Below are 57,671 nucleotides of genomic sequence, written 5' to 3'. Positions count from 1 at the left end.
TGGCATTGTGGCGTTGTGGCTCTGTCATAGTGTCTCCGCGGGGATATCCGAAAGTAGATGATTACCGCGTGATTATAAACGAGCAGTAATGCGAATAACATTGATTCTGAAAGGGCGGAGAGAATAGTCCCCGCCTTTTCTCACAATGCTTTAGAGGAAGGATTTAAACGGCAAGTCGGTGTCTGTCGTAAAGCAATCTTCGAATCCACGCGGGTAGTGATATTCAAAATTGTCTTTGTCATTCGGATAAGTGAATTTGCCGCCGACCTGCCAGATAAAGGGCTTGAAGCCGTATTTCAGACGGTCTTTTTTCATCTCCCACAGCACACGGATTTCCTGCGGATCGGCCTGGAAATTCGACCAGATATCATGGTGGAACGGGATCACGACTTTTGTATTCAGTGATTCTGCCATACGCAGCATATCGACACTGGTCATTTTGTCGGTCACGCCGCGCGGGTTCTCGCCGTAGGAGCCGAGTGCAACGTCAATTTTGTACTCGTTGCCGTGTTTCGCGTAGTAGTTGGAATAATGTGAATCGCCGCTGTGATACAGGTTTCCGCCCGGCGTTTTGAACAGATAATTTACCGCACGCTGATCCATCATGTCCGGCAGAACGCCAGCCGCTTTCTGGTCCGCAGGCAGGGTGATCAGCACGGTGCGGTCGAAAGAATCCAGCGCGTGGATTTCCACATCTTTGATTTTCACCACTTTGCCCGGCGTCATCACGATGCAACGTTCTCTCGGCACGCCCCAGCTAATCCACAAATCCACGCAGGTTTGCGGGCCGATAAACGGCACATCGGAAGCGCAGTTTTGCATCACGGCAGCCGCGACGTTGACATCAATATGATCGTTGTGGTCGTGGGTGGACAATACGGCGTCGATCTCTCTGATCGCGAACGGATCCAGTACGAACGGCGTGGTGCGCAGGTTTGGTTGCAGCTTTTTCACGCCTGCCATGCGTTGCATCTGGTGGCCGGTTTTCATCAGCGGGCTGCTGTGATTTTGCTTGCCAACGCCACACCAGAAATCGACACAAATATTCGCGCCGCCCTCAGATTTAAGCCAGATCCCCGTACAGCCCAGCCACCACATTGCAAAAGTGCCTGGCGCGACTTTTTCCTGCTCGATTTCTTCATTCAGCCAGGTGCCCCATTCCGGGAAAGTGCTGAGGATCCAGGATTCGCGACTGATCGTTTCTACTTTGCTCATTGTATTCCCTCATGTGAGTTTGGTTTGAATGATTAAATCACAATAAATCATTTAATGATTAAATATGATTTGATTGTGAGGAATTTATCATCGAAATTTTGCCGTGACAATGATTTTAATCGACGATTTTTGAATGGTTTCGGACACGCTGAAGACAGGCTCTCTGAATAAGCAGGAAGTGCAGGTAATAAAATAATCTACTTATTTATTTGATAAATATAATAAATATGAGTTTATCTCTTTGTGCGTGAAACAGAGGGATGACGATATCTTGCGAGACCGCTCACAAATAATCATTGTGAATCTTTATCTGATTCAATGTGAGCATTAGAGTTCGTCTGTCCCTCACTTTTATGTGCAGAGTCCTGCGCTGAAGAGATTAAACAAGGTCAGACGGAGAGTTATATGGAATTCCTCTACACCCTCTTTACCGTTTTTTTTAATCAGGTAATGACCAACGCGCCGTTATTGCTGGGGCTTGTAACTATGCTCGGTTACATCCTGCTCAGAAAGAGCGCGACGGTTATCATCAAAGGCACCATCAAAACCATCATCGGTTTTATGTTACTGCAGGCGGGATCCGGAATTTTGACGGGCACATTTAAACCTGTGGTGGCGAAACTTTCTGAAGTCTACGGAATTAACGGTGCTATTTCAGATACCTATGCCTCAATGATGGCAACGGTCGAACGCATGGGCGATGCCTACAGCTGGGTCGGCTACGCGGTGCTTATCGCGCTCGCACTGAACATCCTGATGGTGGTTTTCCGCCGCATTACCGGCATCCGTACCATCATGCTGACGGGCCACATCATGTTCCAGCAGGCGGGTCTGATCGCCGTCTTCTTCTACATCATCGGCTGGCCGATGTGGACCACCATCTGGTCGACGGCGATTTTGGTTTCGCTGTACTGGGGGATCACCTCCAATATGATGTACAAACCGACGCAGTCCGTAACGGAAAACAGTGGTTTTTCTATCGGGCACCAGCAGCAGTTTGCGTCATGGATTGCTTACAAAATCGCACCGTATCTCGGTAAGAAAGAGGACAGCGTTGAAGACCTCAAACTGCCCGGCTGGCTGAATATTTTCCACGACAATATCGTTTCCACCGCCATCGTGATGACCGTGTTCTTCGGCATTATCCTCTGCTCGTTCGGTCTTGATACGTTGCAGAAAATGGCCGGTAAAACCCACTGGACAATTTACATCCTGCAAACCGGCCTGATGTTTGCGGTTGCCATTTTCATCATTATTCAGGGCGTGCGTATGTTCGTCGCAGAACTGACGGAAGCCTTTAACGGGATTTCCCAACGCTTAATTCCTGGTGCTGTTCTGGCGATCGACTGCGCGGCGATTTACAGCTTCGCGCCAAACGCTGTGGTCTGGGGCTTTATGTGGGGCACCATCGGCCAGCTGATTGCCGTCGCCATTCTGTTTGGCGTGGGTTCTTCCATCATGATTATTCCCGGTTTTATCCCGATGTTCTTCTCCAACGCCACCATCGGCGTATTCGCGAACCACTTCGGTGGCTGGCGTGCCGCACTGAAAATTTGTCTGGTGATGGGGATGATCGAAATCTTCGGCTGCGTCTGGGCCATCAAACTGACCGGCCTCAGCGCCTGGATGGGCATGGCCGACTGGTCAATTCTGGCACCGCCAATGATGCAGGGATTCTTTAGCGTTGGCATGGCCTTCATGGGCGTTATTGCCGTAATCGCGGTGCTGTATATGTTCTTCGCCGGTCGCACGCTTCGCGCCGAAGAAGATGCCGAAAAACAAGCTCTTAATGAGTCCACTACTCACTAATTAACGAGGTTCCCATGACAGTACGAATTCTGGCAGTTTGCGGTTGCGGGCAAGGCAGTTCGATGATCATGAAGATGAAAATCGGGCAGTTTCTGACACAGGAAGGCGTGGATCACACCATGAACAGCTGCGCGGTCGGTGAGTACAAATCTGAGCTGAGCGGCGCGGACATTATTGTCGCGTCCACGCATGTCGCCGACGAAATCACCGTCAGCGGCAACAAATACGTCGTCGGTGTACGCAACATGCTCTCGGCGGCGGATTTCGGACCGAAAGTGATGGAAGTCATTAATGCTCACTTCCCAACGTCGCTGAAAAAGTAAGGAGCGTGCAATGAAACTGCGAGATTCGCTGGCCGAGAATAACTCGATTTGTCTGAACGCGGAGGCAGAAACCTGGCAGGAAGCGGTCAAAATTGGCGTCGATATGCTGGTGGACGCCGGTGTGGTTGAGCCGCGTTATTACCAGGCCATTCTGGATGGCGTTAAAAAGTTCGGACCCTATTTCGTCATAGCGCCGGGACTGGCGATGCCGCATGGCCGCCCGGAAGAAGGCGTCCTGAAAACCGGTTTTGCGCTGGTGACCCTGAAAAAGCCGCTGGTGTTCAACCATGAAGATAACGATCCGGTGGATATCTTGATCACGCTGGCTGCTGTGGATGCCAGCGCGCATCAGGAAGTCGGCATCATGCAGGTGGTGAACCTGTTTGAAGATGAAGCCAATTTTGACCGCCTGCGCGCCTGCACCACCGCGCAGCAGGTACTAGATTTGATCGACCAGACTTCCGCCACGGCGGTTAACTAATTCGTTAGCAGAGAAGGAATTCATTATGTCTCATTCATTACCGATGTTGCAGGTGGCGCTGGATAACCAGTCGATGGACGATGCTTACAAAACCACGCGTCTTATCGCCAGCGAAGTCGACATTATCGAAGTCGGCACTATTTTGTGTGTCGCAGAAGGCGTGCGTGCGGTGCGTGATCTGAAAGCGCTGTATCCGGAGAAAATCGTGCTGGCCGATGCCAAAATTGCTGATGCCGGGAAAATTCTCTCGCGCATGTGTTTTGAAGCCAACGCCGACTGGGTCACCGTGATTTGCTGCGCCGATATCAACACCACCAAAGGTGCGCTGGAAGTAGCAAAAGAATTTGGCGGTGACGTGCAGATTGAACTGACCGGTTACTGGACGTGGGAACAGGCGCAGGAATGGCATGACGCAGGTATCCGGCAAGTGGTTTATCACCGCAGCCGTGACGCACAGGCTGCCGGTGTGGCGTGGAGCGATGCCGATATTACGGCGATCAAACGTCTTTCCGATATGGGCTTTAAAGTCACGATCACCGGCGGTCTGGCGCTGGAAGATTTGCCGCTGTTCAAAGACATTCCGGTACACGTTTTCATTGCCGGGCGCAGTATCCGTGACGCGAAAGACCCGGCAGACGCGGCGCGTCAGTTCAAAAAATCCATCAGCCAGCTCTGGGGTTAAGGAAAATCGCATGATGCACAAAGCCGTTCCACTCGGTATCTATGAAAAAGCTTTGCCTGCGGGTGAAGACTGGCTGATGCGCCTGACGCTGGCGAAAGAACTGGGTTTTGATTTCGTCGAAATGTCGGTGGATGAAACCGATCACCGGCTGGCGCGGCTTGACTGGTCACGCGGGCAGAGACTGAACGTAGTGGATGCGATTTCGCGCACGGGCATCCGCATTCCGTCGATGTGCCTGAGCGCGCACCGGCGTTTTCCGCTGGGCTCTGAAGACGATGAAACCCGTAATCAGGGGCTGGAAATCATGCGTAAAGCCATCGTGCTGGCGCAGGATTTAGGTATCCGTGTCATTCAGCTCGCCGGTTATGACGTCTATTACCAGCAGGCCAACGATCATACCCGTGAGCGTTTCCGTGCCGGTTTGCAGGAATCGGTCGAAATGGCCAGCCGGGCGCAGGTCACGCTGGCGATGGAAATCATGGATTACCCGCTGATGAATTCAATCAGCAAAGCATTGGGCTATACGCATTACCTGAATAACCCGTGGTTCCAGCTGTATCCGGACATCGGCAATTTATCCGCCTGGGACAACGACGTGCAGATGGAACTGGCAAGCGGTGCCGGACATATCGTCGCGGTACACGTTAAAGATACGCAGCCGGGCGTATTCAAAAATGTACCGTTCGGCAGCGGCGTCGTGGAATTTGAGCGCTGCTTCGAAACGCTACAGAAAAGCGGCTATCGCGGGCCTTATCTCATCGAAATGTGGAGTGAAACCGCCGCCGATCCGATGCAGGAAGTGCGCAACGCGCGCGCCTGGGTGGTGGATAAAATGCAGAAGGCCGGGCTGAATATGGAGGAAATGGCATGACGGACGCACTGAAACAACGCGTATTTGAAGCCAATATGGCGCTGCCTGCGTACGGTCTGGTGACCTTTACGTGGGGCAACGTCAGCGGCATCGACCGCAAGCGCGGGCTGGTGGTCATCAAACCGAGTGGTGTGGAATACGAAAAAATGCAGGCCAGCGATATGGTGGTCGTGAATTTGCGCGGTGAAGTGGTGGAAGGGCGCTACAGACCGTCATCGGATACCGCCACGCATCTTGAACTTTACGCCCGTTTCCCTGAACTCGGCGGCATCGTGCACACCCATTCGACCCATGCGACGTCGTGGGCGCAGGCTGGCGTTGCGATCCCCGCGTTAGGCACCACGCATGCGGATTATTTTGCCGGTGAGATCTCCTGTACGCGGCCTTTGTCGCGCCATGAAGTGAACGGAGAATACGAACTGGAAACGGGCAAAGTGATCGCCGCTGCGCTGACGGGCATTGATCCGCTGCATATGCCGGGCATTCTGGTCGCCCAGCATGGCCCGTTCTGCTGGGGAGCCACGCCGGAACAGGCGGTTCACAACGCCGTGGTGCTGGAAGAAGTCGCCAAAATGGCGTGGATCACTGGTTCAATCCGGCGCAACCAGACCCCGATGGATGATTACCTTATGCAAAAACATTTCAGCCGAAAACACGGGCCGGATGCCTATTACGGGCAAAAATAAAAATGGCCTTAAAAAGTTTTAGAAACAAACGGCAGTGAGCATTTTTTCGACATAGGGTTTATACATAAGTGTATTGGGATCACACTTTTTACCGCAATCAGGCTTTTTCTCACGGAAACATTCCGTCCCCACTGACAGAAAAGAGACTGCCCTATGTCGAAAATCACGCTCAAGCAGGATGTTTTTTTGGCGGCGCTAACCCGCCAGTGGCAAGCATTTGGACTTACTTCAGCCAGGGACATGACCCGGCATCAATGGTGGCACGCAGTCAGCGCCGCAGTCGCTGAACAGCTTCCTCCGCAAAATGAGTCCGTGAGCAGGAAAAGTAAAAAGATCACCCGCCACGTTAACTACATCTCGATGGAGTTTCTGGTCGGGCGGCTGACCGGTAATAACCTGATTAATCTCGGCTGGTACGAAAAAATTGCCAGCGCGCTTGAGCAGTTTGATATCAACCTGACAGACCTGCTTGAAGAAGAAATCGATCCGGCGCTCGGTAATGGCGGACTCGGGCGTCTGGCGGCCTGTTATCTCGATGCGATGGCGTCGGTCGGGCAACCGGGCACCGGTTATGGCCTGAACTATCAGTACGGTTTATTCCGTCAGCGCTTTGTTGATGGCAAACAAAAAGAGTCGCCGGATGACTGGCACCGCAGTGAATATCCGTGGTTCCGCCATAACAGTTCGCTGGCGGTGAATGTTGGCATTGGCGGGAAAATCGTAAAGAACGATCAGGGAGTTTCCCGCTGGGAACCCGAATTTACGCTGCGCGGCGAAGCCTGGGATTTACCGGTTATGGGGTATCGCAACGGAATTACGCAGCCGCTGCGTTTATGGGAAGCCACGCATCCGCATCCGTTTGATCTGGAGAAGTTTAATGACGGCGAGTTCCTGAAAGCGGAACAGCAGGGCATCGAAGCTGCCAAACTCACCAAAGTGCTCTATCCGAATGACAACCATCAGGCCGGTAAACGCCTGCGCCTGATGCAGCAGTATTTTCAGTGCGCCTGCTCGGTGGCCGATATCCTGCGGCGTCATCATTTCCTGGGCCGCAAAATCAGCGAGCTGCCGGATTATGAAGTCATCCAGCTTAATGACACGCACCCGACCATCGCCATTCCTGAAATGCTGCGCGTATTGCTCGACGAGCACCAGCTGAGCTGGAACGATGCCTGGCACATCACCAGCCGCACGTTTGCGTATACCAACCACACGTTAATGCCGGAAGCGCTGGAAACCTGGGACGAAAGTCTGGTGCGCAGCCTGCTGCCGCGACATTTCCAAATCATCAAACAAATCAACACCAACTTCAAAAAACTGGTCAGTAAAACCTGGCCGGGCGATGAAGCGGTTTGGGCGAAACTGGCCGTACATCACGACAAACAGGTAAGGATGGCGAATCTCTGCGTGGTGGCCGGTTTTGCAGTAAACGGGGTGGCGGCGCTGCATTCGGATCTGGTGGTGAAAGATTTGTTCCCGGAATATCATCAGCTGTGGCCGCAAAAATTCCACAACGTGACCAATGGCATCACGCCGCGCCGCTGGCTGAAACAGTGTAATCCGGCGCTTTCCGCGCTGATTGATGAACGCCTGAAAACGGATTCCTGGGTGAATAATCTGGATCTGCTGAAAGGTCTGGAAGACGGCGTAAAAGACAAAAAATTCTGCAAGCAGTACCGCAAAATCAAGCATGACAACAAAGTGCGGCTTGCGGAATACGTCTGGCAGCGCATGGGGATCCGCCTCAATCCTGACGCCATTTTCGATGTGCAGATAAAACGCCTGCACGAGTACAAACGTCAGCATCTGAATCTGCTGCACATTCTCTCCTTGTACCGGCAGCTCCGCGATAATCCGAAGCTCGACATTGTGCCGCGCGTTTTCCTGTTCGGTGCTAAAGCCGCGCCCGGTTATTACCTCGCCAAAAATATTATCTATGCGATCAATCAGGTCGCGGAGAAGATCAACAACGATCCGATCGTCGCCGATCGTATTAAAGTCGTGTTCATCCCGGATTATTGCGTGTCGGTAGCGGAACGGATGATCCCGGCTGCGGATATCTCCGAGCAGATTTCTACTGCCGGTAAAGAAGCGTCGGGCACCGGCAATATGAAGCTGGCGCTTAACGGCGCGCTGACTGTCGGCACGCTGGACGGCGCGAATGTCGAAATTGCCGAGCAGGTGGGCGAAGACAATATTTTCATCTTTGGCCTGACCGTTGATGAAGTAAAAGCCGAGCTGAAGAAAGGCTATAAGCCGAAAGCCGTGGTGAAAAAAGACAAACATCTCAAGGCGATTCTCGACGAACTGGCCAGCGGTTTTTATGCCAACGGCGATAAAAAGGCTTTCGATCTGATGCTCAACAGCCTGCTCGATGGCGGCGATCCCTATCTGGTTCTGGCGGATTTTGCTCAGTATTGCGAAGCGCAAAAACAGGTCGATAAATTGTACCGTAACGCTGACGAATGGACGCGCCGCACTCTGCTTAACACCGCGCGCGTCGGGATGTTCAGCGCAGACCGTTCAATCCGCGATTATCAGCAGCGCATCTGGCAGGCAAAACGTTAGGAGCAGGCATGGAGGATAAGCAACTTGTTGAGGCAGCGCGCCGGGCAGGTATTTTAGACAGCTTTATCAATATGTCGGATGAAGTAGAAACGGTGTCCAACGAAACGAGGGCATCGCTGCTGGCGGCCATGGGGCGTGATCCGGAAGATGTGCCCGAGGTAACGCCTTTGCCTGCGGTAAAAGTGTTTACGGAAGGCAAAAAAGTGCTGCTAACCCCGGAGGGCTGCGGCGCATTTTGCTGGCAGTTCACGCTTGAAAACGGCGACCAGACCGAAGGAACCGTTGAGGTTGGCAAGGTTCTGAATCTCAGCGCCGGATTGCCCACGGGTTACCATCAACTGACGTTATCGCAAAACGGTAGAATCTGGCCGTGCCGGATTATTGTTGTGCCGCCACGCTGTTATGAGCCGCCCGCGCTGCTGGCAGGTAAAAAACTGTGGGGTGCGACGGTTCAGTTGTACACGCTGCGGTCGGAAAATAACTGGGGCGTCGGTGATTTTGGCGATCTGAAAAAAATGGTGGAAGAAGTTGGCCAGCGCGGCGGCGCGTTCGTCGGGCTGAACCCGATACACGCGTTGTATCCGGCCAATCCTCTCAGCGCCAGCCCGTACAGCCCGTCGTCACGCCGCTGGCTGAATCTGGCGTACATCGACGTGAATGCGGTGGAAGAATTTATCGCCAGCGATTTGGCGCAAAGCTGGTGGCATTCCATCGAGACGCGAGATGCGTTGTTGCAGGCGCGCAGCACCGAGTTTGTTGATTATCCGCTGGTGATGCGGTTGAAATTAAATGCGCTGAAACTGGCGTGGCCGCTCTTTGGCGAACTGCCGGAAGCCAGCCAGCGCAAGCGGGATTTCCGTCGTTTTGTGTTGCTGGGCGGTGAAAGTTTGCGCCAGCAGGCGCTGTTCGATGCGCTGCATGTTCATCTGCGGGATTTAGATCTGGGATTGTGGGGCTGGCCGGTATGGCCCGATGCTTATCGTGACGCCAAAGGGGCGGATGTGGCGGAATTCAGCCAGCATTATGCCGGTGAAATTGAGTTCTACCAGTGGCTGCAATGGCTGGCACATACGCAATTTTCTGTGTGTTATCAGCGCAGCGTGGAGCTGGATATGCCGTTGGGTTTATACCGTGATCTGGCGGTTGGCGTGGCGGAAGGTGGTGCGGAAACCTGGTCAGATCCGTCGTTGTATTGTCTGAATGCGACGATTGGCGCGCCGCCGGATATTCTGGGGCCGCAGGGGCAAAACTGGGGGCTCCCACCCATTGATCCTCATGAAATGAAAGCCCGTGCCTATCAGCCATTTATCGATTTGCTGCGCGCGAATATGGCGGAGTGCGGGGCGCTGCGTATCGATCACGTGATGGGGTTACTGCGTTTATGGTGGATACCGGCGGATCAGGAGGCGGGGAATGGCGCGTATGTCCGTTATCCGCTGGAAGATTTACTCGGTGTGCTGGCGCTGGAAAGTCAGCGGCACCAGTGCATGGTGATTGGTGAAGATCTGGGGACCGTGCCGAAAGAAATTGTCGCCAGCCTGCGCGACAGCGGCGTGTATTCCTACAAAGTACTGTATTTCGAGCACGATAAACACTTCGTCTATCGACCGCCGGAAGATTACGTTTCGCAGGCGATGGCGACAGTGACCACGCATGATTTGCCGACGTTGCGCGGCTACTGGGAAGGCGGAGATTTAACGCTCGGTGCGTCGCTGGGTGTTTATCCGGACCCGCAGGTGCTGGAGAAATTGCGCGGGGAGCGCGAGCACAGTAAGCAGGGTTTGCTGGACGCGTTGCACCGGACAGGATGCGTGCCGAAAGCGACCAGCAAAACCGCAGCAGGCATGCCGATGACGTCGGTGCTTAACCGCGGTCTGCAACGTTATCTGGCTGACAGCGCCAGTGCGCTGCTCGGGCTGCAACCGGAAGACTGGCTGGATATGTCGACGCCAGTTAACGTGCCCGGCACGAATACTGAATATCCCAACTGGCGGCGAAAACTGACGCACACGCTGGAAGCGTTGTTCAGCGATGAGCACATTAATCTGCTGCTGGCGGATTTGGACCGCCGACGCAAAGGTATTTCTTAATCCGCAACCATAAAAAAGCACCCAACGGAAGGGTGCTTTTTACATTCTGTCTGATCAACGGTTAATCAGTAGAAAGAGTGCTCGCCGCGCTGGTGTTCGGTCAGATCGCGAACGCCTTTCAGTTCCGGGAAGTTTTGCAGCAGCTCTTTCTCGATGCCGTCTTTCAGGGTGACATCAATCATAGAGCAACCGTTACAACCGCCGCCGAACTGGAGAACTGCGATGCCGTCGTCGGTGATTTCCATCAGGGAAACACGACCGCCGTGGCTGGCCAGCTGCGGGTTAATCTGCGACTGCAACTGATATTCAACACGTTCCATCAGAGGCGCATCGTCAGACACTTTACGCATTTTAGCGTTAGGCGCTTTCAGCGTCAGCTGGGAACCCAACTGATCGGTGACGAAGTCGATCACCGCATCCTGCAAATAAGGCGCGCTTAATTCATCGACGAAAGCAGACAGTTTCTCGAACTTCAGTTCGGTATCCGTCGCTTCTACGGCGTCAGGCGGGCAATAGGAGACACCGCATTCTGCGGTCGGCGTACCGGGATTGATCACGAATACGCGGATTTGGGTGCCTTCTTCCTGGCTTGCCAGCAATTTGGCAAAGTGCTCTTGGGCAGCATCGGTAATAAGGATCATAACATTCGCTCAATAGTTGACTACTCTAGTTGGTTATAATACGCCCTTTGCTTTTACCCGTCACCCTTCCCGTTGCCAGAGTGTTAGCAGCACGTGCTTATGTCTGTAATGTCCGGCAGATACACGCGATTTGCACTGAAGCAACTCCCTGATTAATGAGCATTTTACTGATTTCCCGCACCGTGCTGCCGGTGGTCACCACATCATCAAGCAGCATCACGTTTTTACCGCGCAAATCGGCATGGCAGGTAAAGGCTTTACGCAGATTCCACTTTCTTTCCCGCTCGCTCAGGCTTTGCTGCGGCACGGTGCGCCGGTCGCGGCTCAGGGCGTACGGGCGATATTCGCAGTGCAGCCAGCGGGCCAGCGGCCGGGCGAGCAATTCACTCTGATTGTAGCCTCTGGAGAAATAACGTTTCTGATGCAGCGGTACGCTGAGGAGGATATCCGGACGCGGCAGATTACCGGACCGCCAGCGCGGCAGCCAGCGCAGCAGAAACAGGCGCGCGAGCGTGGTGTCCAGCTCAGGTAGGTTGGCGAATTTGAGCCGGAGCACCAGCCCGCTGACCGGCGGTTCATACGCGCTCGCGAAAACCAGTGCGTCCCACGGCGGCGGTTTCAGCAGGCAGCGGCCGCAATCGAGATTACCTCCGGTGCCGGGTAATCCACAGCGCGGGCAGCAGGGCGGTGCGGCGGGCAAATGTCTGAGGCACAGACTGCAAATGCCCTGTATCGCCAGATGGAGCGGACACTGACATAGCCAACAGCGGCTGGCAATTGTTAGCATAGCGGCGGGTTCCTTGTGCCATTTTTATGGATTGAACAATCAGACTGACACGGACAATACGCTATGAATACGCTTTACCGGGAGACAATCGGCGAAGGAGATCGCCATCTTGTGCTGCTTCACGGATGGGGACTGAACGCCGAGGTCTGGCGTTACACGGCGGAGCGACTTGCGCCGCATTTTTGTCTGCACCTGATCGACCTGCCGGGCTATGGCCGCAGTAAAGGTTTTGGGGCGCAGACGCTGGAAGAAATGGCTGATTTGGTACTGTCTGCCATGCCGCAAAAGGCTTCGCTGGTGGGCTGGTCGCTGGGCGGACTGGTCGCCAGCCAGATTGCACTGAGTGCGCCGCAGCGCGTGGAAAAACTGATTACCGTGGCATCTTCGCCTTGCTTTACCGCGAATGACAACTGGCCGGGCATCCGCCCCGATGTGTTGCAGGGATTCCAGCATCAGCTAAGTGAAGATTTTCAGCGTACGGTCGAGCGTTTTCTGGCGTTGCAGACGCTCGGCAGCAACAGCGCCCGTCAGGATGCCCGTTTGCTGAAATCAATTGTTTTGAATCTGCCAATGCCGCCCGCAGAAGTGCTCAACGGTGGGCTGGAGATTTTACGTACAGCCGATTTACGTGAGTCAATGACGACGCTGACCTTGCCGGTACTGCGTATTTACGGCGCGCTCGACGGGCTGGTGCCGAGAAAAATCGTGCCGTTACTGGATGCTTTACTGCCTGATTCTCACTCGGAAATCATTGAAAAAGCAGCCCATGCGCCCTTTATCTCGCACCCGGATGCTTTTTGTGAAATTGTCGAACGCTTTCTGATTGCAGACTGAAAACCAATGTAAAAATATTTGTCAAAATTCTGGCTAATTCCCAAGGGTGACTAATACTTAAGCCGATAGATGCCGGAGGTGAGAGGGGGAAATTTTCCATCGCCCGTTTGTGTCTCTGGGGAGAAATCTGGTGGTTGACCAGGAAGGTTCGTGCCAGCACAGATTCACCTGCCGTTCATATCTTGACTGCTTTCTTTCAAAACTATTCATCCAATTTAGAGGTAATGTCATGAAATCAAATAAAATTATTATTGCAGCCGTTCTGGCAGGTTTGTTCTCTGTGAACGCAATGGCCGCAGAGATGATCACCAAAGAAGAAGCTAAAGATAAGGGTTACACCAGCCTGGGCGTGGTAACAACCAGCAATGAATACACTGCGCCAATGGATGCTAAAGATGAGCTGTCCAAACTGGCTGATGAAAAAGGCGGGAAATACTACGTCGTGATCGCCGCGCAGGAGAAAAAGAAAATCACTGCGACCGCAGAAGTTTTCAAATAATCTTCTTATCTGCAAAAAAGGGATGCCATGCGCATCCCTTTTTTTCACCTGTTTTTGAGGGATACCTCTCATTCTTTGTTTTGTATCAAACTGTTTTTAAAGAATTCCCCTCAATCGTTACTCTCAGAGTAACGAAGTGTCCGCCGCCTTCATTGATGGTTATCTCGGCCCTTCCTACACTTAACACGCTAACTAAACAGGTCAAATGTGATGCAACCGCCACTTGACTGAACTTCCCACCGTCCTCTTTGTTTCATCACGTCGGGAAATCTTCAGCAAGCTCAACCCAGGGAGGTTTGGCATGCCGCAACATCCGCAGACCACGAAAGTGTGGGACACCCGCCGCAGCGAAAAACAACGGCGTATCGACAGTGTCCGTTCCGTGGCCGAGGGTAAAGTTTTACCCACTGATAAAATTATTCCTGTCCTCGAAACGCTGATTGCCTCCGGTGACCGCGTGGTGATGGAAGGTAACAACCAAAAACAAGCTGACTTTCTTTCCCGTTCACTGGCAAAAGTGAACCCTGAAAAGCTGCATGACTTACATATGATCATGCCGAGCGTCAGCCGTGCTGAACATCTGGATCTCTTCGAACGCGGCATCGCCCGCAAGCTCGATTTCGCTTTCTCCGGCCCGCAAAGCCTGCGTATCGCGCAACTGCTTGAAGATGGTCAGATGGAAATCGGCGCGATCCACACGTACATCGAACTGTATTCTCGTCTTTACGTCGATCTGGTGCCAAACATCGCCCTGATCGCCGGCTTTAAAGCAGACCGCAAAGGTAACCTTTATACCGGCGCAAGCACCGAAGATACGCCAGCGCTGGTCGAAGCCGCGGCCTTTAAAAACGGTATCGTCATTGCGCAGGTCAACGAACTGGTAGATGAAGAAACCGACCTGCCGCGTGTTGATATTCCGGGCGACTGGATTGATTTCGTGGTTGTCGCGGACAAGCCATTCTTCATCGAACCGCTTTTCACCCGCGACCCGCGTCTGATTAAACCGGTTCACGTGCTGATGGCGATGATGGCGATCAAAGGCATTTACGCCAAACACAACGTGCAGTCGCTGAACCACGGTATCGGGTTTAACACCGCGGCTATCGAACTACTGCTGCCGACTTACGGCGAACAGCTCGGCCTGCGCGGCAAAATCTGTAAACACTGGACGCTTAACCCGCATCCGACGCTGATCCCGGCTATTGAAAGCGGCTGGGTCGACACCGTTCACTGCTTCGGTGGCGAACTCGGGATGGAAGAGTATATCCGCGCCCGTCCGGACGTATTCTTCACCGGCTCTGACGGTTCCATGCGTTCCAACCGTGCGTTCTGCCAGCTGGCAGGCCAGTACGCGGTCGATATGTTCATCGGTTCAACGTTGCAGGTCGATGGTCTGGCGAACTCGTCCACCGTCACCCGCGGTCGTCTGGCCGGTTTCGGTGGCGCACCGAACATGGGCCATGACCCGCACGGTCGTCGTCACTCCACGCCAGCATGGCTCGACATGATTGAAGAGCCGGATCCGATGGCACGCGGTAAAAAACTGGTCGTACAGATGGTGGAAACCTTCCAGGCCGGTGGCAAGCCGACGTTCGTTGAAAAACTCGAAGCGGTCGATGTGGGTAAAGAATCCGGAATGCCGCTGGCACCGGTGATGATTTACGGCGACGACGTGACGCACGTGCTGACCGAAGAGGGGATCGCCTATCTGTACCGCGCCCGTTCTCTGGAAGAACGCCGGGCGATGGTCGCTGCGGTTGCCGGTATCACTGACATTGGTCTGGGCGTTGACGCCAAACGCGTCGCCGACCTGCGCCGTCAGGAACTGGTGGTCTTCCCGGAAGACATGGGAATTCGCCGCACTGACGCCACCCGCTCTTTACTGGCGGCTGGCAGCGTGAGCGAACTGGTCGACTGGTCCGGCGGTTTGTATAACCCGCCCGCCAAATTCCGCAGCTGGTAATCACGATGCCGCAAACTTTAACGATTGGCGCTGTACTGACAGCGGAAGAACTGGCCGAAAGGCTGGCAGAAACGGCGACGCAGGCGCTGATCGACGAAGCGCGGCTTAGCCCGAAACCGGGGCTGGTAGACAGCCGGAGTTCCGGCGCACATCAGGATTTAACGTTGGACCTGATGGTGCGTTCGGCGCGCAGCCTGACATCCACTTTCTATTTGCTGGCCTTACACAGCTGGCAGCGCCCGGCGGATATCGCCCTGCGTCAGGAAGTGGGCCGTTTAGGTCGTGCCGGTGAAGCACAGATGATGGCCGAAACCGGCGGAGTGAATACTCACCGGGGCGCTATCTGGGCGATGGGGTTGCTGGTCAGCGCCGTCGCCATGCAGCCGGAAGCTTTGCTGCCGCAAACTATTGCGCAGCGCGCTGCGAAAATTGCGGCGTTACCCGACGCTTTCAGCCCGAAAAAATTCAGTAAAGGTTCGCACGCCGTGCAGCGTTATCAGGTGCCGGGTGCCCGTGAAGAAGCACAAAGTGGTTTTCCGCACATTATTGAGCGGGCGCTGCCGCAGCTCCATCATAGCCGGACACGCGGTGCGGGCGAAAGCGAAGCACAGGTCGATGCCTTACTGGCGGTGATGACCACGCTTGCTGATACCTGTGTGCTGTCACGCGGCGGTTTGCCGGCGCTCCAAGCCATGCATCAGGGCGCGCGGGCGGTGCTGGAAGCCGGTGGCAGCAGCACAATGGCAGGCAAACAACGCTTGCGCCATCTGGAACAGCGGATGCTGGCCGATAACACGTCGCCCGGCGGTGCCGCCGATTTACTGGCTGCCACCCTGTTTCTCGACCGCGTCAGCGTGGCCTGACTGAACCGGATACGAATTAACTAACATCAGTACAAAGAGGTGTTATGGAACGTTTTGAATTTAACTACCCGGCGGCAAAAGCGCTGCCAGGCCGCGCAGAAGCTGGCGTGGTGGGTTCCGGCGATTTAGAAGCGCTGTATGAACCAAAAGCAGCAACTGAGCTGAAAATTATTGTCACAACCTCCGTCGATGGCAGCCACAGCCTGTGGCAGCACTTTTTCGACCGTCTGAACGCACTGCGTGAATTACCGGCAGGCCGTCTGGACATTAATGATTTTGGCGCCACACCAGGGGTTGCCCGTCTGCGTATCGAACAGGTCTTTGAGGAGGCTGAAAATGCCAACTGATACTGATCAGAGCTTTATCGAACTGAGCGCCCGTCAGCGCGCCCGCAAACTGCTGGACGCCGGGACTTTCCGCGAACTGCTCGGGCCGTTCGAACGCGTGATGTCTCCGTGGCTGGAACCGCAGGGCATTGTTCCGCAGGCCGACGACGGCATGGTGGTGGCGAAGGGCCAGATTAACGGTCAGCCCGCGGTGGTGGTCGCCATTGAAGGGAGTTTCCAGGGCGGCAGTATGGGCGAAGTGTCCGGTGCCAAAATGGCCGCTGCGCTGGAACTGGCCGCAGAAGATAACCGCAACGGCATTCCGACGCAGGCGGTTCTGCTGCTCGAAACCGGCGGTGTGCGTTTACAGGAAGCCAACCTGGGGCTGGCGGCGATCGCGGATATTCACGCTGCAATTGTCGATTTACGCCGCTATACGCCGGTGATTGGCGTGGTGGCCGGTACCGTCGGTTGCTTTGGCGGGATGTCGATTGCCGCTGCGCTGTGTAGTTATCTGATTGTGACCCGCGAAGCCCGTCTGGGACTGAACGGTCCGCAGGTTATCGAGCAGGAAGCCGGTATCGATGAATACGATTCCCGCGACCGTCCGTTTATCTGGAGCATGACCGGTGGCGAAGTGCGCTATCACAGCGGCTTTGTCGATGCGCTGGTGAAAGATTCTCTCGCTGAGGTGAAATCCAGCGTACTGGGCTTCATCAAAAAAGGCGTTCCGGCCACACATCGTTCTGATAATTATGATTATTACCTGCCAAAACTGACCGGTTTTGACACCGCGCAGCAGGCCAGCCGTGAAGTGACGGAAGCCCTGTTTAACCGGGAGGATCGCGCATGAGCACTTTCAATAACAACGTCGTCAGCCGGGGTGATTACTGGTTTGCCGAACTGACCAAAGAGGCTACTCCGGTCAGCGGTCTTTGCCCTTCGGTGAAAGCCGCCGATGGCAAACTCAACGATCAGGCTGTCCGTTTCATTACGGTCGTGCCGGATAAAAATAATCAGTATCCGCGCGCAGCGGGCGGTGAAGTCGGTCTGCTGGAAGGCTGGACGCTGGCAAAAGTCGTTAACGACGCCATTGCCGCTGATGCGAACTCCGACACCAAACGCGCCATCGTGGCAGTGATTGATGTGCCAAGTCAGGCTTATGGCCGTCGCGAAGAAGCGTTTGGTATTCATCAGGCGCTGGCCGGTGCCGCAGGCGCTTACGCCAAAGCCCGTCTGGCCGGACATCCGGTGGTCGGTCTGATTGTGGGTAAAGCGATGTCTGGTGCGTTTCTGGCGCACGGTTATCAGGCCAACAAGCTGATCGCCTTCAAAAACAACGGCGTCATGATCCATGCGATGGGGAAAGAATCCGCCGCACGCATCACGTTACGCTCTGTGGATGCGCTGGAAAAACTGGCCGCAACCATCCCGCCGATGGCTTATGACATCGAAAACTACGCCACTCTGGGGCTGCTGTCGCAATTACTCGACATCGCAAACCCGGATAGTGCAACGCCCGACGACATCACCAGCGTACAAAACGCTGTCTGGCAGAACATCCAGGACGCCCGCAAAGAAGGCGTTAGCCTCAGCAACCGTCTGGGTGCAGAAAACCGCGCAAGTTCGCAGCGCGTTCGCCAGCTGATGCGTCAGGAATGGTAATTCATTAACAAAACTTTCAGTCTCAACCGGTAACGCACCTGCAAACAGCGTGACGCAGCCGCATTGCGGGTTCCGCCCTGACATTTTGGTCAGGGCGAGGATCTGCTGTTGTCTGCAACTGGACTGTCATACTTAAAAAAACATCGCACCGGCGCCGACTGAGCATTCAATTTGCCTCAGGAAAAACGCTATGACTTACGTAATATTGCACGCGCTTGCCCCTATTTTCGTCATCATGATCCTCGGTTTTTATGCCGGGAAAGCGAAAATGGTGGATAACCAGAACGTCTCTTTACTGAATATATTTGTGATGGATTTTGCTTTACCCGCTGCGTTGTTTGCAGCGACCGTACAAACGCCGTGGTCCGGCATTGTCGAACAGTCACCGCTGATTCTGGTGCTGGTGCTGGCGATGTGGATCACCTATGCGGCGATTTATTTTGTGTGCACCAAAGTGTTCAAGAAATCTCCGCAGGATGCTGCTGTCCTGACGCTGACCGTCGCACTGCCAAACTATGCGGCGCTCGGTTTGCCTATCCTGAGCAGCGTGATGGGCGACGCGCCGTCAACTTCACTGTCCGTCGCGGTCTCTATTGCCTGCGGTTCCGTGCTGATGACACCGTTCTGCCTGCTGATTCTGGAACGTGAAAAAGCGCGTCTGAGCGGCGAAAATCAGGGTTCATCTCTGGCACTGTTGCCGGTTCTGATGTGGCGTTCAGTGAAGAAACCGATCGTCTGGGCACCGCTTCTGGGTGTGATTCTGGCGGCATTTGGCATTAAAATGCCGGAAATTTTCCTGGCATCAATCAAACCGCTGGGCCTGTCAGCGACCGCGTCTGCGCTGTTCCTGACCGGTGTTATCCTGTCAGCCCGTAAGCTGAAAATTAACGGTCCGGTGTTGTTGTCCTGCGTCGCGAAAAACCTGGTTCAGCCGTTTATCGCCTGGGGTCTGGTTCTGGCGTTCGGCCTGAGTGGTCAGGTGGCGGTGACCGCAATCCTGATGATTGCGCTGTCTGCCGGTTTCTTCGGTATCGTGTTCGGCAACCGTTTCGGCGTTCAGTCTCCGGATGCAGAAGCTTCACTGCTGATCAGTTCCGTGTTGTGTATCGTGACATTGCCGCTGTTTATTTCCCTGACAGCCGCGCTTCACTAAGCATAAAGGAGTGAATATGTGTGACCCGCGTGCCCATGATTTTGTCTGGATAAGCGACCGTTCAGCGCTGCAAAACGACGACACGTTACCCGCGTGGGTAAACACCGGCTGGCGCACGTCGCTGCCGCTGGTGGTGCGTCGTGATATGCGTGCTGATGGTGCTGTTCCGGTGGGTATTCGCGGCATGGCACGTATTCAGCGCGCCGCCGCCTGGGTTGACCCGGCGGCGGTGGTTCGGGTTGTCACGCCCGAATCGCTGGTCAGCGACGTTAACGTTTTACTGCATTCGCCGTTTGTTTCACAGCAACCGGTGCAGGCGCTGATCACGTTAAGCAGCCTGAAACTTCCTTTCCCGTGGGGCGTGACCGGCAGCTGTGCCTACGCGCTGGTCAGTGATCTGCCGGTGATGCACGCTGACAGCGATCTGGATTTGCTGGTGCGTTGCGACACACCGGTGGACGCCTCCCGGTTCTCTGATTTTTTCGACCAGCTTCAGCGGCTGCCTTGCCGCGCCGATGTCCAGATTAATACACCTCAGGGTGGATTTGCCCTCAGCGAATGGCTGCGGGGTGGCGAGGTGATGCTGAAAACAGCATCAGGCCCGCGACGGGTGCGTGACCCGTGGCAACTGTCAGCCGACTGAACCCGGCCAAAAGAAGCAAGGAGCACGATGAAGATCCTATTTACCTTCCCCGGACAGGGGCCGCAGGTGCCGCAAATGCTGCACCGTTTGCCGGATAGTTCGCTCACGCATTCCCTCATTGAACAGGCCAGCAATGCGCTTGCCGAAGATGTTCTGCTGCTCGATACCGCAGAGGCTTTACGTTCAACCCGCGCGGTTCAGCTGAGTTTGCTGATTGCCGGTGTGGTCTGGGCGAAGCAGTGTCAGGCCGAAGGTATTGAGGCAGATTTTTGCAGCGGACTGTCGATTGGCGCATTCCCCGCCGCGGTGATTGCCGGTGCGCTCGGTTTTGAGGATGCCGTCCGGCTGGTCGCCCTGCGTGGTGAACTGATGCAGCAGGCTTATCCGCAGGGCTTTGGCCTTTCCGCCATTACCGGTTTGCAGCAAAGCCAGATTGAAGCGCTGGTAGCGCAGGTCAACAGCGCCGAATCCCCGGTATATCTCGCCAATATCAATGCCGAAGACCAGCTGGTGATTGCTGGTCGTGACGACGCGATGGCGCAGGTTATGCAGCTCGCCAAAGGGCTCGGCGCGCAGAAAACCCATCAGCTGGCAGTCAGCGTGCCGTCGCATTGTGCGCTGCTGGAGGAACCGGCGGCTAAGCTGGTCGAGGCGTTTAAAGAGATTCATATTTCCCGCCCGACCTGCGGTTATCTCAGCGGAACGACCGGGCGCGTGTACTGGCAGCCGGAAAAAATTGCCGACGATCTGGCGATGAATATGGCGCGTACCGTGAACTGGCGTGATGCCATGGTTGCGGCTTATCAGCGCGATGTGCGGCTGGCGATTGAAATGCCGCCGGGCGCAGTGCTGACTGGCCTCACCCGACGCGCGATGGAGCAGGGCGAGGCGCTGTCTTTGTGCCAGTCAGGGATGCAGGTTGCGGGACGTCTCGCAGCGCGGCTGCGCGAAAACGAACGCTGATTAAAGGCATGATAGGTTGGGGGGGAAACGCGTTGCGCTGTTTGATAATTGCGCAGCGTGCTAATGTCTAACCACTCTGAACGAAGGGATATCATGCCAGTTTTAATTCGCGGGGATTCGCAAATGATCGTGCTTGAAAGATCGTACAGTCCGGCCACTCTGGCCAGACGGTTTGAAGTCATTGATGAAATACGTTTCAACAACATAGATATGTTGGTCATCTATGATGAAAAAATTCCATTTATCGCCATTGCCGAAGCACAAACCAGAACCGATAACCGGGGGGAAAACCGACACCATGTGGTGGCTACTCTGGAACTTGCCCGCAGGGAAAATAGCGATGAAATGCTCGAGGTGCGTCAGTTTTGGGAAGACGACAAAGCGTTTCAGGTGGAAGGTGTGGTGGTTAACTCCGGAATGCGCGATTACCGTTTAGCGACATTGCTGTATGAAACGCTGGTGGTAAAAAAGCATCTTACATTGATGAGTGATAACGATCATTACACCGGGGGTCGCGCCCTGTGGAAGCGTCTTGCTCAGGATTCAGCCGGATTATTGGTTTTCATACTCGATACAGAGAAAGGGCAATTTTACCCTTATGACGGTTCGAAAATGCGTTATGACGGCGTGAGCATTCCGGAATCTGCCATCTGGAGTTCCCATCCGGATCAAACGCACTGGCCGGTCGTGTTGATTGCGCAAAACAACAAGCGTCTGTCAGCGCTTTCTGCTCGCTAGCGCGTACATCCGGCTTTCAGCGGCGAGGGCGAGAAGATTAGGATCGTGCTCGCGGCTGTGCGGGAAGACCAGCGAAATGGTCTGACGCATCTGATAGGCTTCAGCCAGCGGCAGGAGTTTCACCGTATTTTCATACACACCTTTCATTCTGCCGGGAATGAGCGTGTAGCCAACACCCGCCTGTACCAGACTCAGCATTGAAAAAATATCGTTTACCCGTGTGACAATGTCCGGCTCAAAACCGGCGACCTGAAAGGCTTCCTGAAAGCCGTGGTAAGTGGCGAATCCTTCGGCCAGGGAAACGAATTTTTTCTGCTTAAAATCGCGCAAATCAGCCGTGCCTTCGCAGGCCAGTTCTGCGCTGGCAGGGGCGGCGAGGAAAATATCGTCCTGAAACAACGGCAGCTGATCGTAGCGCTGGGCATCCACGCTCGAATCACTGGTCGAAATCAGAATGGCATCCAGCAGGCCGTCTTCCAGCTTTTGCAGCAAATCATTATTGGAGCCCATCACCAGTTCCAGTTCAAGCTCCGGTCTGCGCAGTTTCAGCCCCATGATCAGGCGCGGGATGGTTTCCAGCGTCAGCGAATACAGCGTGCCGACTTTCAGACGTTTATCGCCAAAACCCGCGGCGCGCTGCGTGGCCTGAATGCCGTGTTCCATCTGCTCAATCACCTGCGTGGCATGTTCCAGTAACGCTTCGGCGGCGGGCAGCGGCAACAGATTACGTCCGCGATGGATAAACAACGGGCAGCGCAAACCTTCCTCCAGAGAATGCAGGGCGCGATGCACACTGACGCTGCTCAGGCCGAGTTGTTCGGCTGCGCGGGTGATGTTCTGCTTTTCCATGTAAGCGAGGAAAATTTCAAGTTTACGGAAGGTGATTTCACTGTCGATCATGCAGGCTCCTGCGGCGCTTTGATGGCCGTTGTGGCCTGCCGATGATAACTGAATAGCCGCAGCGCGACTATTCAGTAAGGGCGAAAGCCCGGTGTCAGAGGACGACGTGTCTTAATTAATGAGCGTATAGGAAACCGTCAGGCATTTTTTGCCGTCGGCGCAGCTTTTACAACTGCCGCTCAGACAGCTGTCATCGGCTTCGATGGCTTCCGCTTTTCGCATCGCCACCAACCGTTCGAGCATGGCCTGCACCAGCGGCCGCGGCGCGTTGAGTAGCTGGCTAAGCTGGCGGGCATCTGCCCGGCCAGCCAGTGCGAGAGAATCACGAACCTCAATCAGCGTAGTCATCGTATCTCCTAGTGGCAGTCGTTGCCGGTCGCCGGTTCGCAACAGGCCGCAACATTACGCGGCTGCAAATGAACGCTGACACGGCTGCGAGCTTTGCGCAGGCAGGTAAGAACGATAGCGTTAAACAGCAAAACGATAAGTATAACGCCCGAACTGTACGCCGGATGGTTGCTGAAAGTAGCCACCTGATAGAACAGGGTCGCCAGGGAATACGCCACGTTCAGTCCCCAGAAGATTGAGAACGTCATCCAGCTGCGGCTGGTTTCGCGGGCAATCGCGCCCATGACCGACACGCAAGGCACGTACAGCAGCACGAAAATCAGATAGCTGTAAGCCGAAATGGCGGTACCAAATTTTGTGCTCATCACGCCCATCGAACTGACACCCATTTCTCCGTCGCCTTTACTGGCTTCGATCGGGTTAGAAAGCACGCTGACGCTGAAGGTGTCTTTCAGGCCCTGCCACGTTTCGTTCACGGCACCCCCGAGTTCAGCGAGCAGATGGAAGTTTGCTGCGTCGAATTCCTCATTGTGGATATGTTCTGCGGTGTACAGCGTATTGAGCGTACCGACGACCACTTCTTTCGCCATCGCGCCGGTCACCAGGCCAACCGTCGCCTGCCAGTTATCGGCGTGCACGCCCATCGGTGCCAGCACCGGCGTCAGCACTTTACTGACCGAAGCCAGCGCGGAGTCATTGATGTTATCCACCGCCTGACCGCTGAAAGAGAAGCTGTTTAGTGCGCCGATAAAAATACTCGCAATCACAATGACTTTACCGGCGCGCAGCACGAAACCTTTCAGACGCTGCCAGGTTTGCAGTAACAGACTTTTCAGATGGGGAACGTGATACACCGGCAGTTCCATGACAAACGGCGACGCTTCACCGCGCATGATGGTGTATTTGAGCAGCAGGCCGGTGAGGATGGCGACGACAATACCCAGCAGATACAGTGAGAAGACGACGGACGCGCCGTCCTGCCCGAAGAACGCCGCAGAGAACACGGCGAAAATTGCCAGTCGTGCGCCACAGGACATAAACGGCGCCATCATGACGGTGATCAGACGTTCGCGGGGCGCATCCAGCGTACGGGCACCCATAATGGACGGCACGTTACAGCCGAAACCGACAATCAGCGGCACGAAAGATTTACCCGGCAGGCCAAGCGACTGCATCAGGCGGTCCATCACAAACGCTGCGCGGGCCATATAACCTGAGTCTTCAAGGAAGGAAAGGAACAGATACATCATGCCGATTTGCGGCACCAGCGGGAGCACGGTGTTGATACCACCACCGACGCCCTGAGCAAGGAAAATGGTCAGCCACTGCGGGAAGTGCAGGGTGAAGCCCACCCATTGCATCCCCTGAATGAAAATTGCTGCGGAGCCGATGTCGAAAATCGGTTGCAACGCGCCGCCGATATTAATCGCCAGCACGAACATCAGGTACATCACCAGCAGGAAGATGGGTACACCGAGGAAACGGTTGAGGATCACGCGATCCAACACCTGCGTCAGTTTGTTGGGCGCGGTGAGGTGCGAGTTACTGACGTCCGCGCACAGCGACGCAATGCTCTGATAGCGCGCGTCAGCAATCAGCAGCGCCGGATCTTCCAGCTTTTGCTCCGCCAGACGGGCTTTCACCTGCGGCAATAATCCCTGTGCATTACCTGCGTGCGTCTGGCTGTAAATATCCCCTTCGAGGATTTGCAAAGCCAGCCAGCGACGCTGTTGCAGCGCCATGTCCTGCGGCATTTCTGCGGCCAGCACGTCCACTTCCTGTTGCAGCACCGGATGATATTTCACGCGTTCAAGCTTTGCCACTTGCGGCAATGCGTCGATGGCGGCTTTCAGTTCTTTGATACCACTGGCGCGGGTAGAAACCAAAGCAATAACCGGACAGCCAAGGCGTGCAGACAGCGCCGGGATATCAATATTGATGTTCTGGATTTTGGCGATGTCGAGCATGTTCAGTGCGACGATGCAGGGCACACCCAGCTCGAGAAGTTGCAGTGTCAGGTATAAATTGCGCTCAAGGTTTGAGGCATCCACGACGTTAATCATCAGATCCGCGTCGCCGCTCAGAATGTAATGGCAGGCAATTTGCTCATCGAGCGAGGTTTGTTCGGAAATGGTGGTCAGCGAATAGGTACCGGGCAAATCGACCAGCGTAATCTGGTGATCTGCGGTGGCGAACTGGCCTTCTTTACGTTCGACGGTGACACCAGCCCAGTTCCCGACACGCTGGCGTGAACCGGTTAACTGGTTGAAAAGAGTCGTTTTACCTGAGTTTGGATTTCCAATCAGGCCAATAGTCAGTGCTTTCATACGTTCAGATCTACGTGTGAGAAAGGGAAAAAACGCGGAAAACCTTCAGAGGCCGCGCTAAACAATCTTGCAAAAAGCATTCATCAGTAAAAATCAGGCCAGCATCTCAAGCTTGAGCAGGTCGAGGTCTTTTTTGCGCACGACCAGACTGGTGCGGCGGGTTTCGATTTGCACCGGATCGCCCATCGGCGCTACGCGGATGATGTTGAAGAATGACCCCGGAAGCATACCGAGAGACAGCAGTTTCTGACGATAAGCCGGGCTGATTTCATGAGAAAAGCCGGTGATTTTGTAAGCACGTTTTGATTGAAGTTGCATAGTTCCTCGCGAAGCGTTCAGGCATTTATGGGGCCGCGTGACAAATGTTACGCCGCGCTTCCATGCCCGTTGATCTCACTTAACTGCGATTATTGTGGCAAAAAGAATTGCTCAGAAATTGTCCCTGGTGCGAAATTGCCAGCCTTTGGCTGACGGCGTATTGAATACGCAAAGAAGTACAAACGAGAATAGTTATCATAATTAGTACGCATGTGGAGACAAAAGAAAAGAGGTTGACCTCTTCACGGGTATCTCCACCGCGAGGCTATGCTATGCCTGTGGGACATCTGTTTTATTGATTTACCTCAGTGATTGATTCATTAGGATTGAGTTTAAAAAGTGTCGAAAAAAGATACATAAAAAAAGCCGCTGGTTATCAGCGGCTTTCGTTTGATAGGTGAAAAGGTAGAAATTAGCGTTTTTTACCCATCGCGGCGGCCAGCGCATCGGCCATCGCATTATTGCCCGCTGGCGCGGCATTGCGGCCCGCCGGTTTGTTGGGTGTATGACGTTTCTGATTGTCGCGTGACTCTGAAGCTGGCGCGGCAGAACGGCGTGCAGGCGCTTCACCCGGTTGTTCGTCCAGACGCATGGTCAGCGCGATACGTTTGCGCTGCAAATCAACTTCCATCACTTTGACTTTAACGATATCGCCGGCTTTCACCACGGTGTGCGGATCTTCGACGAATTTGTTCGCCAGTGAAGAAATGTGTACCAGTCCGTCCTGATGAACGCCGATATCCACGAACGCACCGAAGTTGGTGACGTTAGTGACCGAGCCTTCAAGGATCATGCCCGGCATCAGGTCATTCATGGTTTCCACGCCATCGGCAAAGGTCGCGGTTTTGAACTCAGGACGCGGATCGTGCCCCGGTTTTTCCAGCTCTTTGATGATGTCAGTAACGGTCGGTACGCCGAACTGCTCGTCAGTGAATTCGCTGGCTTTCAGGCTGCGCAGCACATTCGAATCGCCCATCAGCTCTTTCAGCGCCAGCTGCGTCGCCGCCAGAATCCTTTCGACCACCGGATAGGTTTCCGGGTGAACCGTTGAAGCGTCCAGCGGGTTATCGCCGTGGTTAATACGCAGGAAGCCCGCGCACTGTTCGAAGGCTTTTGGCCCCAGACGGCTGACTTTCAGCAGTTGTTCACGGTTGCGGAACTGACCGTTTTCGTCGCGCCAGTTAACGATATTCTGCGCCATCATGCGGGTCAGACCGGCCACGCGGGTCAGCAGTGGAACGGACGCCGTATTGAGATCCACGCCCACCGCGTTCACGCAGTCTTCGACCACGGTATCGAGTTTTTTCGCCAGCAGGCTCTGGCTGACGTCGTGCTGATACTGGCCGACACCAATGGATTTCGGGTCGATTTTCACCAGTTCCGCCAGCGGATCCTGCAACCGGCGCGCGATAGAAACTGCGCCACGGATGGAAACATCCAGATCCGGGAATTCCAGCGCCGCCAGTTCGGAAGCGGAATACACCGACGCACCGGCTTCACTCACAATCACTTTCTGCGCTTTTACCGCCGGGAACTGTTTTTGCAGCTCGAGGAAGAAACGCTCAGTCTCGCGGGAAGCGGTACCGTTACCGATAGCCACCAGTTCGACATTATGTTTGATGCACAGCGCAGCAACCTGTTGTGCCGCTTTCGCTGCCTGACCGGTATGGGGATAAACGGTATCGATATCCACCAGTTTGCCGGTGTTATCCACAACGGCGACTTTCACACCGGTACGTAAACCCGGATCGAGGCCCATGGTGGCGCGCATTCCGGCCGGTGCGGCCATCAGCAAATCATGCATATTGCGGGCGAAAACGTTAATCGCTTCATCTTCGGCGCGTTCACGCACTGTGCCCATCAGCTCGGTTTCGAGGTGCAGCAGCACTTTGATGCGCCACGTCCAGTTCACCACCGCGCGACGCCAGACGTCGGCAGGCGCGTTGTTTAGCCGCAGGCCAAGATGGTCGATAATAATTTGTTCGGCGTAACTTTCTTTCGGCGGTTCGTCATGCTGCGGATCGGCATTCAGCGCCAGCTGTAAGACGCCTTCGTTGCGGCCGCGGAACATGGCCAGCGCACGGTGGGAAGGCACCTGAGAAATCGGCTCGTGGTGATCGAAGTAATCGCGAAATTTCGCGCCTTCCTGCTCTTTGCCATCGACCATGCGGGAGGTCAGATGAGCGTTTTTCCACAGGTAATCACGGACTTTCGCCAGCAGTGACGCATCTTCAGCGAAACGCTCCATCAGAATGTAGCGGGCGCCATCGAGCGCTGCTTTGGTATCGGCGACGCCTTTTTCGGCATCAACAAATTTAGCGGCGGTGGTTTCCGGCTCGTTCTGCGGTTCATTCCACAGCAGATCGGCCAGCGGTTCCAGCCCCGCTTCGATAGCGATTTGTCCACGCGTGCGGCGCTTCGGTTTGAATGGCAGATACAGGTCTTCCAGTTCGGTTTTGCTCAGCGTGGTATTAATGGCTTTTGCCAAATCGTCGCTGAGTTTGCCCTGATCTTCGATGGATTTGAGAATGGTCTGGCGGCGGTCTTCCAGCTCACGCAGATATCCCAGACGTGTGTCTAACTGACGCAACTGGGTATCATCCAACCCACCGGTGACTTCCTTACGATACCGCGCAATAAAGGGCACGGTATTACCTTCATCCAGCAGACGCACCACGGAAGCAACCTGCTCCGGGCGAACCTGCAATTCACTTGCGATAATGCGGCTCAGTTGATCATTCATAGGTCTGGTATCAGTTTTTCGTTAGTGAGTGACGTAAATACAGGGCACCGTTATACGATTTGAAGGCTGAAAATGCCAGCCGTCGGGACGATGTGCCTCACGTTTTGGGCGTTATCTGATTATTTGCCGTAGTCGATTTCATTGACGTACCAGGTCGCATCGCCGACCGGCGTGGTGACCACCAGACTGTCGCCGACTTCCTTTTTCAGCAGCGCGCGCGCCATCGGGGAGTCGATAGAAATGTAGTCTTTACGGCCAAAGATTTCGTCATAACCGACGATGCGGAAACGCTTGATGTCGCCGTCGTCATTTTCCACTTCCACCCACGCGCCAAAGAACACTTTGCCGTCCTGTTGTGGCGAATAATCGACAATGCGCAGCTGTTCCAGACATTTGGTCAGATAGCGGATGCGGCGGTCGATTTCACGCAGGCGTTTCTTGTTGTACTGATAATCGGCATTTTCACTGCGGTCACCCAGACTGGCGGCCCAGGTCACCTTTTTGGTGACTTCCGGACGCTCCTCGCGCCACAGAAAATCCAGCTCAGTTTTGAGCTTGTCATAGCCTTCGCGGGTAATCAGTTTGGTCTTCATGTTACCTGTCGCCTTCCACACAGTTATCTTCCAATATCCTTCGCCATTGTTTCACACAATTGCGCCGCTGACAGTGCAGAAATTGGTCGAAAAAACGGTCGGGCTGCTACGCTTTATATGATGGCTTTTTAGTCGGATAGTTATTATCCTTCGCCGCGCTTCTTGCGAATTTTATATTCCGTAACACATTTCGCAATATTCTGAATTTCAAAATATTTTTCTTAAATATCACTTCAGATTATGGGTCATAGGGATTAGGGGTACAGTTACAAATGGATTTACTCAGATTCTTACTTCGTTTGCCTTTTACATTGATAAAAGGCCTCCTTCGCGCGATGGCTTTCATTTTAAGTCTGCTCGGGCGCGTCATTAAACCTGTTGTCGGCAATATCGACTGGCGTGCGCCGGTCTGGTGGACGGCAATGTCCGGCTGGCTGAAGCGCGGATTTACGCGCATGGAAAGCGGTGTCGATAAACACCCGAAAGCCATCAGTCTGGCTATTCTGGTGTTGCTGTGCGCGGCAGGTGCGGGCGTTTACGGCTGGCACTGGTGGTTAAACCGTCCGCAGCCGATCGAACCGGCACCGATGGTGTATCAGGAAACCAGCGTGCGGGTCAGCAACCCGGAAGCGATTAATTATGCCGCGCAAAAAATTGCGCCTCAGCAGGCCATTTTTAATTTTAGAAATTCAGCTGCGCCGCTGACGGATGTCGGCAAAGTGGTCGAAAAAGGCATTTCGCTGAAACCGGCAACCGAAGGTGAATGGAAATGGATCAGCGGTTATACGCTGGTCTTTACGCCAAAAAATCCGCTGCCGATGGGCACAAAATACGAAGTGGGTTTTACGCCTGACGTACTGCTCGCGCCGCAAATCAAACTGGCGACCACGCGTTATGAATTCACAGCGCCTGCGTTCGATTATCAGTCCGGGACCGCCGAGTATTATCAGGACCCGCAGGATCCGCAAAAACGCAGCGCGATTTTCAACGTCAAATTCAATGCGCCGGTGGATGTGGCCAGTTTTGAGAAACAAATCTCTCTGGGCCTGAGCGAAGGGAAAGTCAAAACGGAATCCAAACTCAATTATTCCGTGGTCTACGACCAGAAAAAACTCAACGCCTGGGTGCATTCCGAACCGCTGAAATCGCTCGATCACGGCGGCTCTGTTCACATGACGATAGGCGAAGGCGTGAAGGCGTCGGTGGCATCAAATGCAACCACGCAGGCGCGTAACGTCTGGGTTTCCGTGCCAACGCTTTACAGCCTGGCCGTGAGTGACGCCAGCGCGCAGGTAGTCGATGCCGACGGCGCGAAAGGTCAGCGTGCGCTGATTATCGGGTTCAGCGATGCGGTGAAAGATAAAGATATCCGCCGCGCGGTAAAAGTCTGGTTGTTACCGCAGCACGATCCGAACGATTCAGACGCCGCAACCGGCCCGGACGATTACGCCAGCTGGAATGTGGACAGCGTCGAAAATAACGTGCTGGCGCAATCCACGCCGCTGAATATTCAGCTGAACGAAGCCGAAAGCGACTATCAGCCGCAGTTCAGTTTCCGCTTCGATGCACCGGCGCACCGCGCCATGCTGGTGGAGATCGACAATGTGCTGACGTCTTCCGGCGGCTATAAAATGCCGGAAAAAGTCTACCGCATTGTTGAAGTCCCGGATTATCCAAAGTCTCTGCAATTTATGTCGCAGGGTTCGCTGCTGTCGGTGAACGGTGACAAACAAATCAGCGTGGCCGCGCGTAACGTGCCGGGAATGCGTCTGGATATCAAACGCGTAATCCCGAGCCAGCTGCAACACATCGTGTCATTTAAAAGCCGTGAATATTCGTCGGCGGAATTTAACCGTCTGAACGACGAGTATTTTACCGAGCATTTCAAATATCAGACGGCGGTAAATAACGACAAGCCGGGTGAAGTGAATTATCAGGGCGTCGATCTTTCCCGTTATCTGTCCACCGATCCGAGTTCGCATCGCGGCGTATTCCTGCTGACGCTGTCGGAATGGGATCCGAAGAAGAAAGAAGAAAAACCTGCGACCGATGACGACGGTTATCAGTATCAGGATGACGATCAGAGCGAAGACGAAGCGCCGGTCGGCGATTCCCGCTTTGTGGTGGTCACCGATCTGGGGATTATTGCCAAGCGTTCGCAGGATAAAACCCGCGACGTATTTGTGCAGTCAATTCACAGTGGTACGCCGGTCAGCAACGCCAAAGTGTCGGTTATCGCGAAAAACGGCGTCACGCTGCTGACGCAAACCACCGGCGCTGACGGACATGTGCGTTTCCCGGCGCTGGATGTTTATACCAGCGAACGCCAGCCAGTGATGTTCCTGGTCGAAAAAGAGGGCGACGTATCCTTCCTGCCTGCCGACCGCAATAATGACCGCGGCCTCGATTTCTCGCGGTTCGACGTGGATGGCGAAGAAACCCCGAACGACCCGCGCACGCTGAGCAGTTATCTGTTCTCCGATCGTGGTGTTTATCGTCCGGGTGACACTTTCAACATCGGTCTGATCACCCGCGCCGCCGACTGGAGTATGGGCCTGGCCGGTGTTCCCGTGCGCGCTGAAATTCATGACCCTCGCGATAAGCTGATGAGCACAGTTCCGCTGACGCTTGGTGCCAGCGGTTTCAACGAGCTGAGTTATACCACCGACGACAATTCACCGACCGGTGAATGGAACGTCTATCTGTATCTGATCGGCAAAGACAACGAATCTTCCGTGCTGCTGGGCCACACCTCAGTCAACGTGAAAGAGTTCGAGCCGGACCAGTTGAAAGTGAAACTGCAACTGACGCCGGAACGTAACCAGGGCTGGGTGAAACCGACAGAATTGCAGGCCAATATCGACGTGCAAAACCTGTTTGGTACGCCAGCGCAGGATCGCCGCGTGACGTCGAAACTGACGCTGCGCCCGATGTATCCGAGTTTCGACACGTTCCCGGACTATGCGTTTTACGAGAATCGCCAGAACAGCGACGGGTTTGAAACCAATCTGGAAGACCGCACGACGGACGAAAAAGGCACGGCGAATATTCCGCTGGATCTGAAATCTTATGCCGATGCGACGTATCAGCTGCAACTGCTTTCAGAAGCCTTTGTGGCCGGTGGCGGGCGTTCAGTCTCTGCGACCGCGCGGGTTCTGGTTTCGCCGTACGATTATCTGATTGGTGTGAAACCGGACGGCGATTTGGGGTACATCAACCGCGGCGCGGTTCGTCATCTGAATGTGATTGCCGTTGATCCGACCCTGAAACAAATTGCCCTGCCTGCGCTGAAAGTGGCGCTGATTGAACAGAAATACATTTCGGTTCTGACTAAGCAGGATTCCGGCGTTTATAAATATCAGTCGAAAATGAAGGAAGTGCAGCTTTCGGAACAACCGCTTTCGCTCACCGCGCAGGGCAACGACCTGACGCTGGCAACCGACAAACCGGGGGATTTCGTGCTGGTGGTAGAAGACGCGCAGGGCAAAGTGCTTAACCGTATTGCGTATACCGTCGCGGGCAACGCCAACCTCAGCCGTTCGCTGGATCGCAACGCCGAACTGAAGCTGAAACTCAATCAGGCGGAATATCAGCCGGGTGAGGAAATCGAGGTTTCCATCAACGCGCCTTATACCGGCAGCGGGCTGATCACCATCGAGAAAGATAAAGTTTACAGCTGGCAGTGGTTCCACACGGATACCACCAGTTCCGTGCAGAAAATCCGCGTGCCTGCGGGCATGGAAGGGAACGGCTACATCAACGTGCAATTTGTGCGTGATGTGAATTCCAATGAAATCTTTATGAGCCCGCTGAGTTACGGCGTGATGCCGTTTAAGATCAGCACCAAAGCGCGCCAGAACTATCTGGAAGTGGATGCGCCGGAAGTTATTAAGCCGGGCGAAAACCTGGCGATGACCGTCATGACTGATGGCCCGCAGCAGGTAGCATTGTTTGCCGTGGACGAAGGTATTTTGCAGGTGGCGCGTTATCGCCTGAAAGATCCGCTGGAGTATTTCTTCCGCAAACGTGAGCTGGGCGTGGAAAGCTCGCAAATCCTCGACCTGATCCTGCCGGAGTTCAGCAAGCTGATGCAGCTGGCGGCAGCGCCGGGCGGTGACGGCGGTGAAGGGCTGGATCTGAACGTCAATCCGTTCAAACGCAAGCGCGACAAACCCGTGGCGTACTGGTCGGGTATTACCGAAGTGAACGGCGAGAAGCAGTTTGATTATCAGGTGCCGGATTACTTCAACGGTAAAATCCGCGTGATGGCGATTTCCGTCACACCGGACAAAATCGGCAAAGCGCAAACCTCGGCGACAGTGCGCGATAACTTCATCATGACGCCAAACGTGCCCGCAATGGTCGCGCCGGGCGATGAGTTTGATGTCAGCGTCGGCGTGAGCAATAACCTCGAAGGGCTGAACGGCAAGAGCGTGGCCATCTCCGTGCATCTGGCGGTGCCGCCGCAGCTGGAAGTGGTCGGTAAAGCGGATCAGAACCTGTCTCTGGCTGAAAAACGTGAAGGCGTGATTAATTTCCGTCTGCGCGCTAAAGCCGTGCCGGGCGATGCGCCGCTGGTCTTTGAAGCAACGTATGCCGATAAAACCAGTCGCCGCACCATCAGCACATCGGTTCGCCCGGCCATGCCGTTCCGCACGCAGTCAGTGATGGGGCGTATGAGCGGCAGCAGCCAGAACGTCGATAACCTGCGTCAGATGTTTGATGCCTATGCGGTGCGCAAAGCTGCGGTTTCCAACTCTCCGCTGGTGCTGACCAACGGGCTTTCACAGTATCTGGCGGATTATCCGTATTACTGTTCTGAGCAGATTGTCAGCCGTTCGATTCCGATGATCCTCGAAGGTCAGCATCCGGAAATGAAAGGTTCGCTGAGTCAGGCGGATACAAGCAAAAAACTGAAAGACATGCTGGCGATCCTGCGTTCACGTCAGAACGACAGCGGCGCGATTGGCCTGTGGCGTTCGTCGCCGCAAACTGATCCGTTCGTCACACCTTACGTGGTGCAATATCTGCTGGAAGCCAAAGTTGCGGGCGTTGCATTACCGGCCGGTATGCTCGATGAAGCCAATGCGGCACTGCGCGAGCTGGCGGCCAGTCAGAGTGATGATTTGTACTCGCTGCGTCTGCGTGCCTGGGCAGTTTATCTGCTGACGCGTCAGGGTGAAATCACCACAAGTTCGCTGGCGTCGGTGCAGGACACGTTGCAACAACGCTATCCGGACACCTGGAAAACCGATCTCAGCGCGCTATATCTGGCCTCGTCCTATCGCATGCTGAAAATGGATGATGAAGCCAATACCTTGTTGCAGCCTACGTGGAAGCAGCTGAGTAAGGCGTATGACAAAGCCTGGTGGACGCAGAGTTACTTTGATCCGCTGGTTCAGGACGCGACGCGTTTGTATCTCATCACGCGCCACTTCCCGGAAAAAGTCTCCGCCATTCCGCCGCAGGTACTGGAAAATATGGTTAAAGCGCTGAAAGAGGAGCGTTATACGACCTATTCTTCGGCGATGAGCATTCTGGCGCTGGAGAGTTATTCGGCCGAAGTTGCGGCGCAGGCTACGGCACCGGACGCGCTGAAAATCACGCAGATCAGCAAAACCAAAAATGTTGAACCTCAGTTGATTTCCAGCGTTCAGGGGCTGTTTGCGAAAGCCAATTTCACCGCCGATGCGAAAGCATTACGCGTGGAAAATGGTAACGACGCACCGGCGTGGTACGTGGTGACGCAGGCCGGTTTTGACCTCGCCGCGCCGAAGAAAGCCATTTCGCGCGGGCTGGAAATTACCCGTGATTACACCGATGAACAGGGTAAACCGGTCACACAAATTACACTGGGACAGAAAATCAACGTACACCTGAAAATCCGCGCCAATTCGAAAGAAGGGCAGGATAATCTGGCGATTGTCGATTTGCTGCCGGGTGGATTTGAAGTGGTACAGCAATCGGCACCGGAACCGGAATCTGACAGCAGCGATGAGAGCAGCGATGCAGAAGCTTCTGCATCCTGGCAGTCACCGCTGGCAGCCTCTGGCTCGACGTGGGCACCGGATTACAGCGACATTCGCGAAGACCGCGTGGTCATTTACGGCAGCGCCAGCACCGATGTGCAGGAGTTTGTGTATCAGATCAAAGCCACCAACACCGGCAGTTTCATCATCCCACCGGCGTATGGCGAAGCGATGTATGACCGCGAAGTTCAGGCGCTGTCCGTCAGTGATCAAAAACTGGTGGTCGTCCCGGCAGATGAACCGGCTGTTGCTAAAAAATAATAGACCGCAGACTACGCCCCGGCTGTTTTGGCGGGGCGTAACTGACGCTGAGTAGCAAGATGAACACCACTCCTCCTTTTTTCAAAACAGCCAAACGCCTTCTGCAAAATATCGCCATGGCGGTTTTTTTACTGGCGCTGCTGCTTCTTGCGTGCCGCCTCTGGCCGCATCCGCCGCTTTCTCAGGGGCAACCTTTTTCATCCGTCTATTATGACCGGCAGGGTACGCTGATGCGCATCACGCTGGCGAATGACGATCGTTATCGCGTCTGGACGCCGCTGGAACAGGTTTCGCCGCTGGCGGTAAAAGGCCTGTTGCTGCACGAAGATCGCTGGTTTTACGTCAATCCGGGTTTCAATCCGTTCAGCCTGATGCGGGGTTTCTGGCGCAGTTATGTGGCGGGCGGAAAAATGCAGGGCGGTTCGACCATCACCATGCAGCTGGCGCGGATGCACTGGCATCTCAATACCCGAACGCCGTCGGGCAAAATCATGCAGGTTTTACGCGCGATCCAGCTGGAACTGAGTTACTCCAAGCACGATATCCTCGAAGCCTATCTGAACTACGCGCCCTATGGCCGCAACATTGAAAGCATCGGCGCGGCCAGCCTGATTTATTTCGACAAAGCCCCGAAAGACCTGACATTGCCGGAAGCGCTGACGCTGGCCGTTTTGCCGCAATCTCCCAGTTACCGCATCGACGCCAAAACCGGCGTGCTGGGCACGGCACTGACGCAGGCGCGTAACCGGCTGTTTGGCCGCTGGCAGGCGCATTACGCGACCGACAGCAGCCAGATTTCATTGTTCAAACTGCCGCTGGCGCTGCGTCAGCCGGAGCAGATGCCGTACATCGCCCCGCACTTTATCGAGCAGCTTCGCCAGCAAAATCAGCAGATGGTTCAGACCGATAACCGCGTGGACACCACGCTGGACGCCGGTTTACAGCGGTTGATCGAGCGGCAGGTCAACGCCTTTATCACGCGCAATGAAAGCCGCGGGATCCATAATGCCGCCGCCCTGCTGGTGGATACCCGCGACATGGGCGTGCGGGCACTGGTGGGATCGGCGGATTATTATAACCGTGAAATTCAGGGGCAGGTGAACGGCACGAACGCCAAACGTTCGCCGGGCTCGGCGCTTAAGCCTTTTATTTACGCGCTGGGAATGGAGCAGGGCGTGTTGCATCCGATGACCATCCTGAAAGATGTGCCTTCGGCGTTTGGGGCTTATGCGCCGGAGAACTTTGACCGCCGTTTTCTCGGGCCGGTGACGGCGACCGACGCCCTGAATTTCAGCCGTAATATTCCGGCCGTATACGTGGCCTCACAACTGCGTCAGCCGACGTTTTATCAGTTTCTGCGGCTTTCCGGTGTGGCGGATATGGCCAGTGAAAACCATTACGGCCTCTCGCTGGTGCTGGGCGGCGGTGAAGTGACGATGCAGGAACTGGCAAAACTGTATGCGCTGCTGGCGAACCGTGGTGTGCTGCAACCGCTGCGGATGCAAAAGAGCGATCCGGCTGTCGCGACGCCGGTCAGATTGCTCAGTGAGGAGGCCAGCTTTATGACGCTGGACATGCTGCGTCAGCACCGTCGCCCCGGTGATACGCTGGCTCAGCAGCCTTCCTCGTTGCCGGTTTACTGGAAAACCGGCACCTCGTGGGGGTTCCGCGATGCCTGGAGCGTGGGGATTTTCGGGCCGTACGTTCTGGTGGTCTGGGAAGGTAATTTCGACAGCAAAGGCAACAACGTCTTTGTGGGCGCTGAAGCCGCTGCACCGCTGTTCTTCAATATCATCGACAGTATTAATGCCAGCTATCCCGCTTTGCAGGAACCCCGGCATCCGTTCCCGAAACAGCTAAAACGGGTAGACATCTGTCTCGCCAGTGGGGACTTACCGACGCCGTGGTGCCAGCAAAAAGGCAAAACCTGGTTTATTCCCGGAAAATCACCGATCAAGGTCGATACGGTTTATCGCCCTGTCAGGCTGGATAAGCTGACCGGTGAAGTCGCGTGTCCGCCTTATGAAGAAAACGAAACCCGCACGGAAGTGTTCGAGTTCTGGCCGTCAGATCTGGCCAATGTGTTCGCTCAGGCGGGGCTGCCAAAGCGCAAACCACCGGTGAACCACTGTAAAGATGAGGGCGTGGAGGTCAGCGGAAATCCGCCGCGCATTACGTCTCCGCTCAAAAACACGGTCTACACCCTGCGGCAATCGCAGCAAGGACGCGACAGGATTTCGTTTAACGCGGTGACGGATGCGGACAGCAAGACGGTCTACTGGTTTGTCGATGATATTTACCTCGGCAGTTCCGCCAGTAAATCGGCTATCGACTGGCGGCCCATCAACAACGGGCAATATCGAATCCGCGCCGTCGACGATCATGGCCGCGCCGACAGCCGGTTAATCAGTATTGAGATTTTGAATTAAGAAAGGAAAACAGGCAGCGGGGACGCTGCCTGATTTAATTAACGGATATCGACTTTTAGCGTCGCCGTCGCTTCGAATTCGCCGGTATCGAGTTCACCGCCCACCAGATTGATTGGGAATGCGGTGAGGGTGACTTTACCCAACCCATTCTGATTCATGGGTAAAACGCCTTGTGCGAAGGGCATGTAGGTTCCACCGGCATCCTGCACCACAATCCCAATATCTGCCTTGTTATCGGAAGGGCGGCGGCGTGCAATCAGGTAATATTGATTCTCAACGTCCTGCCCCTCCAGAATCATCTCTAACTTATCGTTGTTGGGGATGACCGGTAACCCGCTTTTTGTGCAGTCATATTTGATATCAAAAGTTACAGGCCGGAAACCGTCAGGTGGCGTATTTATCTTAGTAAAACGACTCGCCTGAATTGTGCCAAACCTGACGGAGATAATTTCTCCCTGATTGATCTCACAGTTTTGTGGCACCGTAATTGTTCCGCTGAGATATAAAACTGCTACTGGCGATCCCAGCGGGGGAGCCGTTGTGTTTACCGTTGCCGAAGAGGCATAAACCCGGGCAATTTCAATGCGTGGAATAGTGAGTTCGCCAATAAAAGGTGTCGTAATGTAAAGGTCTACTTTGCCCTGCGAACCGGTGTTCAGGTTATCTTGTGTGCTTTGTTGAGCACAGATACCGGTGTTTTCCTTATCCCAATGATGTGTCCCGTCACTGACGGCTTTGCTGGTAGGAACGGTAACATTGCCATTTTTAGGGATGGCGACTTGGGTCATTACGTCAAGATGATCATTGATTTTGAAGTAGTCAGTGGTGTGACCTAGCGGCAACGAGGTTTGCAGACTGTACATTATCAGCACGCCATTCGCGCCTGATGCATCTGCCGCTGAACAGTTACAGCTAATTTGGTAGTTCTCCTGACTGCTGTTCATTGGCTCAGTGATAATGCTGCCTCGTGCATTCTCATTGCTACTCAGGTCACGCAGAATAGAATTTTCATAAGTTGCCGCACTGCCATTCCTGGGATCGCAGGTTGCCGATCCGGCGAATGCGGACAATCCATAGAGGCCTGAGAACCCCAGTATCAGTGCAAACAAAACGTTTTTTCTGTGGTTCATGTTTTTATCCTTAAATGCATGAGGCCGTGACGGATTGCACCGATGACGCAACGGACTTCAAATTTATGCTGGCTTTGCACTGCTGGTTTGCCGCAATACCCCACTTCACATGTAAATCCACCTGTTCGCCCGTTTTTATTCCGGAGAGATAAAGGACGCCGCCATCATCTACGATGTTTTCCAGCGATTGATCTTCACTGACTGCGACGGCACCGAAAGGAACCGTCGTGCCGTCATTGCGTACCAGTTTGATTAAGGCGCGCACGCCTATGTGGGCATCAAAATGTGCCACAACCATTGCACCTTTATTGGGAATGACTAATTCAGATGTGTTAGTCACATCGACTTCATCAGGGAGGGTCGTTGTGTCGAGAACGATGCGATTTTCGGTATAAGACGTGAGATATGGAACGACCGCGTAGCCACGCCAGTCTGTTCTGAGGCCAGGAAGATTTTGTACTCTTGCACCACTTGCCCCATTAGCATCAATCAGGGCAAAAGAATCGCCCAAAGGTTGGGATAGCGTCACGCCATGGGCATGGGCAACGACGCCACCGGCAATGCCGTAACTGATTTGCTGCGAATCGTTGTCGTAATAATAACCGGTGTTCAGCGTGCCGTATGATGAACGATAGGAAGCATTAATATTGCTGCTGTCGGTTTCTCCCTGCTGCGTATGACTCTGCTGCAGTGAGTAACTGAGACGATGATCGTCCAGAGCGGTGCCGCTGAGTCCGATTTGCTGGCGTGTTTCACCCTCTTTATCGTGCGTAATATTATAAGTTGCCCAGCTTTGTGGCAGCCACCGGCTTAACGGAACGCGAATATTCAACGCTATCTGTTGATCGTTATCTTCTCCGTCAAGCTGGCTGTAGGAATAGGACAGGTTATAGCTGATTCCGTTAAAGGTAGAGTTCATTCCGAGGGAAATATTTTTCTCTTTGTTGCTATCACGCCAGTAGTCCTGCTGGTAGGCCGATGCATACATACTTGCGCCTTCCCACAGCGCCTGATTAACACTGACCTGATATTTGCTGCGCTTATGGCTATCTTGCGTTGCGTTATCCTGAGACTGATTCGCTTCATCAAAATCGTAGAAACCACTGGTGGAATAGCGGTAACTGGCGACGGAGAAGTTTGTATCCGTCGTCTCGATATTTTTAGAATACTGAATACGATAAGACTGGCCGCTGCTGTTTTGATTGTTATCCAGCGTAGTTTGAGCCTGCGTGATATCGACAGAAACTGAACCTAAAGACAGTAAGCTGAATCCAACCCCCGCCATCCCCGAAAGATAATCTGGTGATAATAACGAACCGGCATACGTGGTGATCTCATTTGAGACTCCGTAAATCGCCGTGCCCTGAGCAAAGTCCGGCTTTTTGTCGCCATTATTATTTGAACGATAGCGCCCTGCGGTGCCGCTGTATTTTAGGCGTCCCGGACGTTGCATTACCGGTACTGCTGAAAAAGGCTGATTAAATCTGCGCTCAGTTCCGTCGGCTTCTGTAATTGTGACTTCCAAATCGCCGCTGTAAGAAGACGGATAAAGGTCGTTAATTTCAAATGCACCAGGCGCGACATAGCTTTGATAAATAATATATCCATCCTGACGGATGGTGACTTCAGCGTTAGAGTTCGCAATCCCCCGGATCGTGGGTGCAAAACCTCTCTGACTGTCCGGCAGCATATTGTCATCGGAAGCGAGCTGAACACCGGTGAATTGCAGGCTGGGGAACAGATCGCCGGGCGTGGAGCTTTCGCCGATCAGGAACTGGGATTTAAGGCTTTTGATATCACGCTGAGCATAAGTGGAAATGGCATCCCAACTTGGCTGGCCGTCACTATTGCTGTAAGTGCTGTAATTTCGAAAGCGCCATGGCCCCAGGTTTACTCCGTTTTGCATATTCAGGTATTGGCTGGAATCATCGCTGCCATTTTTATTTTTTCGCTGAGCCCCTGAAAAGGCATAGTTAGAAAATAAAACGGGAACACCGTCATCCCATCTTTTGGGATCGACATACCCGCTGGCTTTCTGATCCATTGCGGCTTGCGGAATACTGACATCAAGCCGCATCCGGTTAAAATCGAATTTAGCCGCTGCTGCTGGAATGTACTGTGCCAGAGGAGCCAGAGGCGCATCATGTTGATGATTGACCAGTGAAGGAAATGCATCCACCCTGACGTTCAGGGCTCTTAGTAAATCGGGGGTGATTTCCGGCGACAATGAGCCATCGGGCATCTGGTCATAACGAATTTCTTGCTGGAGTGCCTGCTCAAGGTTTACGTAAATAACAGTGTTGTAAACACCTGCCACCTGGGCCTTATCGCTTTTGGCAAAAATCGAGAGGTCCACGTCGTCAGTCTGTTGCCCGTTATGTTCGAGTAGTTGCGGGTCAAAATAGACATCCTCTGCCCGTGCAGCATCAATAATCAACGCCGTCAGCGGGAGAGTACAGCCCACGAATAACGTGAAGATATGACGTTGCAGGCGGGCGCAGTTTCCCAGTTTTTTTGCAGTCGGAGAACTATCCATTGTCATTGTCACTGAGTCCCTGAAGAGATTTCTGAAGCAGTTAAAATGTCAGGTGAAACGTTAAGTAATCAGAGCGTTCTCTTTTCGGGAGTTGTATCGCCGCCGTAATCATTAATTGCGCTCCACTCAACGGTATTGCCGGTGTTATTCGCGGGTAGTGTCACGTTGAGTTGGCCGCCAGGGGCAATCATGTCTGTATCCTTTAATACGGTATTGCCAACGGTCAGGTAACTGAACACGACGTAATAAGGTGAAGGGTTAGTGATTAGAAGCTGACCGCCGGAACGTGCGAACGTCAGCAACTTATAGGCGTCATAAGGCTTCCCCTGTAATTTTTCAGGGCGGTAAAAAAGTTTTATTCTGGTCTTAATAACTAATCTTAATTCGTTAATGTCATTTTTTGGGGTAGAGGGAATTGCGCGTACATTAATATAAAATATGGATTCTTTATCTTGCGGTAATTCCCCTCCTGTATATGAAATACGAAGGTTGTTTTCATCATTGGCATTCAGGCGAAAAAGCGGAGGGGTGACAACAAAGGGGCCGCGGGTTTTACCGTCTCCATTATCAATCCATGACTGAATCAGAAACGGTTTGTTTTCCGATTTGTTGCTAAGGGGCAATGAAGCTTCTTTTTTATTGGCATCATAAATAACCCGGGTGCGCCCGACAAGAATCCCACCACCATAACTTAGCTGAATAGAAAGGAAAAATAGAAGAGTTAACTGAATTAGCCGTTTGATTGCATTGCGCATGTGATTAATCGATCCAGTAATGAATAGGCCTTACATTTTTTTCATAATAATTAATCTGGCAGGCTCACTGACTGAGCCTGCCAGTTTCATAGCGGATTAACGATAATCGAGGGTGACGTTGACACTGGCATCAGCCGGGCCCGGAATGATGTCATCCGGACTTTTGAAAGACTGATAGTTTGCGAGCAAATTGACATCCATTGTTGCTGTTTTTATATCGTAAGTGATCGTCGGTAATGTATTCAGCAGCATAACAGCTTTAGTATTAGCATCCATAATTTGAATACCTACACCATCTGCCATCGTATCGCCGAAGCTATTGCCTAATTTCACAAGGTTAGGATGAGTTGCATCAACAGCTTCAGCCTCAAGCCATATGCGGAAATGTGGAAGAGGGTCACCCTCTTTTTGTGCTACAGGACAGTTAGCCAGCGGAAGAGTGAATGGAATATTTGGGGAGGTATCGCCAATCTCCCTAAATTGAGCAGCTGAATATGTCCCTAACGGAACGTCAACGTCATTGCCCCCATTAATAACACATGCAGTTTTAATAATTGCGCCAGAGAAGTTGATTCGCCCATCAATTGCATAGCTATTCCCGGCTAATGCCAGAAGTAACCCACCTACCATGAGTTTGTATGTCGTTTTCATTGTTGCGTCCATTCTGAAATAAAACGTTGAAGGTTATTCTGCGGAGTTTATCAGGATTTGCGTAATATTACTGATCAAATTTACGCAGAAAAACATTCTATCAAGTGTTTTATGTATTGGGTAGTACGCATTACTCAGTTGAATTACACGCTGTTTTAAAATCGATCAATTATATTCATATGGATGATCGTTAGTGCTTTCTAATTCAATTAATTTATTGTTTGTTTTAACGATAAATACGCTGTGTATATATTCTAAAGAAACAATTAATATGTTCTCTTTAAATAAATAATTTAATCATATTCCAATGGTCTTGAGACGGTTTAAAGTAAACCGGGGAGCATTAATAGCGTTTTTTACAGATCTTTTTAAGAATGAAATCTTTCATTAAAATCTCACGTTCTTTCGATACAGAAAGCAGATCGGGTGGTTTTTAACCATAAGACAAAAGGGAAGGAGGGATTCACTTCTGCCTTGCCCAGGGAAAACCCAACTCAGGAGGCAGAAGATTGCTCTGATATTGTTGATAAATTAGGAAAACCATATCCATTGTTACAATTTCGTCTAGAATATATACCAATAAACGCTGTCTGTTTTGATTGATATTTCTAACAATACAAGCTTCAGGCATTCACGCCTTTGGGAGAGTTACATGCAAGAAAATCACAAGATTCTGGTGGTCGATGACGATATGCGCCTGCGCGCACTATTGGAGCGTTATCTGACTGAACAGGGCTTCCAGGTGCGTAGCGTTGCCAATGCTGAACAGATGGACCGTTTGCTGACCCGTGAGTCATTCCATCTGATGGTTCTGGACTTGATGTTGCCTGGCGAAGATGGTTTGTCTATCTGCCGCCGCCTGCGCAGCCAGAGTAACCCGATGCCGATCATTATGGTCACGGCAAAAGGCGAAGAAGTTGACCGTATCGTGGGCCTCGAAATTGGTGCCGACGACTATATTCCTAAGCCGTTTAACCCGCGTGAATTGCTGGCCCGTATCCGTGCGGTACTGCGTCGTCAGGCGAACGAGCTGCCGGGCGCGCCTTCTCAGGAAGAAGCCGTGATTTCCTTTGGTAAGTTCAAGCTGAACCTCGGTACCCGCGAGATGTTCCGTGAAGATGAGCCTATGCCGCTGACCAGCGGTGAATTCGCCGTACTTAAAGCGCTGGTGAGCCATCCGCGTGAGCCGCTGTCCCGTGACAAGCTGATGAATCTGGCACGTGGTCGCGAATACAGTGCGATGGAGCGTTCTATCGATGTGCAGATTTCCCGTCTGCGTCGCATGGTAGAAGAAGATCCGGCGCATCCGCGTTATATCCAGACCGTCTGGGGCCTGGGCTACGTATTTGTGCCGGACGGCAGTAAGGCATGAGACGAATACGCTTTTCACCGCGTAGCTCGTTTGCCCGAACACTGTTATTAATCGTCACCTTGCTGTTCGTCAGCCTGGTGACGACCTATCTGGTGGTGCTGAACTTCGCCATTCTGCCAAGCTTGCAGCAGTTCAATAAAGTCCTGGCGTATGAAGTCCGTATGCTGATGACTGACCGGCTGCAACTGGAAGATGGCACGTTGCTGGCCGTGCCGCCTGCGTTTCGTCGCGAGATTTACCGCGAACTGGGCATTTCGCTTTACACCAACTCTGCGGCTGAGGAGAGCGGTCTGCGCTGGGCGCAGCACTACGAATTTCTCAGCCAGCAGATGGCGCAACAGCTTGGTGGCCCGACGGATGTGCGCGTTGAGGTCAACAAAAATACCCCGGTTGTGTGGCTGAAAACCTGGTTGTCGCCTGACATCTGGGTACGCGTTCCTCTTACCGAAATCCATCAGGGCGATTTCTCGCCGCTGTTCCGCTATACGCTGGCGATTATGTTGCTGGCCATTGGTGGTGCGTGGCTGTTTATCCGCATCCAGAACCGACCCCTTGTCGAACTGGAGCATGCAGCTTTGCAGGTCGGGAAAGGCATTATTCCGCCGCCATTGCGGGAATACGGCGCTTCCGAAGTGCGTTCCGTGACGCGTGCCTTTAACCAGATGGCTGCCGGTGTGAAGTTGCTGGCTGATGACCGCACGCTGCTGATGGCCGGTGTTAGCCATGACCTGCGTACGCCGCTGACGCGTATCCGCTTAGCAACAGAAATGATGAGTGATGGTGACGGTTATCTCGCCGAGTCGATAAATAAAGACATCGAAGAGTGCAACGCCATCATCGAACAGTTCATTGATTATCTGCGCACCGGGCAGGAGATGCCGGCGGAGATCACCGATCTCAACGGTATTTTGGGTGAAGTGATTGCCACCGAAAGCGGCTACGAACGTGAAATTGATTCCGATCTGGCCGACGGTGAATTGCTGGTGAATGCGCATCCGTTGTCCATCAAACGCGCCGTAGTGAATATGGTGGTGAACGCCGCCCGTTACGGGAATGGCTGGATCAAAGTCAGCAGCGGACGTGAACTGCAGCGCGCATGGTTCCAGGTAGAGGATGATGGCCCGGGGATTGAGCCGGACCAACTCAAACATCTGTTCCAGCCCTTCGTGCGTGGCGAAAGTGCCCGTACTACCAGCGGAACCGGCCTGGGGCTGGCTATTGTGCAGCGTATTATTGATGCACATTCCGGGACTCTGGATATCGGCCGCAGTGACCGCGGTGGATTGAGGATCAGGGCGTATCTGCCATTACCGGTGGAGATGCTGCAGAAAGCTGCCGTAACCGTTACGGGTTCTTAAATTGGAAGAGTGGACGTTTCGGTTTTTCACTTGCAGTGATCGCTTGACGCGCTGCGCCGAAACCGACAAAAGAGGGCCAGGACGGCCCCTCTCTTGACTCTCCGCGTCTTTTTACAACCCGCGGTGTCGCTCGCAAAGTCTGTTTCAGCAACTTCGGTTATTGCCGCAGCGGCAAGATTTCGCGGCAATCGCAGGAGTTTCTGAAACATAGCCAGCGAGCGATAGCGCGTAGTGAAAGAACCGGTGATTCTGAAGAGGCGCGGCGATAGGCGCCTTTTGAGGCCGGTGTCTTGACCTAAAGGCCCGTTTGGGAGCCAGCCCTGGTTATTGCGGGATAAAACGCCTGCCTGCGTTTAACTTTTCCGACTCATCACATAATATTCCGCGGCTTCCTCCCGCCATCTTGGCGTCTCCGCCACATCCCACGGATTCACCAGCGTAATGCCGGTATGCGCAAACCGGTCATGGTGGTCTGTTGCCAGGCTGGCCTGGTGTTGCAGGCAAATCGCTGCCAGTTGCATCTCGCGTTCAGTCATCGCCACGTGCGCTTGTTTTGATAAAGCCGCTACGCGCACGTAATGCAGTGCGCTGGCGGCATCGAATGACAACAGGCGCCCCTTAAAATCCTGATTCAGCATGCCGAGCAACGCATCGGCGAACGCGGTTTTCGGGGCGTCTGCGGGTAAATTTTCCACCCAGGTAAAAAGTTCGGCGACCGTGAGGCTGGTCAGGTAAAGCTGAATGGCATCCTGTGCATCGAGCCACTGGAGAACGGTCTTCTGTGGTTTGCGGCTGATTATCTCAAGGATGATGGCGGTATTGAGAATAATCACTTGGGCGGCAGCTCCAGCAGCGTTGTATTCAGCGTGGCAAAACGCTGGCGGAGCTGGCTGCCGAGGCCAAAATCAGGGGGCGTGCTGGTCAGTGCCTGCTTCAGAATTAAACGCGCCTCCTCTTCCATTGAATGGCCTTTTTTGGCGGCGGCAATGCGCAGCAATTCCTTCACTTCGTCATCCAGATTGCGGACAGTCAGGGTAGCCATGTGAAATTCCTGTGAGAGCAGTGGAAGCATTGCTGTCATTCTGGAATGTGGCCGGGAGGGATGCAATAAAAAAAGGCGCGGAAGCCCGCGCCTGTGAAAGCAGAGATTATCGCTTAACGGTGCGGGCCTGCGCTCACCAGCGCTGCGCCTGCCGGTGTGTCCGTATATTTATCAAAGTTATCGATAAACAGCTGGGCCAGATGCTCGGCTTTTTCCTGCCACTGCTCGCGGCTGCCGTAAGTATTACGCGGATCCAGAATATGGCTGTCGACGCCCGGCAGTTCGGTTGGCACTGCCAGATTGAACAACGGCAGCGTGAAGGTTTCGGCGTCGTCGATAGTCCCGTTCAGAATCGCATCGATGATGGCGCGGGTGTTTTTCAGGGAAATACGTTTACCCGTGCCGTTCCAGCCGGTATTGACCAGATAGGCCTGTGCGCCCGCCGCTTCCATGCGTTTTACCAGCACTTCGGAATATTGCGTCGGATGCAGCATCAGGAACGCAGCGCCAAAGCAGGCAGAAAACGTTGGCGTCGGTTCATTGACGCCACGCTCGGTGCCCGCCAGTTTCGCCGTAAAGCCGGAGAGGAAATGGTATTGCGTCTGGGATGCAGTCAGCCGAGAAACTGGCGGTAATACGCCAAACGCATCAGCCGTCAGGAAAATGACTTTACTGGCATGCCCGGCTTTCGATACCGGTTTCACAATGTTCTCAATGTGATAGAGCGGGTAGGAAACGCGGGTATTCTCGGTTTTACTGTTGTCATCGAAATCGATTTTGCCGTCGGCGCTGACCACCACGTTTTCCAGAAGCGCATCGCGTCTGATGGCACCAAAGATTTCCGGCTCCGCTTCTTTGCTCAGTTTAATGGTTTTGGCGTAACAGCCACCTTCGAAGTTGAAGACGCCGTCGTCGTCCCAGCCATGCTCGTCATCACCAATAAGTTTACGTTTTGGATCGGTGGATAACGTGGTTTTGCCTGTGCCGGAAAGGCCAAAGAAGACGGCCACATCGCCTTTTTCACCCACATTGGCAGAGCAGTGCATCGACGCGATCCCCTGCAAAGGCAGCAGGTAGTTCATGACGGCAAACATGCCTTTCTTCATTTCGCCGCCGTACCAGGATCCGCCGATAAGCTGGATACGTTCGGTCAGGTTGAAAGCGATGAAGTTTTCGGAGTTCAGGCCCTGTTTCTGCCAGTCCGGGTTGGTGCATTTCGCGCCGTTCATCACGATAAAGTCAGGCTCGAAACCTTCCAGTTCACTGTCCGTCGGGCGGATAAACATGTTTTTGACGAAATGCGCCTGCCAGGCCACTTCCGTAATGAAGCGGACTTTCAGTCGGGAATTGGCGTTCGCACCGCAGAATGCGTCGACGATAAACAGGCGTTTTCCTGAAAGCTGATGGGTGACCAGCAATTTCAGTGAAGCCCAGATTTCCTGAGAAAGCGGTTTATTATCGTTCTTTCCTTTGCCCTGATCGGCCCACCACAGCGTGTCACGGGTGGTGTCATCGCGGACAATGTATTTATCTTTCGGCGAGCGGCCGGTAAAAATGCCGGTATCGACATTCACGGCGCCCAGCTCCGTCACCTGCCCGCGTTCAAAGCCTTCCAGACCGGGCGCTGTCTCTTCTTTGAAAAGAAGATCGTAATCAGGGTTATAGACGATTTCGCTGTTCTGATGGATCCCGTAACGGGCGAGTGTTTCGGCGGTGACCCCGATAGTGGTAGGCATTTCCCTGCTCCTTGGCCTGAATTAGAAACCCCAAAGCCTGAAGCATTAGGGATAAACTAGTTGTAATTGTAGGTATTTATCGCTTTTGAACCGCGATAGAACTCAAAGAATAACGGGAGATGTGAATATTTTTCCATAATTGTGATGAAAAACGCGAAATATGTGCAACGTTGGTTATATATAAGCAATAAAAAAGGGACTTTTCGGTGAAAAGTCCCTCAGATAGCGTGGGTTAACAATCAATGAATATGATCATTTCCCGGATGAACGTCGCCGTCCGCTTTCAGGGTAGCCAGATCCATCGCGTCAAACTCGTAGTCTGATCCGCAATAATCACAGTGCATTTCGATTTTCCCGTCAGCTTCCAGCATTTCCAGAATTTCTTCATCAGGCAGCGTCAGCAGGGCGCTGGCGCAGCGTTCGCGCGAGCAGGTGCAGCGGAAACAAACGTCCTGTGGCTCATACAGGGTGACTTCTTCCTGATGATAAAGACGATAAAGCACTTCGTTGGCCGGCAGGGTGAACAGCTCTTCTGCTTTGATCGTAGTGGTCAGCTGAGCAAGATGGCTGAATTCTTCCGGATCAGTATCTTCGGCTGGCAGCACCTGCAACAGCATGCCGCCTGCGGCTGGCTGGCCTTCAATTTCACCGGTACGGATAAAAATGCGGGTCGGCAGCTGTTCGGACTGCATGAAGTAGTTTTCCAGACACTCCGCCAGATTTTCGCCTTCCAGGCCGACGACGCCCTGATAGCGCTCGCCCACGCTTGGGGAAATGGTGATCACCATGTAGCCGTTGCCAATCATCTCTTTCAGCGAGCTGCCTTCAGCGATATCACCTTGCAGGCGCGCAATACCGCGCAGTTCCTGACGGTTGTTCCCGTTGATCACCGCCAGTTTCAGCGGGCCATCGCCTTGCAGCTGAACGGTAATGTCGCCGTCAAATTTCAGCGTGGCAGTCAGCAAGCTGGTAGCAACCAGCATTTCGCCCAGAAGATTACGGACTTCTGCCGGGTAATCGTGACCGGCAACGATCTGCTGGAAGGTTTCATTGAGCGCGACCAGTTCACCGCGGACGGCGTGGTTATTGAACAGGTAACGGTGCAGTTGGTCATGATTGGACATAATTTTCTCTCTCAGTGGCGATCACTCTTGATCGCCATATTTAAATTTGATCAGGTTGCGGCGTTCCTTTTTATCCGGACGTCTGTCCGGATGCGGCATCGCATTCATTTTCCGCGCTTCCGAGATTTTCTCCCGGCTGACGACGCTCGCGTCGGTTTCCTGATAAAGCGTCTGTGCTTCTTCCGCACTGCGGCGCTGAGTCGTCAGCCCCAGCACAATGATCGTTTTGGTGTCATTTCCCTGACGAAGGGTGATTTCGGCATTCAGTTCCATCAGCTTGCTGGGTTTTCCCCGCTGGCCGTTGTAATGCACTTTGCCGCCGTCAATCATCTCGCGTGCCAGCGCGCGGGTCTTATAAAAACGAGCCGCCCAAAGCCATTTATCGAGACGTACTGCATTAGCGTCTTCTTCCGTTTTGCCTTTCATTTTTCTCCCCTGAACATGCCGGTATTACCTGGCCGGGCCTGCCACGGGGTCAATCGAAGGCAACAGGCTGCGGAAGTCATTAATCGAGGGATAATCCTGAAATGACTTGTTTGCCAGGGTGGAATCCGGATTTTCTATACCCAGACAATAGCGGATACCGAAGGTTTTTGCCGCTTTCAGGATAGGTTCGCCGTCGTCGACAAATAATGTTCTCTCAGGATTAAAACCGGTCTGTTGTTGCACCGCGGACCACAACCGCTGATCTTCCTTCGGATAACCAAATGTGTGGGTGGAAAGTAATAAATCAAGGTGCTGATCCAGACCGGTATGTTCAATTTTAACCGAAAGGCTGTGCGGATGCGCATTGGTCAGCAAAATGGTGTGGCGTCCGGACTGTCGCAAATGGGTCAGAAAAGGCACCGTATCGTCGCGTAAACGTGCGTTTTTGCCGATGTTAGTGGTCATCTGGTAGATATCAAGATCTAACCGTTCGCTCCAGTAATCAAAGCAATACCAGTTCATGGTGTGCTGAACGGCGAGGTATTCGTCATGAATAATCCGGCGCGCATTCTCCAGCGGAATGGCGCGTTGCTGGCTGAGCGCCAGCGGCACATCCTGCAACCAGAACTGGCTGTCGAAGGCCAGATCCAGCAGCGTGCCGTCCATATCAAGTAAAACGGTGTCGATGTTGTTCCAGTCAAAATCAGGGGGCATGACAACTCCATGTCCTGGCGGCTGGATGCAAATCGGGCGGCGCAGGAACGAATGATGAAAAGCAGGGAAGGGCGTCAGGGTAACATAATCACTCACGGTGGCGCAGCGCCACCGTGTGTTTTTCAGCCGGGATTATGGACCGGCATCGGCATCAGCGTGGGGTGAAAGCAAGAGTTGTAATATTGCTGAATGTCGTCGATACGGCGTTTATCTTTCACGAAGCGGCGGACAAACAGCAGGGTATTCACCAGCAGGATCCCGATGAGCAGGAACAGCAGTAAACTGGTGCCCAGATAGCGCCATAGCGTCGAAATATCCGGCTCGCTGTGCAGTGAAATATGGCGGGTGCCGTTTGCATCAATGCTGATACTGGTAATCACGCCCTGCGCGCTGAACGGCGTATGCAGCAGCAGTGACGAGAGATGTTGCAGCTGTTTCCACTGATCCTGCGCCGGATTTCCGGATAACCCGGCTGGGGGCACCGGCATTTCAATAAGCTGGTGTCCTTCATCATTGCTGATCAAAAAGCCTCCCGGCGGCGGGCTGTTCAGGCTGTCAGCGGCGCGGCGGGTTTCCTGAATGAAGAACGAAGACGTTGCGTTGTTAACCAGCTCACTCAGCGACTGCGCGCTGACCGGGCGCAGCAGGACATTAATCCCCTGCAAAGAACCGGCTTTCGCGCGTTTGACTAACGCGTTCCAGTTACTGGAGTTACCCAGATTGACCAGCGCATTTTTCAGACGCACACAGTCATTGCTCTTGCCGCAAAGCGTTTCGGTTTTCAGAACGATATCCGCGAAATCATCGAGCAGGATCATGCCGGATTTTTCAATGGCAGTCGCCAGTTGCGGGTTGATGTTCTGCTCCGGGCTTTCTCCCGGATGCATCTGGTTATTGACCGTGGTCTGCAACGCGGTAGCGGCATCAATAATTTCGGACTGCGGAACCGGCAACGGCGTCGCGGTATTCCAGTAAATCCCGGAGCAGTCAAAAGGCATATAACCGGAGGCTGTCCGGCTGGCGGACGGCGGCACATAGCACATGCCGGTTCCCTGAACTTTCAGGGTATCGCCGACGCGCAATGCGGTTTTTTCCAGTTCCTGCACGCTGTTGACCTGAGAGCTTTGTGCGCCCTGAAGCCACGCGACGCTGAGCTTTAAAGGCAATCCGAGCGGGACATAAACCAGTAAAACCAGCAGCAGGAGGAAAGCGCAGGTTGCCAGCACCAGATTTTTACCCCAAAGCTGGAGCGGAAATTTTTTCACTTCTTCATGCAGCGACAGATAGCTTCCCTGACGGACAACCTGGCTGTTCATATACACTTCTACGTCGGTCGGTTGCCCTAAGTCACGGCCGATATAAGGCTGCCAGTGCGGCGGATAAACCAGATCGACAGCTCCCAATGAAATGTTACTAATATCGCCCTGTTTGGATTCACCAAACAGACCCCAGCGTTTAGGTAAGCCGCGCAGGCAATGGATTTCCTTACGGTTTTTACCTAAACGTTCGGACACCAGCCGCCAGATGACCCATGCCACCAGACAGGCAGTAAGCGTCAATAACCAGGGCAGCAACATGACCGGGCTTTGCAGCGTGATAAATAACAGAAGAAGCGCGCCGGAGATAGCCAGCGCTTCTTTCACGCCGTTCGAACGGGTCAGCGCGTGCTCTTCCCGCGTTTCCCGTCGCACTTTCACCAACTCGATATGTTCGCTTTCTTCATGACGAATCGAAGCATTTTGCGGTTGTGAGGGGATAACGGCAGAAACCGGCGTGGAGCCTTCGTAAACGTGATCGGCCAGCGTGTGACCATTGAGCGAGATCACCAGCGGCATGGTTTGGGTTTTGATGAGCTCGACCTGATTTTCCTGGGCAATATATTGTTCCCAGAAAGGCGGAAGATGGATTTCAGTGGCGTCCAGAAAGTAACGCCACTTGTTGGGATCTTCGCTGGCGACGCCATAACGTGTAATCGCCCGCGTCAGGCTGTAGACGTTTTCACTTTTGGTGGTCAGCGTGAGTTTATCGCGCAGGATAATCAGATTATTGCGGTGGGTAATCGGCGTCTGGCCGAGCCCTTCATTCTGACGAAGATAGCGTTCGACGGCATCGCGCTCTTTCTGTGAAAGTTTCCGCTGGCTGGGTGTGGGGAATCGCACGACGGACTCGTCGCGTTGGCGACGACGCATTACAAGCCAAAAATAAGACCCTGTGGCAATGATTGCGATACACAACAAAACCAGTGTCACGACTACTGTGCTCATCCGATCCCCGTTCAGACGTGGGTGACTTACGTCAACTCTGTGAAAGTATTATACATAAACGAAATGCACATTCTGCGCGCAGCGGCCTTTTTGGTAGGAATTTTATTATTATTTGCCTGAATGGTGTGCACAAAAACACCAATGTAAAGGATACCGGCAATTGTGAAGTTCAGGGTATCGGTATAATCCTATTTTGATGTGGGTGTGTTTTTGTTAAAGCAAAAGTGTGACACCGGTAAGTCAACGCGTCTTTTTTAAACCGGGCGGGCGTGCTTTTTAAACAAAAATTCTTGCTAAAGGGATCGGAGGCACGGATGTTATTCTGTAAATATTGCGATTCTGACCCGCATTAACGCACAATGACTTCTACAAGCGGCTTTTTAATCGTAAAACGAACCCATTAGAACGCCTCTGGTCAGGTGAATAATAAGCTGGGGATGAAATGACACAACACCTGCAAAAACCGAAAATCCTGAAGGTGGAAACCGTTGCCCGTTCGCGTTTGTTCACCATTGAATCCGTCGAACTGGCTTTCAGCAATGGCGCCGGGCGTGTCTATGAGCGCATGCGCCCTTCAGAACGTGAAGCGGTGATGATTATCCCGGTCATTGACGATGAACTGGTGCTTATCCACGAATATGCCGTGGGCATCGAAAGTTACGAACTGGGATTTCCGAAAGGGCTCATTGATGCCGGTGAAGGCGTGCTTGAAGCGGCGAACCGCGAACTGATGGAAGAGGTGGGCTTTGGCGCGCGGCACTTTGATGTGCTGGCAAAACTGACCATGGCTCCGTCGTATTTCTCGAGCCGCATGAATATCGTCATCGCCAAAGATTTGTATCTGCAAAGCCTCGAAGGTGATGAGCCGGAACCTTTGCCGCAAACCCGCTGGCCGGTTTCGCGCATGATGGAACTGCTGCAACATCCTGATTTTTGCGAGGCACGTAACGTCAGTGCGCTATTCCTCGCGCATGATTTCCTGACGCGTAACGCGCGCTAAACGGGAACTGCATCCAAAAAAAAAGCCGGTCGTGCATTATGCAGACCGGCTTTTTATTATCCGGCGGTTTATGCCGGACAACTTATCTTTCACGCCATCAGAACAGTTCGTGTTCCTGACCATTATCCATAATGGTTGTCCCGACCTCATGAACCGCATGTTCCGTCGGCTGCGTTCCGTCGATGAAGTATTCCGGACGGCTGTTACCACCGCCGTCGGACAACTTACCGGTGCTCTTATCGATGGTCACCGTGACAATGCCCGGAGGCGGCGTCTGCGGTTGTTCAGGTACGCCTTCCAGCACGGATTTCATGTAATCATCCCACGCTGGCTGGGCGCTCTTCGCACCACCTTCATAGCCTGAAATCTGATCCGGGATCGCGCCGGAAGCCGTCGTGCGGCCTAAATCACGGCGATGATCGTCAAAACCAATCCAGACAGACGTTACTACTTCAGGGCCACCGTATCCGGAGAACCAGGCATCTTTCGAGCTGTTGGTCGTACCGGTTTTGCCGCCGATATCATGACGTTTCAAATCACGGCCTGCGCGCCAGCCTGTCCCCATCCAGCCCGGTTCCCCGAAGATGTTGGAGTTCAGGGCGTCGCTGATCAGGAATGACAGTGGTGCGCTGATAACGTGTGGTGCGTATTGCTGCGCGGCATCAACCTGCGGCGAGTTCGGCGGAACCTGTTCCAGCTGCGGCGTTGGTACACTAGCATTGTTGTTCGACGTAGACGTTGCCACGTTTTCAACATTGTCATCCGACAGCACGGCAGATTTCTGCGTTTCGCCGTAAATAACCGGAATATTACAGGTGCGGCAGGCAATTTTCGGTTTCGCTTCAAACTGCACCTGACCGGATTCATCCACAATTTTGGTGATGAAATACGGATCAACCAGGAAGCCGCCGTTGGTCAGCGTCGCATAACCACGCACAACCTGGAGCGGGGTGAATGAAGCCGAGCCCAGCGCCAGTGATTCGGAATGAACGATGTTCGCCGCCGGGAAGCCGAAACGTTGCAGATATTCTGCCGCGTAATCCACGCCCATCGCACGCATCGCACGCACCATTACCACGTTCTTGGATTCCCCCAGACCCTGACGTAAACGGATCGGGCCGTAATACGTAGGCGGTGAGTTTTTCGGACGCCAGTCCGTGCCCGCGCCGGCATCCCAGCGGGTAATCGGCATGTCGTTGAGGATAGTTGCCAGTGTCAGGCCCTTATCCATCGCGGCGGTATACAGGAACGGTTTGATGTTTGAACCGAGCTGACGCACCGCCTGATTAGCACGGTTAAATTTGCTCTGGTTGAAGTCAAAACCGCCGACCAGCGCTTCAATCGCACCGTCCGTTGAGTTCAGGGAAACAATGGCCGAGTTGACGTCAGGAACTTGTGCCAGCCACCAGTCATCACCCACTTTACGTACCCAGACTTGCTGACCGGGCTGAACCACGTCGGAAACGCGTTTCGGCGTCGGGCCCTGCGCGGTGTCACTGCGGTAAGGACGCGCCCAGCGCATGCCGCTAAATGGCAGGCTGATCACGGCGCGATTCGACATCGTGGCAGTGGCCTGAGCGTCATCCGTTGCCGTGATAACCGCCGGGAACAGCGGGCCATAAACCGGCAGCGTTTTCAGAGACTGAACAATCTTGTTCTCATCCCACGCGGGCTCGCCGACTTTCCACAGCTGATTTGACGCACCGCGGTAACCATGGCGCATGTCGTAGTTCATCACGTTGGTGCGCAACGCTTCCTGCGCGGCCAGCTGCGTTTTTTTGGTGATGGTGGTGTAGACCATATAACCGTCGTTATAGGCGTTGTCGCCATAACGTTTCACCATTTCCTGACGCACCATTTCAGTCAGATACGGCGCGGAGAATTCAATGTGCGGGGCATGATAGTTCGCCACCAGCGGCTCTGCGCGTGCCTGATCGTACTGCGCCTGCGTGATGTATTTCTCATCAAGCATACGGGCCAGCACGGTATTGCGGCGTGCCAGAGAACGGTCATGGGAATAAAGCGGGTTGAAGGTTGACGGCGCTTTTGGCAGGCCGGCAATCACCGCCATTTCACTGAGCGTCAGTTGGTCGACGTTTTTACCGAAGTAAACCTGCGCTGCGGCACCGACGCCATAGGCGCGATAACCGAGGTAGATCTTGTTCAGATACAGCTCAAGGATTTCATCTTTGGACATCATCTGTTCGATACGGATGGCCAGAAAAGCTTCCTTGATTTTACGGGTCAGCGTGCGTTCGGGGCTGAGGAAGAAGTTACGGGCTAACTGCTGAGTAATAGTACTCGCGCCCTGTGAGGCGTGACCAGACACCAGCGCAACGGAAGCCGCACGGAAAATACCGATCGGGTCCACGCCGTGATGCTCATAGAAACGACTGTCTTCTGTTGCGATAAACGCATGCACCATCTCCGGTGGGATTTGGTCAAGTTTCAGTGGGATACGGCGTTTTTCACCGTACTGGGCGATCAAATCACCTTCAGCACTAAAAACCTGCATCGGTGTTTGCAAGCGCACGTCTTTAAGCGTGGCGACGTCGGGAAGCTGAGGCTCGATATATTTATACAAACCGAAGATCGAGGCCGCTCCCAGCAAAATGCAACACACTGCAAGAATCAATAAATACTTTACGAACTTCACCTGAGATTTCCCATTAAGTGTCAATTGGGCAGTTTATAAACAACCGCGCGGTAGTATAAAGGCAAGCCAGCAACATGGATACGTTCTTTTATTTACCTGACAATATGGAGATTGAACGAAAATGCGACTACAAGCATGGCAGGTAGGTCTGGATATTCAAGCCGGTTTCGCCCGTGCGATTGCCGTTCAGCGGCGGCGGCATGGCTGGCAATTACGTCACTGGTGGCAACATCCCTTGCCCGATTTCACATTGCGGGAGGGGATATTACATGAGAGCGCGCCGCTGATCGCCATTTTATCGTGCTGGCGAAAAACTCTGCCGGCATTGATTTCGTTGCGAATAAGTCTTCCGGCACAACGGATTATGCAACAGCGGCTGGCCGTGCCGGACAGCCGTTTACGCGAACCCGCCCGCAGTGCATTTATCTTTGCCAGTGCCGCAAAGCAGTTCCCGCTGAGCATAGAACACCTGGTAATGGATTACCGCGCAGACCCTCAGGGTGATAATCAGATTGTGGTGACGGCGGCCCGGCAGCAGGAAATTGAGCAGTGGATAGCCTGCATGGCCCAGGCGCGTCTGTTTCCCGATATCATCGAACTCGCACCTTGTGCGCTGCACGTTGCCGCGCATGCCGCCGGGCTTCCGGGTGATGCGTTGCTCGTCCATCCGATGGACGACGCTTTTCTGTGGGCTTCTCCGCACAGCCTGCCTTTTCAGTTTGGCCTGTTTTCTCACGGAGAAATCGAAACTGAATCCTCCCTGTTAGAAAAAGTACGTGCTCAATATCGCGCAGCCTCATTGTGCAGCCGTGACGTGTTTTTCAGTGGTGAATCACCGCAACCACTGATGCAGAACTGGTCGCCACTGAGTGCCATCGGCCAGCTCTCTGCGCCGCTTCCGGCCAACCCGGGTGCATTTGCCCCCGCCGTCGGGCTGGCGCTCAGGCAGGCGGATTACTGATGCTGCAAGTTAACTTCATGCCGTGGCGCCAATTGCGCCGTCAGCGTCTTTTGCGCTACTGGCTCAGGTTTTTCGTTTGCGTACCCGTCTGTGTGATGTGCGGCGTTTTTGGTCTGTCGCTTTTTATCCTTCAGGAGCGAACCCTGTTGCAGATGCATTTATCTGCTCTGACTTCCTGCGCGCAAAAATTGTCTGTTC

At 53.6% G+C, this 57,671-nt stretch carries 48 protein-coding genes (2 of these 48 only partly in view); 26 read left to right on the top strand and 22 right to left on the bottom strand.

The window, feature by feature from the left end:
• Together ulaR and ulaG are read right to left on the bottom strand one after the other, a co-directional pair.
• Window positions 1–28: the beginning of an HTH-type transcriptional regulator UlaR gene (gene ulaR / locus M2403_RS21020; RefSeq protein WP_104923682.1), read on the bottom strand. It extends 728 nt beyond the left edge of the window; the window shows 28 of its 756 coding nt (coding positions 1–28); it begins with the start codon at window positions 26–28; its stop codon lies beyond the left edge, outside the window.
• Between the two features lie 122 nt (window positions 29–150).
• Window positions 151–1,215 carry an L-ascorbate 6-phosphate lactonase gene (ulaG, locus tag M2403_RS21015; RefSeq protein WP_152327558.1) on the bottom strand — a complete coding sequence of 355 codons (1,065 nt, stop codon included), beginning with the start codon at window positions 1,213–1,215 and terminating at the stop codon, window positions 151–153.
• Window positions 1,216–1,620: 405 nt separating this feature from the next.
• On the opposite strand from ulaG, the gene ulaA reads away from it, so the two are divergent.
• The 8 genes from ulaA to malQ all read left to right on the top strand — a co-directional run bounded on the left by ulaA (window position 1,621) and on the right by malQ (window position 10,725).
• Complete coding sequence (gene ulaA / locus M2403_RS21010) at window positions 1,621–3,024, top strand: PTS ascorbate transporter subunit IIC (RefSeq protein WP_165060951.1); 1,404 nt, start codon at window positions 1,621–1,623, stop codon at window positions 3,022–3,024.
• 14 nt (window positions 3,025–3,038) lie between these two features.
• Window positions 3,039–3,347, top strand: coding sequence for a PTS ascorbate transporter subunit IIB (ulaB, locus tag M2403_RS21005; RefSeq protein WP_104923679.1), 309 nt, complete (start codon window positions 3,039–3,041; stop codon window positions 3,345–3,347).
• A gap of 10 nt (window positions 3,348–3,357) precedes the next feature.
• Window positions 3,358–3,828, top strand: a complete 471-nt coding sequence (gene ulaC, locus M2403_RS21000; RefSeq protein ID WP_152327556.1) for a PTS ascorbate transporter subunit IIA — start codon at window positions 3,358–3,360, stop codon at window positions 3,826–3,828.
• 25 nt (window positions 3,829–3,853) lie between these two features.
• Entirely contained in the window at window positions 3,854–4,510 is a 657-nt protein-coding gene (locus M2403_RS20995) for a 3-keto-L-gulonate-6-phosphate decarboxylase UlaD (protein ID WP_152327555.1), read from the top strand.
• Window positions 4,511–4,520: 10 nt separating this feature from the next.
• On the top strand, window positions 4,521–5,381 hold the full coding sequence (locus M2403_RS20990; RefSeq protein WP_165060957.1) for an L-ribulose-5-phosphate 3-epimerase: 861 nt from the start codon (window positions 4,521–4,523) through the stop codon (window positions 5,379–5,381).
• A complete protein-coding gene (locus tag M2403_RS20985; protein ID WP_259230814.1) occupies window positions 5,378–6,067 on the top strand; it encodes an L-ribulose-5-phosphate 4-epimerase in 690 nt (229 codons plus the stop codon). The genes M2403_RS20990 and M2403_RS20985 overlap by 4 nt, the downstream gene beginning before the upstream one ends.
• 153 nt (window positions 6,068–6,220) lie before the next feature.
• The gene (malP, locus tag M2403_RS20980; protein ID WP_259230813.1) at window positions 6,221–8,635 is read left to right on the top strand and encodes a maltodextrin phosphorylase; all 2,415 of its coding nucleotides are present in this window, start codon (window positions 6,221–6,223) and stop codon (window positions 8,633–8,635) included.
• Window positions 8,636–8,643: 8 nt separating this feature from the next.
• On the top strand, window positions 8,644–10,725 hold the full coding sequence (gene malQ, locus M2403_RS20975; protein ID WP_259230812.1) for a 4-alpha-glucanotransferase: 2,082 nt from the start codon (window positions 8,644–8,646) through the stop codon (window positions 10,723–10,725).
• Between the two features lie 65 nt (window positions 10,726–10,790).
• Here malQ and nfuA read toward each other — a convergent pair whose 3' ends face one another.
• Window positions 10,791–11,366 (bottom strand): Fe-S biogenesis protein NfuA, encoded by a 576-nt coding sequence (gene nfuA, locus M2403_RS20970; RefSeq protein ID WP_112288671.1) that lies wholly within the window; start codon window positions 11,364–11,366, stop codon window positions 10,791–10,793.
• A 97-nt stretch (window positions 11,367–11,463) separates the two neighbouring features.
• Entirely contained in the window at window positions 11,464–12,153 is a 690-nt protein-coding gene (gntX, locus tag M2403_RS20965; protein ID WP_259230810.1) for a DNA utilization protein GntX, read from the bottom strand.
• Window positions 12,154–12,216: 63 nt separating this feature from the next.
• Between gntX and bioH the strand changes: the two genes are divergently transcribed.
• From bioH to M2403_RS20910, 11 genes are all read left to right on the top strand, one after another.
• Window positions 12,217–12,987 carry a pimeloyl-ACP methyl ester esterase BioH gene (gene bioH / locus M2403_RS20960; protein ID WP_259230809.1) on the top strand — a complete coding sequence of 257 codons (771 nt, stop codon included), beginning with the start codon at window positions 12,217–12,219 and terminating at the stop codon, window positions 12,985–12,987.
• Between the two features lie 229 nt (window positions 12,988–13,216).
• On the top strand, window positions 13,217–13,486 hold the full coding sequence (locus M2403_RS20955) for a YdgH/BhsA/McbA-like domain containing protein (protein WP_112288668.1): 270 nt from the start codon (window positions 13,217–13,219) through the stop codon (window positions 13,484–13,486).
• 301 nt (window positions 13,487–13,787) lie between these two features.
• Entirely contained in the window at window positions 13,788–15,449 is a 1,662-nt protein-coding gene (gene mdcA / locus M2403_RS20950; RefSeq protein WP_165060966.1) for a malonate decarboxylase subunit alpha, read from the top strand.
• 5 nt (window positions 15,450–15,454) lie between these two features.
• The gene (locus tag M2403_RS20945; protein ID WP_259230806.1) at window positions 15,455–16,312 is read left to right on the top strand and encodes a triphosphoribosyl-dephospho-CoA synthase; all 858 of its coding nucleotides are present in this window, start codon (window positions 15,455–15,457) and stop codon (window positions 16,310–16,312) included.
• A 44-nt stretch (window positions 16,313–16,356) separates the two neighbouring features.
• On the top strand, window positions 16,357–16,659 hold the full coding sequence (locus tag M2403_RS20940; protein WP_165060969.1) for a malonate decarboxylase subunit delta: 303 nt from the start codon (window positions 16,357–16,359) through the stop codon (window positions 16,657–16,659).
• Window positions 16,649–17,491 (top strand): biotin-independent malonate decarboxylase subunit beta, encoded by an 843-nt coding sequence (locus M2403_RS20935; RefSeq protein ID WP_152327545.1) that lies wholly within the window; start codon window positions 16,649–16,651, stop codon window positions 17,489–17,491. Before M2403_RS20940 ends, M2403_RS20935 begins: the two co-directional genes overlap by 11 nt.
• Window positions 17,488–18,303 carry a biotin-independent malonate decarboxylase subunit gamma gene (gene mdcE, locus M2403_RS20930; protein ID WP_217153784.1) on the top strand — a complete coding sequence of 272 codons (816 nt, stop codon included), beginning with the start codon at window positions 17,488–17,490 and terminating at the stop codon, window positions 18,301–18,303. The genes M2403_RS20935 and mdcE overlap by 4 nt, the downstream gene beginning before the upstream one ends.
• 190 nt (window positions 18,304–18,493) lie before the next feature.
• Window positions 18,494–19,456, top strand: coding sequence for an AEC family transporter (locus tag M2403_RS20925; RefSeq protein WP_165060971.1), 963 nt, complete (start codon window positions 18,494–18,496; stop codon window positions 19,454–19,456).
• Window positions 19,457–19,472: 16 nt separating this feature from the next.
• Window positions 19,473–20,099, top strand: a complete 627-nt coding sequence (locus M2403_RS20920; protein WP_208950290.1) for a malonate decarboxylase holo-ACP synthase — start codon at window positions 19,473–19,475, stop codon at window positions 20,097–20,099.
• 27 nt (window positions 20,100–20,126) lie between these two features.
• On the top strand, window positions 20,127–21,062 hold the full coding sequence (gene mdcH / locus M2403_RS20915) for a malonate decarboxylase subunit epsilon (protein WP_259230803.1): 936 nt from the start codon (window positions 20,127–20,129) through the stop codon (window positions 21,060–21,062).
• A gap of 93 nt (window positions 21,063–21,155) precedes the next feature.
• Entirely contained in the window at window positions 21,156–21,800 is a 645-nt protein-coding gene (locus M2403_RS20910) for a hypothetical protein (protein WP_152327540.1), read from the top strand.
• Here the strand turns inward: M2403_RS20910 and M2403_RS20905 are convergent.
• The 6 genes from M2403_RS20905 to greB form a co-directional block, all read right to left on the bottom strand.
• The gene (locus M2403_RS20905; RefSeq protein ID WP_208950293.1) at window positions 21,780–22,700 is read right to left on the bottom strand and encodes a LysR family transcriptional regulator; all 921 of its coding nucleotides are present in this window, start codon (window positions 22,698–22,700) and stop codon (window positions 21,780–21,782) included. The two genes, M2403_RS20910 and M2403_RS20905, sit on opposite strands and share 21 nt — an antisense overlap.
• A gap of 111 nt (window positions 22,701–22,811) precedes the next feature.
• Complete coding sequence (locus tag M2403_RS20900; RefSeq protein WP_152327538.1) at window positions 22,812–23,048, bottom strand: FeoC-like transcriptional regulator; 237 nt, start codon at window positions 23,046–23,048, stop codon at window positions 22,812–22,814.
• Between the two features lie 8 nt (window positions 23,049–23,056).
• Window positions 23,057–25,375: a Fe(2+) transporter permease subunit FeoB gene (gene feoB, locus M2403_RS20895; RefSeq protein WP_259230801.1), complete on the bottom strand. Its 2,319-nt coding sequence runs from the start codon at window positions 25,373–25,375 to the stop codon at window positions 23,057–23,059.
• Window positions 25,376–25,468: 93 nt separating this feature from the next.
• A complete protein-coding gene (gene feoA / locus M2403_RS20890) occupies window positions 25,469–25,693 on the bottom strand; it encodes a ferrous iron transporter A (RefSeq protein WP_120509610.1) in 225 nt (74 codons plus the stop codon).
• Between the two features lie 412 nt (window positions 25,694–26,105).
• Complete coding sequence (locus tag M2403_RS20885; RefSeq protein WP_152327535.1) at window positions 26,106–28,436, bottom strand: Tex family protein; 2,331 nt, start codon at window positions 28,434–28,436, stop codon at window positions 26,106–26,108.
• Between the two features lie 119 nt (window positions 28,437–28,555).
• Window positions 28,556–29,029 carry a transcription elongation factor GreB gene (greB, locus tag M2403_RS20880; RefSeq protein WP_165060991.1) on the bottom strand — a complete coding sequence of 158 codons (474 nt, stop codon included), beginning with the start codon at window positions 29,027–29,029 and terminating at the stop codon, window positions 28,556–28,558.
• Between the two features lie 272 nt (window positions 29,030–29,301).
• Between greB and M2403_RS20875 the strand changes: the two genes are divergently transcribed.
• Entirely contained in the window at window positions 29,302–35,319 is a 6,018-nt protein-coding gene (locus M2403_RS20875; RefSeq protein ID WP_259230799.1) for an MG2 domain-containing protein, read from the top strand.
• A 59-nt stretch (window positions 35,320–35,378) separates the two neighbouring features.
• Window positions 35,379–37,748, top strand: coding sequence for a penicillin-binding protein 1C (gene pbpC / locus M2403_RS20870; RefSeq protein WP_259230798.1), 2,370 nt, complete (start codon window positions 35,379–35,381; stop codon window positions 37,746–37,748).
• Between the two features lie 38 nt (window positions 37,749–37,786).
• On the opposite strand, the gene M2403_RS20865 is transcribed toward pbpC, so the two are convergent.
• From M2403_RS20865 to M2403_RS20850, 4 genes are all read right to left on the bottom strand, one after another.
• Window positions 37,787–38,878: a fimbrial protein gene (locus M2403_RS20865; protein ID WP_152327531.1), complete on the bottom strand. Its 1,092-nt coding sequence runs from the start codon at window positions 38,876–38,878 to the stop codon at window positions 37,787–37,789.
• A gap of 10 nt (window positions 38,879–38,888) precedes the next feature.
• A complete protein-coding gene (locus M2403_RS20860) occupies window positions 38,889–41,420 on the bottom strand; it encodes a fimbria/pilus outer membrane usher protein (RefSeq protein WP_259230796.1) in 2,532 nt (843 codons plus the stop codon).
• Between the two features lie 62 nt (window positions 41,421–41,482).
• Window positions 41,483–42,169, bottom strand: a complete 687-nt coding sequence (locus M2403_RS20855) for a molecular chaperone (RefSeq protein WP_259230794.1) — start codon at window positions 42,167–42,169, stop codon at window positions 41,483–41,485.
• 96 nt (window positions 42,170–42,265) lie between these two features.
• Complete coding sequence (locus M2403_RS20850) at window positions 42,266–42,820, bottom strand: fimbrial protein (RefSeq protein ID WP_152327528.1); 555 nt, start codon at window positions 42,818–42,820, stop codon at window positions 42,266–42,268.
• Between the two features lie 652 nt (window positions 42,821–43,472).
• Between M2403_RS20850 and ompR the strand changes: the two genes are divergently transcribed.
• The gene (gene ompR, locus M2403_RS20845; RefSeq protein ID WP_009635740.1) at window positions 43,473–44,192 is read left to right on the top strand and encodes a two-component system response regulator OmpR; all 720 of its coding nucleotides are present in this window, start codon (window positions 43,473–43,475) and stop codon (window positions 44,190–44,192) included.
• Complete coding sequence (envZ, locus tag M2403_RS20840) at window positions 44,189–45,550, top strand: two-component system sensor histidine kinase EnvZ (protein ID WP_165061008.1); 1,362 nt, start codon at window positions 44,189–44,191, stop codon at window positions 45,548–45,550. Before ompR ends, envZ begins: the two co-directional genes overlap by 4 nt.
• 353 nt (window positions 45,551–45,903) lie before the next feature.
• Here envZ and M2403_RS20835 read toward each other — a convergent pair whose 3' ends face one another.
• The 7 genes from M2403_RS20835 to M2403_RS20805 all read right to left on the bottom strand — a co-directional run bounded on the left by M2403_RS20835 (window position 45,904) and on the right by M2403_RS20805 (window position 52,856).
• Entirely contained in the window at window positions 45,904–46,383 is a 480-nt protein-coding gene (locus M2403_RS20835) for a type II toxin-antitoxin system VapC family toxin (protein ID WP_165061011.1), read from the bottom strand.
• The gene (locus M2403_RS20830; RefSeq protein WP_165061014.1) at window positions 46,380–46,592 is read right to left on the bottom strand and encodes a FitA-like ribbon-helix-helix domain-containing protein; all 213 of its coding nucleotides are present in this window, start codon (window positions 46,590–46,592) and stop codon (window positions 46,380–46,382) included. Before M2403_RS20830 ends, M2403_RS20835 begins: the two co-directional genes overlap by 4 nt.
• Window positions 46,593–46,705: 113 nt before the next feature.
• Window positions 46,706–48,328: a phosphoenolpyruvate carboxykinase (ATP) gene (gene pckA / locus M2403_RS20825; protein ID WP_165061017.1), complete on the bottom strand. Its 1,623-nt coding sequence runs from the start codon at window positions 48,326–48,328 to the stop codon at window positions 46,706–46,708.
• 239 nt (window positions 48,329–48,567) lie between these two features.
• Entirely contained in the window at window positions 48,568–49,452 is an 885-nt protein-coding gene (gene hslO, locus M2403_RS20820; RefSeq protein ID WP_259230789.1) for an Hsp33 family molecular chaperone HslO, read from the bottom strand.
• Window positions 49,453–49,473: 21 nt separating this feature from the next.
• Window positions 49,474–49,878 (bottom strand): ribosome-associated heat shock protein Hsp15, encoded by a 405-nt coding sequence (gene hslR, locus M2403_RS20815; RefSeq protein WP_259230788.1) that lies wholly within the window; start codon window positions 49,876–49,878, stop codon window positions 49,474–49,476.
• 24 nt (window positions 49,879–49,902) lie between these two features.
• Window positions 49,903–50,592 (bottom strand): GMP/IMP nucleotidase, encoded by a 690-nt coding sequence (yrfG, locus tag M2403_RS20810; RefSeq protein WP_152327521.1) that lies wholly within the window; start codon window positions 50,590–50,592, stop codon window positions 49,903–49,905.
• A gap of 122 nt (window positions 50,593–50,714) precedes the next feature.
• The gene (locus tag M2403_RS20805) at window positions 50,715–52,856 is read right to left on the bottom strand and encodes an intracellular growth attenuator family protein (protein ID WP_206738972.1); all 2,142 of its coding nucleotides are present in this window, start codon (window positions 52,854–52,856) and stop codon (window positions 50,715–50,717) included.
• 442 nt (window positions 52,857–53,298) lie between these two features.
• Here M2403_RS20805 and nudE point away from each other — a divergent pair, with 442 nt between their 5' ends.
• A complete protein-coding gene (gene nudE / locus M2403_RS20800) occupies window positions 53,299–53,856 on the top strand; it encodes an ADP compounds hydrolase NudE (RefSeq protein ID WP_152327520.1) in 558 nt (185 codons plus the stop codon).
• Between the two features lie 97 nt (window positions 53,857–53,953).
• On the opposite strand, the gene mrcA is transcribed toward nudE, so the two are convergent.
• A complete protein-coding gene (gene mrcA / locus M2403_RS20795; RefSeq protein ID WP_152327519.1) occupies window positions 53,954–56,512 on the bottom strand; it encodes a peptidoglycan glycosyltransferase/peptidoglycan DD-transpeptidase MrcA in 2,559 nt (852 codons plus the stop codon).
• A 121-nt stretch (window positions 56,513–56,633) separates the two neighbouring features.
• On the opposite strand from mrcA, the gene pilM reads away from it, so the two are divergent.
• Entirely contained in the window at window positions 56,634–57,473 is an 840-nt protein-coding gene (pilM, locus tag M2403_RS20790) for a pilus assembly protein PilM (RefSeq protein WP_208950301.1), read from the top strand.
• On the top strand, window positions 57,473–57,671 hold the beginning of the coding sequence (locus M2403_RS20785) for a PilN domain-containing protein (RefSeq protein WP_259230784.1). The gene runs 365 nt beyond the window's last position; only the first 199 of its 564 coding nucleotides appear in the window; it begins with the start codon at window positions 57,473–57,475; the stop codon falls past the right edge of the window. Before pilM ends, M2403_RS20785 begins: the two co-directional genes overlap by 1 nt.

The sequence above is a fragment of the Rahnella sp. BIGb0603 genome (assembly GCF_024808755.1).
GTDB lineage: Bacteria > Pseudomonadota > Gammaproteobacteria > Enterobacterales > Enterobacteriaceae > Rahnella > Rahnella contaminans.
This window is presented reverse-complemented; position numbering and strand designations above follow the sequence as displayed.

Excerpts from the sequence above, each read along its gene's own strand:
- malP (WP_259230813.1), top strand. The coding sequence starts at position 6,221 with ATGTCGAAAATCACGCTCAAGCAGGATGTTTTTTTGGCGGCGCTAACC.
- M2403_RS20955 (WP_112288668.1), top strand. The coding sequence starts at position 13,217 with ATGAAATCAAATAAAATTATTATTGCAGCCGTTCTGGCAGGTTTGTTC.
- ulaG (WP_152327558.1), bottom strand. The coding sequence starts at position 1,215 with ATGAGCAAAGTAGAAACGATCAGTCGCGAATCCTGGATCCTCAGCACT.
- mdcH (WP_259230803.1), top strand. The coding sequence starts at position 20,127 with ATGAAGATCCTATTTACCTTCCCCGGACAGGGGCCGCAGGTGCCGCAA.
- bioH (WP_259230809.1), top strand. The coding sequence starts at position 12,217 with ATGAATACGCTTTACCGGGAGACAATCGGCGAAGGAGATCGCCATCTT.
- M2403_RS20945 (WP_259230806.1), top strand. The coding sequence starts at position 15,455 with ATGCCGCAAACTTTAACGATTGGCGCTGTACTGACAGCGGAAGAACTG.
- M2403_RS20875 (WP_259230799.1), top strand. The coding sequence starts at position 29,302 with ATGGATTTACTCAGATTCTTACTTCGTTTGCCTTTTACATTGATAAAA.
- yrfG (WP_152327521.1), bottom strand. The coding sequence starts at position 50,592 with ATGCCCCCTGATTTTGACTGGAACAACATCGACACCGTTTTACTTGAT.
- greB (WP_165060991.1), bottom strand. The coding sequence starts at position 29,029 with ATGAAGACCAAACTGATTACCCGCGAAGGCTATGACAAGCTCAAAACT.
- M2403_RS20920 (WP_208950290.1), top strand. The coding sequence starts at position 19,473 with ATGTGTGACCCGCGTGCCCATGATTTTGTCTGGATAAGCGACCGTTCA.
- M2403_RS20935 (WP_152327545.1), top strand. The coding sequence starts at position 16,649 with ATGCCAACTGATACTGATCAGAGCTTTATCGAACTGAGCGCCCGTCAG.
- M2403_RS20910 (WP_152327540.1), top strand. The coding sequence starts at position 21,156 with ATGCCAGTTTTAATTCGCGGGGATTCGCAAATGATCGTGCTTGAAAGA.
- envZ (WP_165061008.1), top strand. The coding sequence starts at position 44,189 with ATGAGACGAATACGCTTTTCACCGCGTAGCTCGTTTGCCCGAACACTG.
- M2403_RS20805 (WP_206738972.1), bottom strand. The coding sequence starts at position 52,856 with ATGAGCACAGTAGTCGTGACACTGGTTTTGTTGTGTATCGCAATCATT.
- feoA (WP_120509610.1), bottom strand. The coding sequence starts at position 25,693 with ATGCAACTTCAATCAAAACGTGCTTACAAAATCACCGGCTTTTCTCAT.
- nudE (WP_152327520.1), top strand. The coding sequence starts at position 53,299 with ATGACACAACACCTGCAAAAACCGAAAATCCTGAAGGTGGAAACCGTT.
- M2403_RS20900 (WP_152327538.1), bottom strand. The coding sequence starts at position 23,048 with ATGACTACGCTGATTGAGGTTCGTGATTCTCTCGCACTGGCTGGCCGG.
- mdcE (WP_217153784.1), top strand. The coding sequence starts at position 17,488 with ATGAGCACTTTCAATAACAACGTCGTCAGCCGGGGTGATTACTGGTTT.
- mdcA (WP_165060966.1), top strand. The coding sequence starts at position 13,788 with ATGCCGCAACATCCGCAGACCACGAAAGTGTGGGACACCCGCCGCAGC.
- pbpC (WP_259230798.1), top strand. The coding sequence starts at position 35,379 with ATGAACACCACTCCTCCTTTTTTCAAAACAGCCAAACGCCTTCTGCAA.
- hslR (WP_259230788.1), bottom strand. The coding sequence starts at position 49,878 with ATGAAAGGCAAAACGGAAGAAGACGCTAATGCAGTACGTCTCGATAAA.
- M2403_RS20860 (WP_259230796.1), bottom strand. The coding sequence starts at position 41,420 with ATGACAATGGATAGTTCTCCGACTGCAAAAAAACTGGGAAACTGCGCC.
- pckA (WP_165061017.1), bottom strand. The coding sequence starts at position 48,328 with ATGCCTACCACTATCGGGGTCACCGCCGAAACACTCGCCCGTTACGGG.
- pilM (WP_208950301.1), top strand. The coding sequence starts at position 56,634 with ATGCGACTACAAGCATGGCAGGTAGGTCTGGATATTCAAGCCGGTTTC.
- M2403_RS20865 (WP_152327531.1), bottom strand. The coding sequence starts at position 38,878 with ATGAACCACAGAAAAAACGTTTTGTTTGCACTGATACTGGGGTTCTCA.
- M2403_RS20855 (WP_259230794.1), bottom strand. The coding sequence starts at position 42,169 with ATGCGCAATGCAATCAAACGGCTAATTCAGTTAACTCTTCTATTTTTC.
- gntX (WP_259230810.1), bottom strand. The coding sequence starts at position 12,153 with ATGCTAACAATTGCCAGCCGCTGTTGGCTATGTCAGTGTCCGCTCCAT.
- M2403_RS20830 (WP_165061014.1), bottom strand. The coding sequence starts at position 46,592 with ATGGCTACCCTGACTGTCCGCAATCTGGATGACGAAGTGAAGGAATTG.
- M2403_RS20905 (WP_208950293.1), bottom strand. The coding sequence starts at position 22,700 with ATGATCGACAGTGAAATCACCTTCCGTAAACTTGAAATTTTCCTCGCT.
- hslO (WP_259230789.1), bottom strand. The coding sequence starts at position 49,452 with ATGTCCAATCATGACCAACTGCACCGTTACCTGTTCAATAACCACGCC.
- M2403_RS20850 (WP_152327528.1), bottom strand. The coding sequence starts at position 42,820 with ATGAAAACGACATACAAACTCATGGTAGGTGGGTTACTTCTGGCATTA.
- nfuA (WP_112288671.1), bottom strand. The coding sequence starts at position 11,366 with ATGATCCTTATTACCGATGCTGCCCAAGAGCACTTTGCCAAATTGCTG.
- ulaC (WP_152327556.1), top strand. The coding sequence starts at position 3,358 with ATGAAACTGCGAGATTCGCTGGCCGAGAATAACTCGATTTGTCTGAAC.
- M2403_RS20990 (WP_165060957.1), top strand. The coding sequence starts at position 4,521 with ATGATGCACAAAGCCGTTCCACTCGGTATCTATGAAAAAGCTTTGCCT.
- M2403_RS20995 (WP_152327555.1), top strand. The coding sequence starts at position 3,854 with ATGTCTCATTCATTACCGATGTTGCAGGTGGCGCTGGATAACCAGTCG.
- M2403_RS20940 (WP_165060969.1), top strand. The coding sequence starts at position 16,357 with ATGGAACGTTTTGAATTTAACTACCCGGCGGCAAAAGCGCTGCCAGGC.
- M2403_RS20885 (WP_152327535.1), bottom strand. The coding sequence starts at position 28,436 with ATGAATGATCAACTGAGCCGCATTATCGCAAGTGAATTGCAGGTTCGC.
- malQ (WP_259230812.1), top strand. The coding sequence starts at position 8,644 with ATGGAGGATAAGCAACTTGTTGAGGCAGCGCGCCGGGCAGGTATTTTA.
- M2403_RS20925 (WP_165060971.1), top strand. The coding sequence starts at position 18,494 with ATGACTTACGTAATATTGCACGCGCTTGCCCCTATTTTCGTCATCATG.
- ulaB (WP_104923679.1), top strand. The coding sequence starts at position 3,039 with ATGACAGTACGAATTCTGGCAGTTTGCGGTTGCGGGCAAGGCAGTTCG.
- ompR (WP_009635740.1), top strand. The coding sequence starts at position 43,473 with ATGCAAGAAAATCACAAGATTCTGGTGGTCGATGACGATATGCGCCTG.
- feoB (WP_259230801.1), bottom strand. The coding sequence starts at position 25,375 with ATGAAAGCACTGACTATTGGCCTGATTGGAAATCCAAACTCAGGTAAA.
- ulaA (WP_165060951.1), top strand. The coding sequence starts at position 1,621 with ATGGAATTCCTCTACACCCTCTTTACCGTTTTTTTTAATCAGGTAATG.
- M2403_RS20985 (WP_259230814.1), top strand. The coding sequence starts at position 5,378 with ATGACGGACGCACTGAAACAACGCGTATTTGAAGCCAATATGGCGCTG.